Below are 57,671 nucleotides of genomic sequence, written 5' to 3'. Positions count from 1 at the left end.
AGATTTTTATCTATGTTAAGTTAAAGCTAAGTTATAGAAAAATCTCCAAGGCAAATAGACCTGAAGAAGAGAGGCAAACAATGAACCGTGTTATTGCGTGTATTGACTCATCACCTTGTATTAATGCTATTGCAGATGCAGCAGCGTGGGTTGCAAAAGCAACTGGACGAGAGCTTGTATTATTACAAATTCTAGATTACTACCCAGCAAGTTATCACCTTGGTGAGATTAGTGGGGTAATCGGCTTTGAAAGCAATGCGATGTTGCTTAAAGAGTTAGCTGAATTAGAGCAAAAACAAAGTGAACTCGCTTTAGATTACAGCAATAATTTACTCAGACATATTTCTGACTTAATTAAAGAAAAACACGGCATTACATGCTCAAAAATTCAAGAAAAGGGTGATTTTTTAGAGCAAAGCTTTAATCTCCTCGATGAAAATGACATTGTTATTTTAGGTCGAGTTGGCGAAAGAGCAGCTGAAAAGCACAAACCTATTGGTAGTAATGTTGAAAATTTCATTCGCGGCGCGAATTGTACAGTGTTGACCATTGGTGAAAACTTTAAAGTGCCAACACGTTTTATTTTCGCCTATGAATATTCACCAACATGTCAAAAGATGATGCGCCGTATTGCCCAAAGTGATCTATTACGGACTTTACAATGCCATTTAGTGTATGTGGGTGATCATCCTGAAATATTAAATGAACCTGAGCACTATCTTAAACAAGCTGGTCTAGAGGTTGTCACCGTTTACCGATATGGTGATGTAGCTCAGAATATTCTTGAATATCAACAAGAGCATGGTATTCAAATTATTGTGCTTGGTGCATTTAGTCATAGCAAGATTCATCAGTTCTTCTTGGGCAGTATCGCAACCACTATATTCCGAAATGCAACTGTGCCTTTACTTGTGGCTAAATGATGAGATTTGCATATAGTTATCCGCAAATGTTGTGGATAACTATATGGAAAAGCGAGAGTAATAAAAGTAATCTATTGATTATAAATAATAAAATAAAAAAGATGATTTTTTGATCATTATTTCACAATCGCTATAGCGAAACCATCATGACCTTTTGAGCCAACCGTTTGTAAAGCTGTGCAAGACAGAATTTGCGGATGATTTTCGAGGGCTTTAAAAGTTTCGCGAATACCTTCAATACTCGGTTTTTTGTTTTCAGGATTTAAAATATCGCCACCACGGATGACATTGTCTAGCACAATAATTGTGCCTGATTTTGAAAACTTTAAGCTGAGTTCCAAATATTCAGGATAACCCTGTTTATCGGCATCAATAAATATAAAATCGAAAGGTTGAATTGACTGTGGGTCAATTGCTGAAAGAATATCGGCAGCACGGCCTGCTTTTAGCTCAACTTTTACAGGAAGATTCGCATGGTCGATATTTTTTTGAGCCATTTCTGCATGAGTATCACGGCCTTCAATAGTCAGTAAATAACCATCTTCAGGTAGGGCACGTCCTAGCCAAATGGTACTGTAGGCTGCAAAAGTTCCAATTTCTAAAACACGCTTGCAATTATTCATCTGAATAAGCATTTGCAAGAACATCCCTTGGTTTGGAGCAACTGCAAGATGATTTGAAAAGCCATGTTCGTCGGTATTTTTTAATGCAAAGTCGAGTCGAGGATCTTCTGGAATTAAATGTGAGTCGATATATTCGTCAATGTCTGTCCACAACTGCTGCATAGTCAAATTTACCTGTATGTTGATAGGCGTATTTTAAACGTTTATGACTAGAGTGCAAAAATCTTCGGATTAAGAAATTTTGGTTGATTATGGAATGTACAAATTCGTAATTAATTTCAGTGTTTTTCTTACTAGGTTATATAAATGAGAACAACAAAAACCCCCTTAAACTGAAGCGCGCAAGGGGATTTATATTTTAGAAATTACACATTGAAGTATTACGGGTTAAGTCAGGCCCCCAAGTACGATAGCCTTGAGTATCAATATGGATTTGTCCTGAACTATATAAACCAATACCTAGGTTTAAACTTTGGCCATGTTGAGCCCAGAACTGACACAATTTAAACTTTGTATTTTCAATAAATGCGTAGTCTTGTGGCTGTGGAATTTCTGGTCCAATACGAAAATCGATGGCTGAGTTAAACAAATGCTTAGACGAACTTGCACCACCAGCACACTGATTTAAAGGTAAATCACGATACACCGAGGTTACTTCAAAGTCAGTTAGAACTTTTGCCGCAATTAAATATTTAAAGACACGTAAGGTCGATAAAGAATTATTCCAAAGTTCGCGGTTTGGTACAGCATATTCCGAGCTGCCGCACTTTTGCCAATCACGCGCTGATCTTAATAATTCAAAGCTTGGTACGATGCCTGCAACATTGTTACGCGCTAGAAATTTTTCATATTCTCGTACACGCTCATAATGATCGCCAGTATTTAACCAGGCACGATAAGAAGCAGGCTCAACTTTAGGTGGAATAGGACGTTCGATAATAACGCGCTCTTGAGGAATAAAAATGCGTTTACCGTTTGGAGAGGTTTTGCCTGTTGTTGTGTGTTGGGGAGAGCTGACGCAACCTACCATAATCGCTGGGATTATGCATAAGGGCAACATACTCTGCAAAAACTTCCGCATAAGAAAAATCAAAAGCTTAATAAATATTGCGCTTATTTTAATGCAAAACAGTGCACAAATTACGAGGAATTTGCAATGAAATGTTTGAATAGGGTATAAAAAAGATCAGCAGTTGCTGATCTTTTTTGAAATTATTTTTCTAGATACTGTAACTTATCTGGTTTGCCGTTCCATTCTTCACGGTCAGCAGGTTGGTCACCAATTTGTGTAATGTTAGGCCACTTTTGAGAAAGATCTGCATTTAATTCAATAAATACTTCCTGACCTTCTGGTAACTCATCTTCAGAGAAAATTGCATTTGCAGGGCATTCTGGTTCACACAATGCACAGTCAATACATTCATCCGGATTAATCACTAGGAAATTCGGACCTTCGTAAAAACAGTCTACAGGACAAACTTCTACGCAATCTTGGTATTTACATTTAATACAATTTTCAGTGACAACAAAGGTCATGGCGACAGCTACCTAAAAAATATGGTTTCATTTCGAATAGCTTATTTTAGGCAAAAAAGGGGTAAACAAACAATTGCTTTTATTGATATTGTTTATTTATACATATGAAGATAAGTTAATACATTGATATTTAAAACAATGTTGTGAGCTTGAGAATAGCCAAATTGTAAAATTAAGATAATAATATGTTTTAAAAAACAACAGTTTGAATAAATTTTTGCATATAGTTGCAAATGTCATTTAGGTCAAGGTATCTATTTGATTAGATACCTTAAACACAACTTTTAGTTTTAAATTTTGCTTTTATACCGAACTGATACCCAAAAAAACTTTAAATATTGAGATTTAAAGTAGGCAAAGCAAATGAATATCTTCTGGTTCAAGCTCCCATAAGTGCTGATCTGGATGTCCTAATACTACTGCGCCATGCTTGATATAAAAGTCGACAGTACGTTTACTCGGTGTAGCTGAAATATAAAGTTGCAGCGCGCCCAGTTGCTTAGCTGACTCTTTGGCTGTCTGCATGAGTTTTGTACCAACACCTTGACCTTGCTGGTCTGCATCGACATAAAAGTATTGCAGTAATTTTGCATCTGGATAATCAGCAATGTGTTGATTCGACACGACACTAATGCCAACTAATTTTTCAGATGTATTAAAAGCACCTACAAATGAAGCACCTTGTTGATAGAGTTCTTTTAACTTCGGTGGGTCATTTTCTAAATGATATGCATCCCAGTTTTCAACATCGTAAAAACAATCTGTTAATTCGAGTTGTTCTTGTTTTTGTATATAGAGTTGGGTAATGAGTTCACGTCGACTAATGTGTTGCCAAATTAAATCGATCTCTGTGTATTGTAGTGGCCTTAAGAAAATAGAAATTTTATTCTCCTTAAAGTAAGAGCAAACATGCCCATAGACATGTTTGCTCAATCAATGATTATGATTTAAGTGCAGCTTTTAGTTCATAAAGTTGTTCAAGTGCTTGGCGAGGTGTCAAGTTATCGACTTCAATTTGCTTAAGCAAATCTAGGGCAGGTGAAGGCACTTCAATTTCAATCACTTTCTCTATGACTTGCGTACTTGATTTAGCATTTGTATCTAAAGTTGCAAACAAATCATCTTGAACACTAGTTTGTAAGTGTTGCTGTTGTTGCTTTTCTAAAATGCGTAAACGTTTTTGAGCTTCTTTAATGACATTGGCAGGAATACCAGCTAATTTCGCAACTTGTAAACCATGACTTTGACTTGCAGGGCCTTGTTGAACTTTGTGCAATAAAATCAGGTTGCCGTTAAGCTCTTGCGCCGTCACATGATAGTTATCGATACCTGCTTCACTACCTAACTCAGTCAATTCGAAATAGTGCGTGGCAAATAGACATAAGCATTTTACGCGCTTGGTTAAATCAACCACACAGGCCCATGCCAAAGAAAGTCCATCGTAGGTACTGGTACCACGGCCAACTTCATCCATTAACACCAAAGACTGATTGGTTGCATGGTGCAAGATTTGTGAAGTTTCAGTCATCTCGACCATAAATGTTGATTTACCTGTCGACAAATCATCGGCTGAACCAATACGTGTGAAAATACGGTCAATTGGGCCAAGCTTGGCAGCTCGTGCAGGAACATAACTACCGCAGTAAGCAAGTAAACTGATTAATGCAGTTTGACGCATAAAAGTAGATTTACCGCCCATGTTTGGACCAGTAATAATTGCCATGCGGTGCTGAGCATCAAGGAAAGTATCATTTGGTGTAAATGGTGCTTTGTTTAATGCTTCAACAACAGGATGACGACCACCTTGAATCTTAATACCGGTTTCTGGGGTAAATTCAGGACGCGCCCAATTGTTTAAACGTGCTTGATAAGCAAAGTTTGCAATTACATCAATGTGCGCAATTGCCGAACTCATCATTTGTAGGTGAGCAATATTTTCACGGAGGTTTTCAAGTAAAGCTTCAAATAATGCTTTTTCACGCGCTAATGCACGAGATTCACTTGATAAAACTTTATCTTCAAAGCTTTTTAGCTCAGGTGTGATGTAACGCTCGGCATTCTTTAAAGTTTGACGGCGAATATAGTCGGCAGGGGCTTGTTCAGCTTGAGCACGCGTAAGCTCAATGTAGTAGCCGCTTACACGGTTATAGCCGATTTTTAAGGTGTTAATGCCCGTGCGTTCACGCTCTTTTATTTCTAAATCAATCAGGAATTGACCTGCATGATCACGAATTTTACGCAGTTCATCGAGTTCCGCATCATATCCTTCTGCAATTACATTGCCATCACGAAGTAATACAGGTGGGTTTTCAACAATGGCTGCCATCAAGTGTTGATGAAGCGATTTAAAGTCACCAAGCTCTTGATCGAGTTGAATTAATAACTTGGATTTTTTTGATTGAATAACAGGCGTTAAAGCATTTCTTAAAAATGGAATTTGTGCGCAAGCATGACGAAGCTGAACTAAATCGCGTGGTCGAGCACTACCAAGCGCAACACGGCTAAGAACACGTTCGATATCGCCAATTTCTTTAAGCACTAAACGAACTGGAGTTTCGTGATAGCCTTGAATGAGTTGTTCAATTGCATCTAAGCGGGCATCGAGTAACGCCGTATCACGAACAGGTTGCATGAGTGTACGGCTGAGTAAACGGCCACCCATTGCAGTTTGGCAGTCATTTACCAGTTGGAATAATGACGTACCATGTTCAAACAAAGGTTCAATAATTTCTAAATTACGGCGCGTAATTGGGTCAAGCGCAATAAAGTCTGTGCTTTGTTCCAATAAAATTGAACGAATATGCGGTAACGCCGTTTTCTGAGTTTCTTTAGCGTAGTGAATCAGAGCTGCCGCGGCAGCCTTAGCTAACGGTAATGTGTCGAGTCCAAAACCAGAAAGCGTCGATACAGAGAACTGATCACATAAGGTTTTTTGTGCATTATTTAAATTGAAATCTACATTTGGACGCTTGGTTACAGGGCAATCTAAATGCTTTTTAATTTGTTCAATAATATTCGGGTCAACCAGATCTTCATCAATCAAAATTTCACTTGGCATGAGGCGTGCAAGTTCAATTGGAAGTTGTTCAGGTTTGTAGTCTTGTTGCTGAACTTTAAAAATACCTGCGCTTAAGTCGAGCAAAGCAAAACCAATTTGATTTTGATGAATACATAACGCAACAAGGTTGGATGACTGATAGCTTGTGAGTAGTGCGTCGTCGGTTAATGTACCAGGTGTAAGAATACGAACAACTTTACGCTCAACAGGGCCTTTACCAGTAACTTCACCCACTTGTTCGCAAATGGCTACTGTGCGACCTGCTTTGACAAGGCGAGCAAGATAACCTTCGGCTGAATGGTAAGGAACACCCGCCATTGGAATTGGGTTGCCGTTTGCTTTACCGCGATGGGTTAGGGTAATTCCTAAAAGTTTGGCTGCTAAGTGTGCGTCTTCAAAGAAAAGTTCATAAAAGTCGCCCATACGATAAAACAGCAACGCATGTTGATAATCTTTTTTGACCTTGAGATATTGCTGCATCATTGGAGTGTGGTTAGAGAGATCGGCCATGATTTCAGCGCTATTCATGCGTAATAAACCCTTAAAAAAGTAATAATATTTTACGGTTGGTCATCTAACCAATTCTAATAACTTCTGTGTGAATTGGACTTAATCTAAGAAAAAAAGTATACCTTTTCATGTACCTTTTTTATGTCAAAATTGAGTCAACAGTGTGTAAGAGCTTAACTTAATTTCTTACGGTTGCCATCTTAACAAATTGAGACTGATTCGCAAAAAGGATTCCTAAAATGAGCGAGGAAATAAGCAACAAAAAGAAAGCGATCTTTGGGAGAACATCCTGTTTTGCGATAATCTAAAAAGAGATCACTTATGAAAATTAAATCCATACTAGTGGCTTTATTAACTTTACCTTTAGTCAGTTGTTTCATTGGGAGTAGTAGTAATATTTTCAAAAATGATCTGTTCAAATTAACAGGATAGATTTTAGAGTGAATTTATGTGATATTTTTAAAATCAATTATTTGCATTTGCAATAAACTAGGGCAATCGTATAAAAATATAAGAAATTGAATTATTCAACAGCTTAATGGTTGTGAGTAAAAAATTCTTCTGTTCCTAATTCAAATGACGACTTAACATGGAAAACTCCAATATACTTTCACAAATAAAATCATTAGAAATTGAAATTCATGGCTTGACGACATTTGAAGGTCGTCAAAGGTTGGACACTTTACTTCATGATGAATTTGTAGAAATAGGAAAATCTGGTTTGATTTATAGAAAATCAGATGTGTTGAATAATTTAGAGACAAAGAAAACTACCAACAAAATACTTTCATGGGATTTTGAAATAAGATTTCCAGAGCCCAAGATTGTTTTAATGATTTATGCCTCGTGCAATTTATTGGCTGACGGCACTCGTGAAAAATATGCATTAAGATCATCAATATGGAAATGCTGCGAGGGAAGCTGGCAAATGTTTTTCCACCAAGGAACACCAACTGAAAACAAAAAAACAGTCAAATGACTCGTTTTTTTTATTGCACCATTATCAATCTTTAGCTGCTTTAAATGATATAGAGGGAATGTTTTGGGACTCATTCAAAGAGTACGTGATTGAAGCGAACAAATCTCTAGTATTAGATGCTTTAGCAGAATTAAGCTGACCCACAAAGATGATGGGAAGGAGAACATCATTGCCCCAATTTCTGCTGTATGAAATCGATAAGCGCTCTTGTTTTAGCGGGTAAATAACGGCGATCTGAATAAAGTGCAAACAATTGCAGTGGCGCTACTGCTTGTTCAAACTCAATCTCGATCAGGCGACCGTCACTAATATAAGGTTGGCAAGCTTGTTTTGATAAAATTGCAAACCCGATCCCTGCTACAGCAGCTTGGCCCGCCATTTCTCCGCTGTTTACCCGATAGTGTCCTTTAACCTTGATGGTCTCGAACACACCCTTTTTATTAACAAATTGCCAAGGAGCACCTTTGAGCGCACTGACTGTTGTAATACACGGTAATTCTTCAAATTGCTGGATATGAGTAGGGGTGCCATAACGCTGAATGAGAGAAGGGGCTGCTACAATGGTGCAAGGGATAGTCACCAGATGACGAGCGATGTAGTCACTGTTATCCATTTGACCGCGGCTAATAATAATAGCTAAATCCAGATCATCTCGCAGAGACTCAAAACCCGACAAATTTGTGACACAGCTTATTTCTAGTTCGGGATACTGACAGGCAAATTCTGCAATAACAGAACCTAGCAATGCAGGGCCTATTTCAGTGGGAATACAGATTCGTAAAGGACCTTTGAGCTGCATTTGCCGCAACGTTAACTCTGTCTCCGTTTGCTCAAGCGCTTCGAGTAATGGCTTTGCTCTGGTATAGAGTAGCTGCCCCGCCTGAGTGACTTTCATATGTCGGGTGCTGCGCTCAATGAGCTGAAGATCGAGTTTTTCTTCTAACTGAGAAATACAGCGACTCACGTTTGATGTTGGCATTTCAAGGAGTTTCGATGCTCCAACAAAACTTTCTTTTTCGACCACAGCAACGAACACTTTCAGGGTATTAAAATCCAGAGCCGGACGCATCAATTGTCCCATATTTGATAATAATAAATGCAATTTTTACCATATAATCAATACTATTGATAGTAGTTAAACTCGGACATCTTTTATCTATAGGTTACTGCGATGTCCCTAGCCAAACAGACGTTTAATCATAAAGCCCTCATGTGGATAGCCACTGTCATTGCTTTCGTCCAGTTCACCAATGCACTGGAATATATGGTGTTCAATCCTGTTTTTGTTTTTATGGCGACAGATTTCGCAGTGCCAGTATCATTCTCAGGTTATGTTTCAGGGATGTATACGCTTGGCGCCGTTCTTTCAGGAATTATTGCTTTTTACTGGATTGATCATTTCAATAAAAAGCAGTTTTTAATTATCAATATGGCGCTGTTAGGCCTACTAACACTTTTAACTACCTGCACATCTAGTTTTAGTCTTTTACTTGCACTTCGATTTTGTGCAGGGTTGGTTGGTGGTACCACCATGGGAGTGGGTATCAGTATATTAATAAACAACGCACCGCCGCACTTACGCGGAAAGATGTTAGCAACAGTGATTGCGTCATTTTCAATAGTAAGTATTGTAGGAATGCCCACCATATTATTTCTATGCACTCACTATGGTTGGCATGTGGCTTTGTGGCTCATAAGTGCATTGTGTGTGTTGGCATTGCCACTTATTGTATCGTTTATACCCAAAGACCAAGTCTCTTTAGATACGTTTCGTGCGCTGCCTTTAGATGTGGATACTCTACTGTTCGCTTCTGCTAATGCGCTCGTACAGTTTAGTCCTATGCTGATTATTCCTATTTTGGCACCCTTAATGATTCAGGAGTTGGGTGCTTCGCAAGACCTACTCCCTTGGCTATTTTTTAGCGGGGGAGTGATGGGCTATTTATCTACAAAAATTACAGGGGCGTTAACCTCCCGTTTTTCTGCTTTAATATTGGCTACAGCTTCGACTCTAGTCTTTATACTCAGTTTGCTTATACCAATGCTAGGCTATGAGCATGCAGCGTTATTTATTAGTTTATTTCTCGGTGCATCTTATAGTCGTTTGGTGTCATCTTCAGTGGTTACGATGCAGTTTCCTAACGACCGACAACGAGCTGGATTTTCTTCATTACAGACATCCATCATGTATTTGCTGACAACGGTTGCTTTTTTCTTATCTGCCTTTTTATTACCTGCTCATGGCATGACGCCACAAAGTGTAAATACGTTACTGGCGGTATGCGCAATTTCCGCAGCAGGGTTCCCAATATTGATTATTATTTTGCAAAAGAAGCTAGCTAAACGTGTGCCCATAAGCTAATTCTAAAGTCACTATTTTTCCGTACATTAAAATAGTGACGACTAAATCTATAACGTGTAAATAGTATTGAAACCGTAGCATTTTGGGGAAGAAAAGCTTCTTTTTATAAACCCCACTTTAACAATAACTCAGGCATTATTTATCCTTACTTTTTAATGATCTATTTTAAAACAAATGTCATTTTGTATGCTTGACTGCAATAAACTTGGGCACTATCCTTTGCCTGCTGGCCTACATTGCCAGTCGGTTTTAGCAGACCGTTCCGAAAAAGCATTAAAGGTTTTATATCTTTAGTGTGTACACCCTCGCGCCCCCTCTATGGTGGAACGGAGGGGGACACCTTCGGGTGTGCTGGGTTTTTTCGGCCAGTCTGCTAACCCCCTTCGTTCTGCCACCATAATTTTAATGTCGGCAGAACTCCCAATAAAAAGGAGTTGGCTTTGCACATCCATTATTTCTTGGCAGCCTTTGCCAAAAGCTATAACGATACGGCTTAAAAATTTACAGCAGCTTGAACACCGTAGGGTTTTCAGGCTTTAGTCATTTTTATTTAAAACTTAGCAACAAAAAACTTGAGATGTGCCAAGCACCGTCTTACGGCTTTGCTGTGCCTTTTTTTCTCCCAGAAAGGGCACAGGCTTTTTATCTCATTTAGAAACAACAAGAATTTTATAATGGTAAAACTATGCGAAATTTAGAAACCTCTTCCAAAAAACTACATGTCGTTCAAACTGCCATACAACTCATTACGGCGCATGGGTTCCACAATACAGGCGTAGACCTGATTACTAAAGAAACCAAAATTGCCAAAGGTACGCTTTACAACTATTTCCATTCTAAAGAACACCTGATTGAAATGTGCATTGCCTTTCAAAAAAGCCTGCTCAGAGAAGAAGTGCTTTCTATTATTTACTCAAACCGTTACTACAGTTCAAAAGATAAACTTAAAGAAATTATTGTGTTACATACCAATTTAAACAGCCACTACCATCTTTTAATTAAAGCTATTTTTGAAATAAAACTGCTTTATCCAAAGGCTTACCGCATGACAGTTGAATACCGAAAGTGGTTGCGCCATGAAATTTTTGATCTGATTTTTAGCGGGGAAATCCGCGAGCCAAAATTCGATGCTCACATGGTAGTGAACCTGATAGATGGTTTGCTGCTACAGGTTTTAAGCTTAAACAGTTTGAAAGAAAGGGATGAGGTGTTGGAGCAATTTTTTTAAGTTTTGTCTGGGTTACCTGATTGGTTCAGATATAGATTTTTTTGTGAAAAAATTGCAAGGAGTGTTCTAGATGCTCTCATATGCAGCTCTATGAATGGATGTACTCAGCCATTCAGAGCGCCTCAATCTATAGTGGTTTTGAATATAGTGGATCAATTTTAGGTGATGACTAAGTAAAGATTTCTCTAAAAGTTTTCTGGTCTTGGTCGTGATGTAACTTATTTTTCTTCAAAAAAATATATACTATGGGGGAGTATTAACAAAAGACCATAAATATGGAAATTAACAGCAATTTAGAACGTTACCATTCTCATCAGTTTGATGAAGGAAACCCGCTTGCTCAAAAGAAAATTTTGATCGCAACGATTTTAACTGCCGTGATGATGGTTTTTGAAATTGTGGGTGGATGGATCTTTAACTCCATGGCTCTTTTAGCTGATGGTTGGCACATGAGTTCACATATGGTTGCTCTAGGGTTGGCCTATGTCGCTTACAAAATGGCTCGCCGTTATGCCCATGACAAACGCTTTAGTTTCGGAACTTGGAAAATCGAAATTTTAGGTGGTTATAGCAGTGCAATCATATTAATGGTCGTTGCACTGTTAATGGGATTTCAATCTATTGAGCGATTACTCCATCCTGTTGATATTCATTATAATGAAGCGATTTCTATTGCTGTTGTGGGGTTGGCAGTCAATTTAATTTGTGCGTGGTTATTACACGATAATCATGAACACCACCACCATCACGACCATGAGCATAGTCACCATCATCATCATGATCACCATCACGATTTAAACCATAAAGCTGCATTTCTACATGTGGTTGCCGATGCCGTAACGTCTGTATTAGCCATAGCTGCACTTATAGCGGGTAAATTTTTTGGGTGGAATTTTTTAGATGCTTTGCTGGGTATTGTAGGGGCGATACTTGTTGCACAGTGGTCATGGGGGCTTTTGCGTGACACAGGAAAAACGTTATTAGATGCTGAAATGTCACATCCAGTAGTCGCTGAAATCCAAGAAGTGATTGAGCAATTATCACAAGTGAAAATTACAGATTTACATGTATGGAAAGTCGGTAAAGGAAAATTTTCATGCATTTTGGCTTTAGAAACAGACCGAACAGATTTAACACCCGATTCAGTTAAAAGGGCTTTGTCTATTCATGAAGAAATTGTACATGCCAGTGTAGAAATACATTTTATTTAGTCAATAAAGAGAGCTTTAAAACCGAATGTGAATTTTTAAAGCTCTTGATCATTTTGTCAGACCATTTTTGTAGAGTTACTTTTCAATCACTGGTAAACTTCACCTATTGTCATTGGGGAGTAGCCATTCCTAGTACCCAACTAGGAAGACCACGTCAACAAACTTGAGATCAGTATCTCATGGCGTGTTCAGCCACTGTATACACAGTGTGAGCTAGGCGAGACCTTTGGCCGCAACGTACTTTGCTAGTCGGGCGAGGAGCGTTGTCGTGCCAATGGTTTCTTATTCGCCCGGCTGGACTATTCTTATGCTCCTCACGTTCATCTTATTCTTTGTGTCCGCCGCGGCAATTTACCTAGCCTGTGAATATTTCGTCAATGGAATTGAATGGTTTGGTAAGCGTCTTAATCTTGGTGCAACAGCAGTAGGCTCGGTACTCGCAGCTTTTGGTACAGCGCTACCTGAAAGTGCGGTGACCTTTATGGCCGTCGTATTTGGTGATACCCCAGAACAAAAAGACCTTGGTGTTGGTGCTGCAATGGGTGGCCCATTGGTTTTAGCGACCCTGGGTTACGCCGTAGTCGGTCTGGTATTGATGCTTCATCGCAAAAAATTAGCTCGAACTTCGCATAAAGTTCAAGTTGATTATGCCCGTTTAAGCCGAGATCAAGTCTCGTTCCTTGCTATCTTTGTTTTAAAAGTAGCGCTTGGTTTAGTCGCATTTGCCATCAAACCTTGGTTAGGCATTCTATTTTTAGCGGCTTATGCAGCTTATGTCTGGCGTGAGATTAAGGAAGCTGATACATCTTCCGATGAAGAAGACCTTGAACCGCTCAAGTTCCGTCCTAATACAGCCGAACCGTCACTAGGGTGGGCTGGTCTACAAGTATTGGTCGCTTTAGTTGTAATTAGTGTTGCGTCGCATACTTTTGTTGCTCAGCTTGAAGCGATTGGTACAGCGCTAAGTTGGCCGCCACATTTGGTTGCTTTATTACTGAGTCCAGTTGCTACCGAATTACCTGAGATTATGAATGCGCTGATTTGGGTACGCCAAGGTAAAGAGCGTTTGGCTTTAGCAAATATTTCTGGTGCCATGATGATTCAGGCCACCATACCAAGTGCATTAGGTATTTTCTTTACGCCGTGGCGCTTTGATACCTTGTTGTTAGCTTCTGGCATTATTACTGCATTAGCGATTGTGTTTCTGTGGAATTTATTCCGCCGTGGCACAGTCGATGACCGATCATTGGTTGCAGTAAGTGCGCTGTATGGTGTTTTCGCAATTTTAGTTGTGATTTATCTCTGATAAACATTAACGCGCTGGACATGTGCCAGCGCGTTTCAGTCGTCGTATTTGCTATTGATTAGATAATCTTAAGAAAAGATGAACTAATAACCTTGTAAAATCGGTAAATAATTAACCAATTGTCTTATTTTTCATAACTTATGCCCTGTACCTTAGTAGCAGAGGCTTGTACCCTGAGTGAATCATAATTTAAACTTATGGGGTCTTTGAAAAGTCCTCTTTTTTGACTAAATTTATTAAACAAATGAACTTTATTTTGTGTAATAAAATACTTTCTAAACGCATAAAAGATAAATAAAAACTTTATAGAAAATTAAGTTTGATTGTTAAATTCTGAAATAGAGCATAAAGGGCAATATTGGTGCTTTTGTTATATTTACGGTTGATTTACCTATGATAGCTTCGTCTTATTTAAAAAAATGTAAAAATAATTACCACAACATAAAAGACCAGCAGCTTACCATCGCAGCTAAAGCAAATATCTTTATTTGTATTATTTTTTGTCTGTTCTGGACCATATATTTCGCATTTTCAAAAATGTGGATCATTGTTTATATGGATATTGTTTTTACACTGCTTTCCATTTTTAGTTTTTTTCTCATTTATATAAATCGAATTTCAGCGGGTATTCTTTTATCTCAAGCTGTTCTACTTGTTTTTCCAGTCGTTTTTTGCGTATTTTTTGATATAGCGACTACTCATCATCCTCAAGTTGCTCATTTGTTTTTGCCTGCTGGGGCAATATTAGGATACTTAAACTACCGCAGAAATCCGAGTTTCTTACAACTCGTTTTAATTTTACTATCAATCGCGTGCTTTATATTTTTTAGTGGCAGCTCTTTTACTTTAGAGCATGCTATACCGCTATCGGAAAATACTCGGAGTCATGGTCGATGGATTGCAATTTGCGTCGCCACGCTCATGATTTGTATATCCATCTATACCATGCAATTAGAAATACAAATAGAAGATTCCACGGCGAAAGACTTACGTCTAGCACTCGGAAAAGAGCAATTTGAATTGTTTTATCAACCTCAAGTCAATGCTTCTGAAAAGTTAATTGGTGCCGAGGCTTTACTCAGATGGCATCATCCTGTTTTGGGTTCTGTTCCCACACAAGATTTTATTCCTGCGGCACAAACTTTAGGACTAATGCCTGAAATAGGTACATGGGTTTTAGCTCAAGCCTGCAAAGTTTTACAAGATTGGAGTAAACAAGAGCAGACTAAAGATTTGACACTTTCAATCAATATTAGTGCTGATCATTTCATGCAAGCTAACTTTGAGGAAACCGTAATTTGCATGATTCATAGATATGACATAAATCCATCTCGGCTTATCTTGGAAATTACTGAAAATATTGCTTTGAACAATTGTGTGAGCATGATTGAAAAATGAATTCCTTATCTGAAAGAGGAATTCAGCTTTCTCTTGATGACTTCGGGACAGGTTATTCATCTTTAAGTTATTTGCAAAAAATGCAAATTAGACAAATCAAAATTGATCGTAGCTTTGTACAGGCAGCGTTGGATGATAAACGCAGTTATAAATTAGTCTCGGGTATTGTTAAAATTGGTCTAGATTTAAACCTTCGAGTGTTAGTAGAGGGAATAGAAACGTCCGAACAATTTTATGCTTTTAAAAATAATGGTTGTATTGAGTTTCAAGGTTATTTATGGGGCGTGCCAATGCCGTTAAATGACTTTATTAAACAGTTGCCAACTTTTAATAAATAAGTAAAACAGATCTAAATTTTGTTCTATAGTGGTGACATCTCATAAAATAATAGAACGCTGCTATGCCAAGAGAATATAAATATTACCAAGTAGATTCAACACATTATAATCTTGAACAAGTTGTTAAATTTACAACCAGTTCTGATTTAAGTTCTGTTCTTGTTCGATTCGCAGATGGCTCAGACGTAGAGTTTACTTTTGAAAATGAAGATGAGTATTCAGAATTTCTGCAAGTCATACGAGGTGTAGATTTCTAATTTTTATCTATCATTTATAAACTAATTTAGATAACTAAAATAATATAAGTAATTGTTAAATATCATGTAATTTTAAATGTAAACATGTCGGGTTGTCATCATGTTATATAAATTTTTCTAATAAATTAATCTACATATTAAGACACACTTTGCAAACGGATGTAGATTCGGGGTGTGTTAGGATGAAGACCTATACCTCTAGATATTTACAGTATGACGAAATCTGAACCGCAGTATCAATCTGGGCAGTTTCAATTTTCCTTTCTATCATTAAAATATTGGGGTATCTGGTTCGCAGCTTTTATTCTCATGTTTCTTGCTTACTTGCCTTGGGCAATCCAGTGGCGTTTAGCAAAGGTTTTCTCAAAAATTGCTTGGATATTATTAGCTTCGAGACGGAAAACAACATTAAGAAACTTACAAGCTTGTTTCCCTGAAAAAACACCTGAGCAAATTGAAGCCAAAGCAAAACTAGTCTTTAAAGATACCATGATAGGGATATTTGAAGCCTTAAACGCTTGGTATTGTCCTGAATGGTTTAAAAAAAGAGTTCGTATAGAAGGCTTGGAACATCTAGAACAGAATCGGGATAAGGGTATCTTGTTGTTAGGCACACATAGTACTTTACTAGATGCTGGTGGCGCTGCATGTACCTTATTTTTTGATATGGATGTGGTGTATAGACCGCAAAACAATCCTTTTATGGATTTTCTCATTCATCGTAGCCGCGCTCGGGTTTATAAAAACCAAATTGCGAAAGACAACATGCGTAGCTTAATTTCGAAACTGAAAAATGGTCATGCAATCTGGTATAGCCCTGATCAGGACTTTGGTTTGAAGCAAGGTGTGATGGCATCGTTTTTTGGAATACAGGCGGCAACAGTAACAGCCCACCGTAGACTCATGGATATTTCAAATGCTGTTGCAATACCGCTATATTTTTATAGAAGTGGGGATATTCGAAACCCTCAATACAATGTGCTCGTCGAACCTAAACTTGAAAACTTTCCAAGTGAATGCGAAGTAAATGATGCTGAACGCGTCAATAAAATTATTGAAAATCAAATTCGAATCGCACCAACACAATACATGTGGTTTCATAGACGGTTTAAAACTCGTCCGATTGGTGAGGCAAAATTCTACTGATAGATTTTGCTTTCATTATCTAAGATTGAGTTGCTTCTTATCTTTGCTTGGTAGCTTAAAGTATATTTTCGCTGCATTGATCATCGCGCTTTCAGCTCCGACCTTTGCACAAGACCATGGTTATCGTGAATCACATCATGGTTATGGTCATGCTTATCACGGTATGCATCATGGTAAAGCTTATGCTTATCATGGCAATCATCATGGTAAAGGGTACTATCATAATAAAGCACATCGTGAACGTGGTTTTGAACGACATCATGACAGACGTGGTCATTGGTAATTCAATGAACTACAAAAAATCCCGCAATATTTTGCGGGTTTTTTATGGTTCAATCTGAACAAGTTATAACATCTAATTTAATTATTTTTAAATTTTCACTTGAGTTATCTGTCTATGTCCAATGCTTCACCTCGACAACTTAGAAATAACTGATTTTGATGCCAAGCCAACTGTCCTGAAACAATAGTTGTATCAACTTCATAGCGAAAGCTTTTGTTTTGAAATGGAGTCCAGTTACATCGCATATAGTTTTTTTGATCTTTAACAGTAATAGCTTCTTTATTTTCTTTAAGCAGAACCAAATCTGCCCAGTAGCCTTCGCGTATATATCCTCGATCTTTGAGTTTAAATAAATCAGCGACTTGGTGTGATGTTTTCTTCACCATTGTTTCTATACTTATTTTTTTTTCTGCCACAAGTTCCATGAGTGCTGGAACAGCATGTTGAACCAACGGAAGGCCAGATGGTGCTTTTAAATAGGATTGTTGTTTTTCATCCCATGTATGCGGTGCGTGATCTGTACCAATAATATCTAAGCGATTAGTTTGAGCAATGGCAGTGATAAGTGCATCTTTGTCTTGTTGGGTTTTGATGGCTGGATTACATTTAATTAAATGGCTAAGCGCAGCATAGTCTGATTCATCAAAACTAAGGTGATGAATACATACTTCCGCAGAAATATGCTTTAAATTTAAGGGCAAATCTTTAAACAAGCATAATTCTTTGGCTGTACTAATATGTAAAACATGCAGTTGAGTTCCATATTTTTCTGCTAAAGAGACAGCTAAACGTGAACTCTCAAAACAGGCTTGTTTATCCCGAATTTTAGGGTGCATATGTGCTGGAATGTTTGCACCATATTTCTCAAAATATAATTTTTCTCTTTCTTTAATGCGCGGTGTATATTCGCAGTGCGTTAAAAGAATGGTCGGGACATTTGCAAATAAACGTTCAAGCACTTGTGGGTCATCTACCAACATATTGCCAGTAGAAGCGCCCATAAAAACTTTTACACCGCTGATGAGTTTGGGATTAAGCTGTTCAATAATATCTAAATTTTTAGAACTTACCCCAAAATGGAAGGCATAATTTGCCATGCTATATTGCGCAGCAATTTGCTTTTTTTGTATTAAGGCATCTAAAGATAGGGTTGGTGGATTTGTGTTGGGCATATCCATATAACTGGTAATTCCACCAATGACTGCTGCCATAGATTCCGAAGCAATACTGCCTTTATGGGTTGAGCCTGGATCTCTAAAATGGACTTGATCATCGATCATTCCGGGAATTAGCCAGTTTCCGTTAGCGTGAATTGTTTTAGCGTTAACAACATGAGGAATGCTTGGTGCAATTTTTTCGATTCGTCCATCTTGAATAAGTACATCTACAAATTGCTGTTTTCCCTCATTTACTACATTGGCATCTCGAATAATAATTTTAGAATAGGGTTTAAAACTCATTGTGTAATGCCTTATAGCCTTTAACCAACTCAATGTTTGTTGAGACAACACTCTCTGAAAATTCACTGATAGAGATATCAACCGGAGGGTATTGCGCTAAGTCAGTTTTAGGGTTGATGTAGCTCATTGCGGGAACATAAAAATGGTTCGGTAAATCACGTCCGTCGACGACTGCGTTATGGCGAATAGCGCTGTAATTACCGACCTTGCAGTTAAATATGACGCTGTTGAAACCCACGAAAACATGGTGACCAATTTCACAAGGCCCATGAATAATTGAACGATGAGCAATTGATGTACTTTCACCAATCACTACGGATGCACCAGCTTTGGAGTGAATCAAAACACCATCTTGGATATTGGAATTTGCGCCAATAATAATAGGTTCCATTTCTCCATTTTCGTCGGTTTCATCTGCACGAATTACGGCATAAGGGCCAATAAATACATTGGCATGAACAATGACCTTGCCACAAATAATAGCGGTTTGATCGACATAGGCTGATTGATCAATAACAGGGAGATGGCCAGATGGGTTTTTACGTAGCATGGGGTTACCGTTTAGATCAGTTTATTTAAGTTGAGATGGTGAGAGGCGTAAGCTAAAACTATTTAATTCATGAGAAACACAGGTTTTTTCAACCCAATAACGCATAGTTTTGGTTGCTTGTAGAATGTTCTACCACTGCCAAGCCCCTTGAGCCACAGCATCATGTGCATGCAGGCTTTCTGCATGAGTCACTTTAAATTTGAAACCATGAATATATTTGTGATGTATAAATGAGCCATAAAGTCGTCTTAATGCATCTTCGCAAAACATTAAATTTTGACCGTTGGCAACCGCAAATGCTTGTTCATCAACCCGTTTTACAGCAGTTTGTACGGGTGTCATTAAGGCTAGTTCAGCTTGGTTTATAAACGCGATGAGTGGAATGTCGTGAAAGTCTTGGTTTAATTTAAATTGAAGGAGGGCAAAGCTTCTTTGGCTATGTGGCGTTGCTGCAATTGCATCGGTGGTATTTAACCAGCTCATAATGTCTTGTAGATCAAGCCGAATTTCTTGGTTTTGTAAAGCTGACTCAAACCGTTGTTGAATAATATTTCTTGAAAGTGCAGCAGAGCATGGACAGGTTGAAGAATAGGGAATCTCGACTTTTAATTCTGCCTCGAATTGATCATTAAAGAGTTGGCATGACAAAACAAAAGGATAACTTTTCCACCCTGAAAGCTTGCTGACTAATGCTGGTCGTTCGATATAAAGGCTACTGTGAATTTCAATTTTTGCATGCTGTGATAAATCTTGATGGCTTTCTAAAAAGTCTTTTAAGACTAATTTTAGATCGAGCATATTAATATTTTCGAGGCATGTTAACTCTAAAAGACGTGTATACAGACGTGACATATGGATGCCCTTTGCTAAGGGATCATCTAAACTGACATAAGCATTGACGTGACTTGAGCATAAAGTATTTTCAATACGGACTGGTAAGGCGATGTTTTCCATACCGACCCAATCAAGGCGGTGGCTATAAGCATTTGGTAAAGTTGGCTCGGCAGAGATATCTGGGAGAACAAGATTCATTTATTAAGAACTTAAATTATGAAATTAATGTTATGTTATAACATAACATTAATAGCTGGCAAGTTTGCTAGATGGCTTAAGTACCTTGATAAATTTTAATTAAGTAAAAAATAAAGAAGAAAAGACCATGCTTGTGCATGGTCTTTTCTTGTTAGGTCAGATTTTTCAAAACAAATTCGGGTGATTTAATAAATAGCCGAATAAGTGCTTGAGACGGTTTAGAAGGGTGCCTAATTCCTCTTTCCCAACTTTCTAAAGTGCGTATTGATATTCCTAGCTTACTTGCAAGTTGGGCTTGTGAAATTTTCATTTGTCGCCGTGCTCTGATAATTTCATAGCCAAACTCTTGCTCGTGCATTTGCATGATGGAGGGCATATCCACTGTGTGATCCTCCTTTAATAAGCAAGCTGCAAAAGTAATCTAAAGAACATTGCAATAGTGAGTAGACTTAAGAAACCAGCAACCCAGAGTAAAATAAACCATTGGAATTTCGATAATTTCATGTCATTTACTCTTAGTGATAACCTTCATCACCTACACGTACTTTGTCCCTAAACACCCAATAAGCCATAATGGTATAGATGATGATAATAGGGATAAGTACGAGCGCGCCTATAAGCGCAAACAATTGACTATTGGCAGGCGCTGCGGCTTCCCAAATCGTAATTGATGGTGGAATAACGTATGGAAAAATGCTAATCAGAAAACCGGTATAGGCTAAAAATACTAAAGCCAAGGTATATAAGAAGGGCATTGATTCTTGCTGTTTTTGACAGGCTTTAATGGTGAGATAAGTAAAAACTACGACCAGAATAGGTACCGGACTAAAGTAAAGAAGCTGATGCGCATTGAACCAGCGTGCTGCAATAACCGGATGAGCTAATGGGGTATAAACACTCACAGCAATAAAAACTAACAATAGCGTCATAATTAGTTTTGGCATTAAGCGATACATACTCGTTTGTAATTGCATTTCAGTTTTCATAATGAGCCAACCGCAACCAAGTGCTGCATATACAATGATTACGCCGAACCCTGTAAAAACTGAAAAAGGCGTTAACCAATCTAATCCGCCACCTGCATAGCGACCATCAATAACATGGATACCTTGAATATACGCACCAAGAATGACGCCTTGTAAGAAACTTGATAAAACAGAACCTCCAATAAAAGCAGCATCCCATAGGTATTTGGTTCGATTCGCTTTAAATCTGAACTCAAAAGCGACACCGCGAAAAATTAGAGCGATCACCATGAGAATAATAGGTAAATATAAAGCAGATAAAACTGCTGAATAAACCATCGGGAATGCCGCAAACAAACCAGCACCGCCAAGTACCATCCATGTTTCATTACCGTCCCAGACAGGTGCAACGGTATTCATCATTACATCGCGTTCCTGTTGGTCTTTGATAAAAGGAAACAAGATTCCAATGCCTAGATCAAAACCATCAAGTACAACATATATAAATACGCCAATTGCAATAATGACAATCCAGATCAAAGATAAATCAATCATGAAGATGCTCCTTGTTCTTGATCATCAATATCTTCATCAGTTGCACTTAGAGGGCGCATTGGTGTTTTAAAGTGTCCAACACCGCCAACCTCATTAACTTGGCTATAAATGAACTCAGGCCCTTTATTGATCAATTTCAGCATGTAATAAATGCCGATTCCAAATACGATGCAATAAACCAAAACAAAAATAATGAGCGTGAGTCCGACTTGTTCGGCAGATACAGGAGATAATGCATCTTTAGTTCGCATGACACCATAAACAACCCAAGGTTGACGTCCAACTTCTGTAGTAAACCAACCTGCAAGTAAAGCAATAAAACCTGACGGGCCCATAACTAAAGCGAAGCGATGAAACCATTTACTCTCATAAAGCTTGCCAGTTTTTCTTAGCCATAATCCTGTAAGTGCCAAAAGCAGCATAAGCATGCCAAGCCCGACCATAATTCGGAAACTCCAAAATACTACAGTCGAATTCGGACGATCTTCTGGTGCAAAATCTTTCAAACCTTTTACGCTTCCGTTTTTGGAGTGAGTAAGAATTAAGCTTCCAAGATTTGGAATTGAAATCGCATACTTAGTGCGTTCTTCTTGCATATCTGGAATACCAAATAAGTACAGTGGCATTCCCTCGTTATGATTGGTTTCCCAATGACCTTCCATTGCTGCAAGTTTTGCTGGTTGATGTTCTAAAGTATTTAAACCGTGTGCATCACCGACAAAGATTTGTACTGGTGCTAAAATTAAAATCAGCCAAAGAGCCATAGAAAACGACTTTTTTACTAACTCATCACGGCGACCTTTAATTAAATGCCAAGCTGCAGTACCTGCTACAAGTAAAGCTGCAACCATAAAAGCTGCGATTGCCATATGCGCAAGTCGATAAGGGAAGGAAGGGTTAAATACAATTGCAAACCAGTCTTGAGGAACAATTATGCCATTCTCAATTGAGAACCCTTGAGGGGTTTGCATCCAGCTATTTGAAGATAAAATCCAGAACATTGAAATACAGGTACCTATCGCAACCATAAGCGTTGCGAAGAAGTGAGCTTTTTTACCCACACGGCCCCAGCCAAACAGCATAATTCCTAAGAAACCAGCTTCCAAGAAAAAAGCACTAAGAACTTCATAGGTGAGTAAAGGGCCTGTAACTCCACCTGCAAATCTTGAAAATTCGCTCCAGTTGGTTCCAAATTGATAGCTCATGACCACACCAGAGACAACGCCCATTCCAAATGCAACCGCGAAGATTTTGACCCAATACTTAAAGAGATCTTTATAGATAGCGTCATTGGTACGCAGCCAACGCCATTCTAAAACAGCAAGGAAGCTTGCAAGACCAATCGAGATTGCAGGGAAAATAATATGAAATGAAACGGTAAATGCGAATTGGATTCGAGCCAATTCAAGTGCTGTTAAACCTAGAGTCATAGGAGCACCTCAAATTTTATTTGATTTGCTAAAACGACAGTTGTAGTTATCTCTACTCGTTTAAGAGCATGATTTTGAAAAGAAAACATTACTATAATCTCTTGAAAAATATAATTTTTTCAAAACATAAAGTTTTGAGTATCAAGTTAGACTGATAGTAATAAAGGTGGGGCGCGGCCTTGGGGAATAAGAAAGAGCTGTTGAAGCTTAAAGAAAACATGAAAAAAGTTTTCTAGAAAAGCAAGAAACCGAACCTGAATTCTGACCAGAATTTGCTTTAAATCCAGATCTGGCAACGGCAACACGTGACTGTAAACAACACAGTACTGACATTGATGGCCCGCATCATGATGATGTGTCGTATTTTGCTTCGCTTCAGCTTTGGTGACGGAAGAAGAGGTCATATCATGCATTTGATGATGAGATAAATCATCATGATGCATTGAATGGTGAGAATGCTGCTCTGAAGAGTGATTGAGTTGAAGTGCTTGGACAATAGTCTCACATACTGGAGAAACTTGATATTTCTCTGGTAGTAATGGCTGTAAGAAAACAGCGATTTGTAACAAGATTGCTGCTAAACCAAGCAATCTGCCTAAAACCATTGACACCCAATTAATCACTTTATGGAAATCACTTGCGCAACACTATAACAAAAAATCTAATTTCTTAAAGGCATAAATCAATTTTTTTATAGTTGCCTATCACAATAAACAAAAGGTTTTAGATATTTCAGCACATGTAGACACTCCATATTGTTTCGGGTTGGTTGCTGGATTTGTTTCTGCCTATCAATGGGAAGGTGAGTTTTCTTCTCAAAAAATGAGTGGGCGAGGTTACTTAGAATATATAGATCGAAGATAAAAAATCATTTTAATGCTTAATTCTGTAGATAATGTTCTAACTCAATTGGAAAAAATATGTATTTTATAAACCCAATTTAACAATAACCTACTCATTGTTTAGCCTTACTTTTTTTAATGATCTAATTTAAAACAAATGTCATTTTGTGTGCTTGACGCCAATAAACTTGGGCACTATTCTTTGCCTGCTGGCCACATTGCCAGTCGGTTTTAGCAGACCGTGATGAAAGATCGCATCAGAGTTATTCCGTCTGAGGAATACTCTTATGTGTAAACTCCTAGTCTCCTCCCGTAGCGGTAGGACGGGAGAGGGACACCTTCGGGTGTGCTGGTTATATCTTTCACCAGTCTGCTAACCCTTTCTCGTTCTGCCACCATAATTTTAATGTCGGCAGAACTCCCAATAAAAAAGGAGTTGGCTTTGCACATCCATTATTTCTTGGCAGCCTTTGCCAAAAGCTATAACGACACAGCTTAAAAATTTACAGCAGCTTGAACGCCGTAAGGTTTTCAGGCTTTAAGTCATTTTTACTTAAAACTTAGCAACAACAAACTTGAGATGTGCCATGCACTGTCTTACGGCTTTGCTGTGCCTTTTTTCTCCCAAAAGGACACAGTTTTTTTCTTTTAGAAACAACAAGAATTTTATAACGGTAAAACTATGCGAAATTTAGAAACCTCTTCCAAAAAACTACATGTCGTTCAAACCACCATACAACTCATTACGATACATGGGTTTCATCATGTAGGTGTGGACCTGATTGTTAAAGAAACCCAAATTGCCAAAGGTACGCTTTACAACTATTTCCACTCTAAAGAACGCTTAATCGAAATGTGTATTGCCTTTCAAAAGAGCCTGCTCAAAGAAAAAGTGCTCTCTATTATTTATTCAAACCATTACCGAACACCAATCGATAAACTCAAAGAAATAGTGGTTTTCCATGCCAATTTAAACAGTCTGTATAACTTTTTACTTAAAGCTATTTTTGAAATAAAACTACTTTACCCACAGGCTTATCGCATGGCAGTTGAATATCGAAAGTGGCTGCTGCATGAAATTTTTGATTTGATTTATAGCGGTGAAATCCGCGAGCCAAAATTCGATGCCAACATGGTGGTAAACCTGATAGATGGTTTGCTGCTACAAGTTTTAAGCTCAAATAGTTTGGAAGAAAGAGATGCAGTAATGGAGCAGTTTTTTAAAATATCTGTCTGAATTTTAAAATAATGTAAGTAATAGCATGTATGGTCTGCTTGATTTTTGCCAGATAAGCAGACCAAAGGCCGCTTGCAATAAGCTGACGTGATGAATTGGAGAAAATTAAAAATCCAATCTAATATATTGTTTATATTATAAAAAAATATTTTTTTGACTTTATGTGAGTAATATTGCTATTTTTAATTACGCTAGTCGTAAATAAATTACGAATAACGTAATTAAAATGGATTAATTTAAAGCATGTCATGGAGAAGGGAATACCATGAAAGAAGTTGCATTAAGTGATTTGATCAATCAGCAAAAAGTTGGACGTTATCAAAAATTTATTCTGATCACCTGTTTGTTACTCATGATTATGGATGGCTATGACATTCAGTCTATGGCTTACGCAGCCCCAATGATTATAGAAGACTGGGGTGTTCAAAAAACCATGTTAGGGGTGGTGTTTAGTGCAAGCTTATTTGGTTTGTTTGTCGGATCATTTTTATTAAGTTCACTTTCTGATCGTTTTGGTCGCCGTCCGATACTACTCATTTCGACCTTTATGTTCTCGGTATTGATGCTGTTAACACCCCATGTCGGCAATATTGAGCAATTGACCGTAATCCGCTTTGTTACAGGAATTTTTTTAGGCGGCATCATGCCAAATGTGATGGCTTATAGCTCCGAAATTGTTCCACACAAATCTCGTATTTTTACCATGATGGTCATTTCCTGTGGCTATACAGTCGGCGCAATGTTGGGGGGCGGTATATCTGCCTTACTCGTTCCTTGGGGAGGATGGCAGTCGATTTTTTATTTTGGCGGTATTATCCCTTTAATTATTTTCTTTATTACATACTTTAAGATGCCAGAATCTTTATATTTTCTGAGTGAAGATAACAAAAACACGCCTAAAATTTTATTTTGGTTAAAGAAATTTTATCCTGCATTAACATTCAATTCAGAAATAAAAATCATTAATAATACTGAAGTTGAGGTTAAAAAGTCGCCACTAGAATTGTTTAAAAATCAGCGCGCATTTTTTACCTATTCCATCTGGATTATTAGTATTTTAAATATGATCAGTCTCTATTTTCTGGCGAATTGGCTACCTACTTTAGCCAAAGAGTCAGGTCTTTCATTAAATCAGGCATTAATGATTGGTTCCACTTTACAGTTAGGCGGAACGATTGGTAGTGTTGTGATGGGACTTAAAATTGATAAGACAGGATTCTATAAAGTACTCATTCCTGTTTTTATCGTTGCCGTGATGAGTGTTGCTGTAATTGGCTATGCTGTTAGCCATATTGTTTTACTATTTATAATTATTTTTATAGCTGGCTTCGCAATTGTTGGTGGGCAGCCTGCTATTAATGCCTTATCTGCCAGTTATTATCCAGTTTCACTTCGTACTACAGGGGTGGGCTGGAGTATTGGAATTGCTCGTTTAGGGTCGGTTATTGGGCCGCTATTTGGTGGGTATCTCTCTCAATTTTTGGTCATTACCCATTTGTTTGTGATTGCTGCAATACCTTCGCTATTCGTCATTATCATGCTGATTGTTCAAGCTAAATACCGATCATAACACTGTCTACATACATCATTTATATAGTGCACATATAGACCGTAATTATGATCGGTGAGTAGCTAAAGAGAGTAGGTCACAAGCTAGTTCAAGAGTTATTTAACTCGATACCACGTTTGGTTTCGGCCAATTGCAGAAATACCAATATAGCCACGCGCGGTAAGTTTCTCGCCGTCTGGTGATACTGTGACGCTAAAGCGATAAGTTTTATCTGACTGAGGGTCGAGAATAGATCCTTTGTCATATTTATTTTTACCTACGCTTTTTAAATTTTTGACAATGGTTAGACCAACTAAAGATTTGTTTTTATAAGTGCCTTCACACATCGTACATTTGTTGGCTTCATTTGGAACAAGGATTTTTTCAATGTTTGCAGTAATAAGCCTATTTTTATCTTCACTAAATTTTACCAGTGCTCTAGGCTGATTTGTTTCATCATCAATCGTTTTCCAAACACTGCCATGTAGTTTGTCCGAAGCAAATGAATGTATCGAATAGAAGCTAAGTAAAAGTAATAATAAATATTTTTTCATATCCATGATTTCTCAAGTTAAAGGTGGATGATTTTAGTCACTAGAATTATTCATTTTAAATTTAACTTCACAGTTTTCTTAGTATTGAATCTATAAACTAAACAATATGTAAAGTTATATTTTATTGGGCTTTATATTATTTTGATCACTTTTTCTATGCAATTGCGAGAATGTACAGAATTACTCAGTCTCAAAATTTCTCAAGCTGTATGGCATGTAAAACCAATATGGTATTTCATCACAGCTAATCATAATGCATTGAAGCCTCGAATATAGGAATTAATTTCAAAGCAAACTCACTCAAGTGCAATAGTAGTCAACCCGAATCATTCATCACTAATTTCTCAGACAGATCAAGTTTCTAAACTTATTGATAAAGCAGCTAAAATCTTTAAACAATAAGGAATAACTGATTGTTTTTTATTGTCTTGTACAGATTGCTTTAGGAATATTTGCAAAAACCTCTAATTGTTAAAAATTTTATATGAGTTTGTAGAGCGACATTTTAATAACTTGAATACAAATATTTTATCTAAAAATATAATCATAAAACTTTAATTTTTATGAAGATTAATTGAGTAATTCTTAAATAAGTGAAGAAATGTAATTAATACAAATAAAAAACATTAACTACTTTTTAAACTAAATAAATTACGTTTAATCCATCACAAATTATAAGAATAATATGAAAATCATGTGATTATTATCGATTGACAGTATGCAATATTAAGTTTTATAAATAAAATGAACCTGAAAAAACTGTTTCTTTAGTAAAACAGAAAAATGACATTATAAATTTGAAAAGACATTAGAACATAAAGATAAGGAGAAGAAATGAAACTCATTAAACACGCCTTATTTTCTCTTATGGGAATACTCTTAATAAATAGTGCAGAGGCTGCAAGCGCATCTACGTCATTAAAGGTTAGCTTAACTATTGTAGAAAGTTGTGAAGTCTCAACACAAGGAAATTTAGATTTCGGTTCTGTTGTACGTGCGCAGCCAGTTGCTGCCGCTAGAACCGATGTAACTGTCCAATGTAACCATAATACACCGTATCAATTGGCCGTAACTTCCGACAATAATTTTGAGCTTAAATCTGCTACAAGTCCTGCCTCTGTCGCATATATACTGTATCAAGATGCAGGGCATACTCAAATTTGGGGAAATGTAGCAAGTAAAATGCACCCTGGAATCGCAACAGGAATGAAAGAAAATATTCCTATTTATGGAGTAATTCAGTCGAGTACCAATGTGCAGGCTACAAAGTATGAAGACTGGGTTCGAGTGAATGTCGTCTACTAATCGCAGCTCTGCAAGGTGTAATCAATAAGACCTTGAGAGCTGTATAAATGATTTTATTTGTTGGTGAGCCATTGAATTGAGGCATCAAACAGTTTTAAGCCATCGCCAGATAGATTGGTAAACGTGTCGTTGTTAAGAAAAGATAAATATATTCATAGGAAAACCACATCCTATAAAAGGTATGGCTTTGTAGTGTTGATTCATTCTAAATGGCAGACGTAATCAATAACTTCATCTGTAATAATTTTAAATTTACTATTTTCGGGAACATTAAAAGATTCACCACTTGAATAGACTTTAGTATCCGGATCATCGCCAATTTGAACGCTACATTTGCCTGAAATGATCTCAATGCGTTCTGAAACGTGGGTTTTAAAAGTTAAAGCTTTTTCTGTTGGAAGAATTACTCCTAATGTCTTTTTTGTACCATCTTCAAGTTCAATAACATGACTAATGGAGTGTCCCTCGTAATGAACATTCGCTTTTTTTGTTATAGACACAGCATCAAATTGATTTGGCATTTTTCTTGTCTCTTTTATTGTACCGAATATGTACAAGATAATAATAAAAGCTCATCTAAACTTTCAAGCTTTAAAAATAGATTATTAAGTGAACAATACAAATAAATGCGTCTCGAATGCGCGGAGACCATTTAAAACATAGGTAAATATTTTTTTATTAAAATTAGAATAACAATCTAATATATTGTTCATTGATTTGATTTATTGCAAATACATAGTGCAGAGAAGCTTGAAGGTATGAAGTTAAATTTAGATAAATATGACCGTGTAATATTAGATCTTCTACAGAAGGACTGCACATTGGCAATAGGTGATATTGCGGAAAAGGTGGGATTAAGCAACACGGCTTGTTGGCGTAGAATACATAAAATGGAAGAAGAGGGTATTATTCGTGCAAAAGTCGCTTTGCTAGACCGTAAAAAACTTAACATTAATGTGATTGTGATGGTGTTTATTAAAACAGCACAACACAATATTGAGTGGATTCAAAAATTTCATTCTCATATCTATAGCATCGATGAAGTGATTGAGGTGTATAGAATGGCAGGTGAAACAGATTATTTACTTAAAGTTGCTGTATCGGATGTTGCCGAGTTCGATAAAGTTTATAAAAAATTAATTGAAATTAACGGATTGGCCGATGTGAGTTCTAGTTTTGCCATGGAGCAAATTAAATATACGACAGAACTTCCTTTAAATTTTTTCTAATAAAAACTGCGAATACTATTAAAAATTCAGGACCAGCAAAAATGCTAGAAGCTAAACCTTATTTACGTTCGGTACAAATTAAAGAAAACATGCAGGCAGACTGGTCAATTTATCCTTTTGCGATACCAGCCGTTAATGATATTGAACAATTAAGCTTCCATCCAGACGTTACTTTTTTCGTTGGTGAAAATGGCTCTGGCAAGTCGACTATTATGGAAGCCATCGCTTTGGCACTTGGCTTTTCCGAAGAAGGCGGCACTCTAAACGTACGACTTAATTCAGCGAGTAGTTCATCAGGTTTATTTCAGTATTTAAGAATGATTAAAAGTTTTAAAAAGCCTAAAGACTATTACTTTTTAAGAGCTGAGAGTTATTACAATGTCGGCACATATATGAATGAACTGAACTATGTAAAAAGTTATGGTGGCAATATTCATGCTTGTTCACATGGAGAAAGCTTTTTAAAGTTGCTGACTCATAAATTACAAGGTGAAGGGCTTTATTTATTAGATGAACCTGAAGCTGCTCTTTCACCTACCATGCAATTTGTCGCTTTGTCGGCTATTCATGAATTGTGCAAAAAACAATCACAACTCATCATTGCAACGCATTCCCCAATTTTACTGGCTTATCCCAACGCTAAGATTTATCACTTTTCTGACACCGGAATCCGTGAAGTCCAGTATGAGCAAACGGAACATTTCCGTGTGATGCATGATTTTTTAAATAATTACCAAAAGCGTATCCAGCAAATCATGGATGAAGAATAATGTGAGAAATACCTTTTATAACAGCAAGTTCGAATAACAAGCAGATCTACACAGGACACTATAAAATCATATTTTACTCTAAGAAATAAACACCGGATTAAAATTCTAATTTTAAGTAAAAAAAGGAAATAAAAATCTAATATAAAGATAAAAAATAGAAAAGATTAAAATTTATATCCATTGAAATCTCACTATCATGAATTGGTAATAAAGTTGATACGTTTCTTGGAATATAAAAGTGAATCAATTCAGCACAGATGTCATTAATTTAGGACGAACACCCGAGCGCTTTGATGGTCTAGTCAACACACCTGTTTTTCGTGGTTCTACTATTGTTGTAAATAGCTTTAGTGAGTGGGAAGAATTTAAACGCAATGGTGGGGTGTATCGACATTACGGCCGTTTCGGTGCTGCAACAGCTAAATCTTTTGAAAGTGCAATCAATGCACTTGAGGGTGGTGCGGGTAGTATGGTGTTTCCATCTGGGTTATCGGCATGTACACATGCACTTATGGCTTGTGTAGAGGCAAATAGCCATGTCTTGATTGCCGACAACATCTATGGCCCAACGCGAAATTTTGCTGACAATATATTAGTCCGAATGGGGGTAAGTGTTGAATATTTTGACTCTACTAACCTTGAGGCATTAACTGAAAAAATTAATCATCGTACTAGTGTGGTGTTTATTGAATCACCGGGTTCAATGACATTTGAACTGAGTGATGTTGCGGCAATTTCTGCAATTAGTCATCAATATGGCGCAAAAGTATTAGTCGATAACTCTTGGGCAACGCCGTTACTTTTTCAACCCTTAAAGCATGGTGCTGATATTTCTATTCAGTCCGTAACCAAATACATTGGTGGCCATTCTGACATACTCATGGGCGTGGCTACTGCAAATGCCGAAACATACGAACAACTCACGAAAACTGGACATTTGTTTGGTGAGACCACAAGCCCAGACGACATTTATTTAGCTTCACGTGGCCTGCGAAGTTTGGCAGTAAGATTAAAACAGCATCAAAATAGTGCTCTAACTATTGCGCAATTTCTAACAACACATCCAGCTGTTAAGGAAGTGCTTCATCCTGCTTTAGAAACAAGCCCCTATCATGATTTGTGGTTAAGAGACTTTCATGGTTCATCTGGAGTATTTGCTTTTTATTTAAAAGAGTCTGAATCTTCTTATGTGCAAAAATTCTTTGATTCGCTGCAATTATTTCACATTGGTTTGTCTTGGGGTGGGTTTGAAAGTCTGATTTTACCTGTTGGACAAGCTTATCGAACCCATACCAATCTACCTAAAGATGGTTATTTAGTACGCTTAAATATCGGACTAGAATCGGTGGTCGATTTACAAAAAGATTTGCAACATGCACTAAAGTGCGCAGAACGAATGCGTGTTGAAAGTGTTATATAGTCGTCTTAAACCTAACTTTGCACATCAGCCGCTTTATGTGTGACAGGGGCTATTATTTTATTAGATATTGTATAGCGACCATCTACTAATTGGGATTCTGTTGCTGCGATATTATGTTCGTTTACTGTCGGTGCAAAAGCGAATTTAAACTTTATAGATCATCTAATTTTATGAAGGAAAGCCCTATTAAAAGGGCTTTGCCATCATTTAGCTAAGTTTTAAATACTCATCTTTTAATTTATCTAGGAAAATAAACAAGTTTTGGTTCATTTCTTGATAGTCATGACTCCTCAATTCTTCTCGGGTATTAACAAATTTATAATCATGAGCTTGATTGAGTTCAGTTGCTGAATGTTGAATGAGTAATTCAACAACTTCAGGCGTTAGTTCCATATGACATTGAAAACCATAAACTAATTTTGAGTATTCAACGATTTGTCGCGGACAACCTGCACTAAAAGCAATAATTTTTGTATCGTTGGTTAACCCGGGCATATCATTGTGCCAGTGGCCAACTTCTGTCATTTTTCCGAAGTGTGAAAATAGAGAATCTTTTAAACCATACTTTGTCAGCATAATAGGAAACTTACCAATTTCTCTTTCAGGGCTATGTTCAAACTTGGCACCTAAAGCTTCACCAATGAGCTGTGAACCTAAACATACGCCTAAAACGACTTTGTTTGCTTGGATAGCTTTCTTAATGACAGCTTGTTCAGCGAGTGAATTAAAATGAGGACACATTTCAACTGTAGTATCTGGACTTTGTGGGCCACCCATCACAATCAGGAAATCTATGTCTTCAACCGTAGAAGGTAAGGGGTCATTTAAATACACTCTTGAATATGTCATTTTGCAGTGATTATTTTGACCCCAAATTTCATATGCACCAGGTGCTTCAAAATCTTCATGAACAATAAAATGTAGGTGCATGATAGTTCCCTAAATTCAAAGAAGGTATAGATAGGTTTATTGCTAGATCTAAGCCAAAGATAGGTTATGAAGCTTAAGGGCTAGTGAACACATCCAGTTTTTCAAAGTTATATGGTCCAGTTTGGTATATTCTTTGCAGTTGTTGCTAATTTGATTATTTGAAAAAAAGAATATAAAATAAAAATAATCATTTAATTTATTTAATAATTTTAAATTATATTTAATTTTTCTTGTTGTAACTGTGATTTAAAGATAAATTTCTTAAATATTTTTATTTATGTGCTTATTCAAAAAATTAATAAGTGATAATGATTTTTAACATTATATAAAAATATACTTAAAAATTGTAAGTTGTTGTATTTGATAAAGACTATGAGTATGTTTTTTTATTCATTATTTGTAGTTATATTTCCATTTAGTATAGTTTTAAAATTTTAAACTATTAAATAGAAAATTATTTACTATTTATTTATATAATAAATTGTAATTGTTTTTTACAAATGTAAGCGAATGTTTGCTGTAGAATCAGTAAATTAATTTATATAAATTGCTTGAATAAGTGTTCTTTTGATGTATAATGAAGTCAACTAGAAAAAAGACTTATTAGTTTAGTAAATCCTCTTTTAGTATCGAAGCTTTATTCATAATCCTCCGTTTTTAAGATCTTAAGCTCAATTCGTTATTTTTTCCAAGTTAAACCCGTCATGTCTCATGGCACAAGTTCTTAAAAATCAATAGGATGTATATCATGTCTAACAACACAGCTACTGGTACAGTTAAGTGGTTCAACGAAACTAAAGGTTTCGGTTTTATCCAACAAGATTCAGGTCCAGACGTTTTTGCTCACTTCAAAGAAATCGCTTCTTCTGGCTTCAAAACTTTACATGAAGGTCAACGCGTGACTTTTAATGTTGTGCAAGGTCAAAAAGGCCCTAGCGCTACAAACATCATTCCTCAGTAATTAGTACTGTAGAATAGAAAAAGCCCTCATTTGAGGGCTTTTTTATTGACTAAAAAAAGAATAATTTCATCTTGGTCCCATCAAACTCTAATCAAGTGTTGTCTGAATGCTTTGTACTAAGACTTTTTGATGAAGAGAAAGAAAGTTTGACCAACAATTTTAAATTGAATCTGTTAGCTCTAGGATTTCTCATCATGAAACTTAAAAAATCACTTGATCGTATTAGAATAATATAAGAGGTATATAAAACCTTATATTACACTGAGTAAATATAAGGCTTTAATAAATTTGATGTTAACTGAAATTTTAAAAGAGATCTTTTAATTGATGTAAAAATCTCTTTTATATAATTTAACTAGCGATACGTGCTTCTGTTTTTTCAAGCTCAATTATTTTAATAATATAAGACCATGTTTTTTCCCGATTAACTAAACCTTTATCAATTGTGCCATCAATAATAATGCCATCAAGAATATTCAGAAAGAGGGTAGTTAATGCTTCAGGATCCTCAACATAAACTTTAATTAATATCGAAAAAACAAGCGTATAGATCCATTCACGATAGTCGTTAATAGGATTTTTTACTGAAGGATAAACTTGTACAACTTCCATGGTCGCCTTTTTAAATAAGCAGCCATTAAAATCGTCGGTATAAATCCAGTCAATATACCAATCAAATAAGCTCCTGAGCTGAACTAAAGGCAAATCTTTAGTATTGATTCTTTCTAATATAGCTGCCTGAATATCTGAATTTCTCTTGTAAAGGCATGATTCTATTAAATTTTCCTTGGACGGAAAATATTTGTAGAATGTCATTTTTGCTACATTAGATTCAGCAATAATTTTGTCAATTCCAATGCCGTTATAGCTTTTCTGATTAAAAAGGGCTATAGCTGTTGTTATAATAGTGTCTCTTTTTGACATCAATTTCCCCATTGTAAACTTTTGAATTCCGTTTCTTTTTAAAGTGGTCTCTTATAAAAGTTAATTTCAATCATATTGAAAAGATTGTCGCAATACAACAGATGAAATAATAAAAATGACAATATTTTTTGCTATCAATTGTTAATTAATTTATTAAAAAAATTTATTAAAACATGGATTGATTTGTGTAAATAATAAACCTAATATCGAATTGTTTAGGGATGAGTATACAATTTTATTGAGTAGCAAATGAATGCGCAATTAAAATAATGGAGAACTCAAAACCTAACTATAAGAATTAATTTGTTATTGAGAATGATTATGTCAAAAAAATTTGAAGATTTTAATAATCCAAGACAAAAAGCTTTACTGGGGATGAAGAATAGTATTCCTTCACAACAGTGGGAAGAAAATCTAGCATTTCTCAAACAATTAAGAGAAAAAATCGCTAAATTACCAGTATGTAAGCATCCAGCAATTGAAATTTTAAATAACGGACAGCTTGATAAATTTACCTTAACAAAAATTCATTTGGAATATCGCCACGCTATTGTACAAGTATTTACGGATGCTTTATTAATGGCTCAATTTCAGACTAAACAATTAGAACCGAAATTACACTCTGGAGCTAAAATGTTCCCACGTGTTTTATTAAGTTTAAATATACTAGATGAATTTGGTTTTAGACCTGGAACAGACCAAGATAATTATTATTTGGGTAATCCTGAATATGCACATTACCCACTTTATGAAGATTTACTTAATGATCATGGTCTAAATGAACAGGATCGAAGATCATACCATCCTTCAAAAATCGCAGATCAGGTAAGAACGTTTTTAGAATCTTCATACGATAGTTATATTAAAGTTGTTGCATTGCTTGCGGTTGCAGAAGAAGAAGTTATTCTTTTTAGTCCTCCGCTACGTGAGGCGACTAAAGCTGTTGGAATTGAGGTTGAGGGTGGTGGCTATTACCATGTACATGGTGTATCGACTGACGAGACATCAGAAGCAGCAGATGATGATCATGAAGATGACTTGTGGTTTGCATTGGCTCAAGGCATAACCAAAGATGATTATGAAAGTCTTACCGAGCTGTGTATGGAGTATTGCGCTTTATGGAATGAATTTTGGGATGCCCAAATTGCTTATGTCGATTTTATGGAGACAAAAAAACTGGCATAAACTTAATATTCTATTCCGAATGCTTCACGAAAGCTTATCCAATAGTGGATAGGCTTTTTTATTGGTGATTTTTATCTTAATTGATGAACTCTTATGTAATAGCGGATTAATTCAGGTATGGGCAAGCTATGTTAATTCAATTAGAACTCACATCGGAACTCGACATTACGCAGTTGCGGCAATACGATGATAAATATGACAACGAAATTAGTGTATTGACAGATATTTGTACTGAACTTTCTAAGAATAAACTTAATCAGTTTAAGATTCAGGCTTTTTCAAATGAGCTTTGGCCTGTAGATATCGAAACTGATCTGGTTGTTTTGTTAGAGCAATTGCCTGTTTGTATAAGAGAGATAAATTTGGGATCTGATTCTTCAATTGATTTATATGAGCAGGGTATAAGTAGAGAAATTTTATTAAAATTTAATCAGGGAAACTATAACTGCTATGGAAAAAGCCATGATGGGATCTGGGTGCCGAGTTATGCAGAAAATATCAGCCAAACAGATTTATTGAAAATGTTAAAAACTTTCTTAGATCATTTCTTATCAGCTTTAAAAAATAAGCACTCTAATAAATATCTTGTACAGTGGTTAAGTAACAATACCTAGCAAATTAACAGCAATCGATACTCTCCATCTTTTTCAACGGGTGCTCTATGCACACAAGGTAAAACCTTTTGAGTAGGATGATCTACTGCCAAACGCCACAAGTGACCTGTACCCAAATTTATCGGTTGTGCATGGACTTTAGGCTGATAATGTAAATCAAAAAAATACTCTGCTAAAAAGCTTTCAAATTCCGCTTCTGGGCCGTCGTGTAATGCTTTGAGTTTTTCTCTAATTTCTGGAATTAAAACTTTTTGTTCAACCTGATCATTAGACACAATATCACTAGCCGCACCATAATAGGTACATAAGAAAGTATCAGTTTCTATAGGCGAGCGATCAACATGAAACGAATAGACATCTGTTGAAATAAAATCTAGCTCTTCATCACGTTCATAGTGTTTAAGTAAATTAAGAACAGGTGATGCACCCATATCAGTTAAGAGCTGCATGTCTTTTAAAATAATGTCTCGAGCCAAATCACCTTGTTTTGAAAGCTCAAGTGCTAGCAAGTCTTCAGTAGAAATTTCGGTAATATTTTCTTTTAACTCAAGCCTAGCCACAATTTCTTTAAAGTCGCCAAGCAAATTTCTGTGCCAACAAATAGCATTTTTATGTCCTTGAAAATGTATATTTACAAGTTCAGTAAAAGTAGACACCACCTCAACTTGCTGGTGGTCAGAAAATGTATTTGTCATATGAAATTTAAATCACTCAAAACCCTGCCAATCATACACGTTTAGCGCTTCTAGGGCTGCAATCTTTAGCCGCAATTTTAGCTGTTAAAAAATGAATATAATGCAAGAAAAGTACAATAATGATATGAACTTTGGGTTCAGCTTGCCTATTATAAAATGGTTTTAAGTAACCAAGACAAGATGAGAAGTCGACTATTTTTATAGTCGTGTAAGGAAATAAGGACAGTTTTTAAAAGTAATAGGGTCGCGAGGAAAGTATGGAAGAAATTAAAACAATCGGTGTGGTTGGTGTCGGTGTCATTGGCGCAAGTTGGACAGCTTTATTTTTATATAAAGGCTTTAAGGTAAAGGTATATGACCCATACCCCATAGATGAAGAATTATTTAAAAAGAGAATACAAGCAAATTTAAATGATTTACGAGATTTAGATTTGCAAACGCAGCCTAACCATTCTTCACAAGATGTTCTTTCAAATCTAGAGCTTCACAACAACTTAAAAGATGTCGTAACCGATGTCGATTTTATTCAAGAAAATGCACCAGAGCGTTTAGATTTAAAGCAAAAGTTATATCAAGACATCACGTCATATTGTCCACAAAAGACACTGATTGCCTCAAGTTCTTCCGGCCTAAAAGTTTCAGACTTTCAAAAAGAGGCAACTCATCCCGAGCGTATACTTTTAGGTCATCCATTTAACCCACCTCATCTATTACCTTTGGTTGAAATTGTAGGCGGAAATTTAACAGCCCCACAGTTTTTAAAGCGCGCCTCCGAGTTTTATCAAAGCATTGGTAAGCACCCGATTATTTTAAATAAAGAAGTAAAAGGTCATGTTGCAAACCGTTTGCAAGCAGCATTATGGCGAGAAGCATTTTCACTGGTTAAAGAAGGTGTGTGTTCAGCCGAAGATGTTGATATTGCAATTACTAGTGGGCCAGGGCTGAGATGGGCATTATTTGGCCCTTATATAAATATGGAACTTGCAAACCAGAAGGGTTTTAAAGAGGCAATTCATCACTTAGGGCCACCTATGACCGAATGGTGGAATGATATGCAGGCGTTTCAGCATTCTGATGAAACTACAGAGGTGCTAGAAGCACAAACAAAAGAGCTTTTAAACCACTATAAACATGTCGACTTATCTCAAAAAAGAGATAAAGGGCTAGTCGATATTTTAAAGCTAAGACTACAGTTAGAGTTAGATTAAACTCATTTTTTAGAAGTGCCAAACAAGGTTTTACTGCAATGTTTGGCTTTTTTGTTGTGGCGTATTTAGGTAATATTCCTATTCTTCTTTCTGCTCAAAACTTATAAAAAGCTTGCTCTATTCCTAAGCTTTTAAAGTCATAAATTTACTCAGGTATATGAAACGATACTACAAACAAAATGAAGCGGCTGCTTTACATTCGACAACTGAACAAGACTGTTTTTTAATAGAAAATAACTCGCTTTCTATAGATGAGTTAAAAGAACATTTGCCATTTTCTGAAGAAGAAATTAGGGTTCGTAGATCAGTTTTGGGTTTAGTCAGAAGAGATCAGCAAATGCGGCCTTATTAATTTTACCAAATGGTAAATTTTAATTGAAAATAAATGTTTCAAGAAATCTTAATAATTTAGAAAAATTGTGGATGAGTTATCAAAACCATACTTTTTTTAGGTGATTGTTTTGCAAGTTTTACAGAACACTTTAACTAATTACATTCAATAATAATAACATTTCACTCCTTTACATTTGTTTCATCATAATCAGAACCATAAATCATTTTAAGATCAAAACTTTATAACAATTGAGATCGAGGAGGTTAAAAATGCCAAAATATTTAGCCGTGGCTGAAAAGGTTTATAAAAACATTCAAAAAGATGACTTATTCACCAATGATCTTACACAAAATCTGAATTGTTTGATCAGTCAGATACGTAAGGCCATTAAAGGAGTATGTCTTCAGCAATCACTTTACTAAGTTCAATTTTAGTTGGATGTAAATATTGGCTGGCAATTTGAGGAAGTTTATGAATTTGGTCGATAAGCGCTTGATCTAAACGTGGGTTTTTATAACCAAAGTTGACCGCTGAATACCACATTTGTAAGTCTAGATATGGGATATTCTGGTCATCAAAAATATAGCTGCCCTGACAATCCGTAAAAATTTTAGGTGGGTTTACATAGTGTACTGTATCGCCGTGTGAACAATACTTTGCCTCATCTGCTAGAAGTTGCGCTTCATCTAGTGGAACGCGGTTATTAGAACTAGTTGCAGAAGTGCGTTCTTGTTTGAATGTATGATTGTTGTTCATACTTCTATTCCTTTTACGGTTGGTATTTTCAGTATGTATGTTTTAGATACAGAGGCTGAGTGAAAAGAGTTGTCATGTTTAAAAGGTAAAGGGAAGCCCCACAGCTGGTGTAATATCTGTGCGTTTTTTTTCCATCGGACTTTTAAACTGTTCGTTTGATAGATAATTAAATTCAACAGAACTAAAAGCATTCACATGTTTGGAAAGTTTGTAGTTGGCTGTCATGCTTACAAAAGGAGATATACTTTGGCCCGGTTCATATGCTGCGATACCACTACGTTTACTTTCAGCATCACTGACGCCATAGTAATATTGGTTATATTTTGCGTTGTTCCACTGAAAACCAGCTTCTGGATAGACGGTTAAATTACCTTTGTCCAATTCAGCAAGGTAAGAAGCTCTTAAAATGGTTCCTTTACTACGGGATAAAGTATCGGTATTAAGCCGTGCTTTAAAACCACCATAAGGTGTAATTCGCATATAACTTGCACCTGCTAGGACAGACCATTTGCGTTTATCTAGTAAATAGAGTTCGCCGCTTGGATCATAAGTGTTGCCGTCATAGTGAGCATCGAGGCGTAATTGATTTTTGTCATCTTTGAATAGGTAATAACCGGCATCGTCGCCTTCAATATAAAATTTGTCATTGTCATAGAAAAAAACAGGTAAAAGCGTTTGAGAGGTTTTATGACCTTTATAAGCTTGAAAATTTACAGAATAGTTAAAACCCATTGTTAAATCTGGCGATGAGCTTTCTTGTGCATAAGCAGAGCAGTAAAAACAGCTATTGCTTATTACTATTGCTATGGAGATTCTTTTCAATGGTTTAATCATATTCAGTTTTTCTAGCTTTGTAGGGTGAAAAAATAATCGTTTTTTGGTCGTGTTCTGTTCAAAAATTTTTTTGAATATAAAAGTTAATTCTTATACAAATCTTAATAAAAAATTAAAAAAATCTTAATTTTGTATTTTCCTGTCAAATTCTTCTAATTTTGAATAAATATAGATTTTTGAAGAAGGCATAGTGATTGATTGTTTAAGTTTTGATTGTTTAAGTTTTGATTTTTATTAATTATTTTTCATTAAAAGAAAGTGTTCAATATTTTTTAATTAAATTATTAACGAGCAATAATTTTGTAAATTACAGAAGAACATAATCATTTTTTCACATTTTTTTGAAATATTTCTAATTAAAGAAATTTTTAAGATTTCCCGCATAAAGTCAAATTGTAATTTTTATAAAAATTCTTAAATTATTTGTGTGAGGCATTTTATGTTCATGGTCGACCAGCATTACTATACAGATCACACTGTACCTTGGCATATTTTATGTGACTTTGATGGAACAATCAGCTTAAAAGATACAACGGACTATTTGCTTGAAACTTATGCAAAAGCTGGTTGGGAAGAAATTGAGGAAGAGTGGGAGCAAGGGAAAATTGGTTCCAAAGTCTGTATGCAAAAACAGATTGAACTCTTGGATGTCTCTATTGATGAGCTGCGCGATTGCCTTGATCAAATTGAAATTGATCTTGGCTTCATCGAATTAGTGAAGATCACTGCTCAGTATAAAATTCCGTTGACTATTGTGAGTGATGGGCTCGATTTTGTTATTCGTCATATTTTAAAAAAATATCAGTTAGACCATTTACCTATTATTGCAAATCATTTGATTCAGACAGATGAAAGGTCATGGAAATTAGAGTTTCCAAATCAAGAAGCGAGTTGCGTAAGTCAAAGTGGAACATGCAAATGTAAGGTTGCAAATCAAAAACCTCAAAAGCATATTATCTTGATGGGTGATGGACGTTCAGATTATTGTTTAGCGGGAAATGCAGACTATGTTTTTGCAAAGAAATCTCTAATAGACCATTGCAAAGAAAACCAGATTTTCCACACAAAGTTTGAAAACTTTGTAGAAATTTGCCAACCCTTGGCTAAGCTACTCAGTAGTGATTTTGGAATAGATACTCCAGTAACGGTGATTACATGATAAAAGACAATTCATTTTTTTTATCGGGAAACCGAACTGGTATTTTACTCATTCATGGGTTGACGGGCACACCGAATGAAATGAGAGGAATTGCGCGAGTACTTCATCAGGCAGGCTATAGTGTATATGGTGTGCAGTTGGCTGGACACTGTGGCGATGTTGAAGATTTGGTAAATAGCCAATGGGAAGATTGGTTTGATAGTGTCGTTGGAGCTGCAGAAAAGTTAAAAGAACATACAGATGAGATATTTGTTGCCGGTTTATCAATGGGTTCTTTGCTGGCATTAAAATATGCATCGGCATATCCAGTTGCTGGCGTTATTGCCTATAGTCCGACTTTCCAATACGACGGTTGGAGCATTCCTTTGTGGTCAAAAGTGCTTGCACCTATTGTTCTGCCGAGTGTTCATTATTTAAATATTTGTCGTAACAATACTTTTGACGAAGCTGAACCTTATGGCATCAAAAATAAGGTATTGCGTTCGCGTATTGTTCAGGCTATGAACAGCGGCGAAAGTAGTGAAGCTGGTTTGCCGGGTAACCCTTGGCATTCATTATTCCAGTTACAGCGTCTTTCGCGGAATGTTCGTAAAAACCTCTCAAATATTACGGCTCCATGTCTTTTATTGCATGCCTATGATGATGATATTGCTCACCGAAGAAATAGTGAGTTAATTTATGCCAAAGTGAAGGGGCCTAAGACCTTAATCTGGCTTTATAACAGCTATCACATGATTACGATTGATAATGATCGAAAACAAGTGATTGATGAATCCATTCGATTTATTGAACAGTACCAACATCCAAAAAAGCAGTTAGAGCATCCATCAACTCGTCAAGAACGTAGAACTTCACCTGAAAAAATTGGTGAGCTTTTATGAATATTGTAGTGTTCAGTGTATGGATGCTAACCATTTTGATTGATACTGTTGGGCAGTTGGCTTTTAAGGCTGCTGCTCACGAAAGTAAAACCAATGAAGGCCTAGAACATTGGTGGTTCATGGCGAAACGTCCATGGATATGGCTCGGTATTTTTTGTTATATCTTTGAGTTTGTCGTTTGGCTTGCTTTCCTCTCGCTGGTTCCACTTTCTGTTGGGGTCATGTTAGGTTGTATCAACATTGTTGTGATTATGCTTGCTGGACGCTTATTTTTTAATGAAAAATTAACTCGAAATCGATTAATTGGTGTAGTTCTGATAGCGATCGGTGTCACTATTGTTGGGATTGGGGCATGAAAAAATTTTATATTATTGGTTTTTTAATATTAATGCTCTTCGACACTTTGGCTCAGATCAGTTTTAAGCTAGCTTCCATTCATGCGATGCCTTTGACTTTTGATGTACATTGGTTAATCAGAGTTTTTGGGCATCCTTGGATTTATGGGGCTTTTATTGGATATATAGGTGCCTTTTTTATCTGGATGAATTTATTAAAGCATGCGCCTATAGGGCCTGCTTTTGCAGCTTCACATTTAGAACTCATCACGGTGATGTTTTTGTCGATTTGGCTGTTTAATGAGCCGCTAACTTTTACAAAAGTTACTGGCGCTATTCTTATTTTTGCTGGTGTTTGCTTCTTGGCTAAAGATGAAGAAGAGAGCCATAGTCATGAAGAAGTCGCCACAAAATAAACTTTAATCAATTATTCTTAAAACCGTCGTAACACCCGTAACTAATATTTGCGAATGTTAGTGTGATGCTAATAAGCATTATGAGTGTATGGCGGTTTTATTGTTTCTGAAGTTAATAAATTGAAAATTAAAAAAGCTTCAAAATAAGCAATCTAGTTATATATAAATAAATATGTTCTTATCCATTACTTATTTTTCTTAAATAGCATTATGTAATGCTTACTGCGGCACAGCTAAACCGTTATTATTTATATCAGATTGATACTCCATAATGAAAAACGGTATAGAGACTTTAAAATGAAAAAGCTTGCAATGACTTTAGCTGTTTTGGTTCCACTCTCAGGCTATAGCTTCGCCAATGACTCGACGGGTTATGTCGGTACAGGTGGCATTCAGTATTTAAAAAACGCACAAGTTGCGATGCAAAGTGAAGATTTATTTATTAGTAAAAAGATAATTAAAGTTGATTATCTATATAAAAATTTAAGCAACAAGGATGTTACTGAAACCGTTTTGTTTCCACTACCACGTGTAGATAACTTTTTTGAAGCAGATTTTGCAAATACTGAAGCACTTTTAAAAAGCTTTAAAATTGTGGTGGATGGTCAAAATATAAAACCCGAAATGCATGTCAGAACGTTTATTCAAAAAGATGAAAAATCGCCTTTACTGGATGTAACCGATGAGTTTAAGCAATGCGGTTTTACTGAAAAAGATATGCTCAATCCATGGATTCGTAGTAATTATGATTATTTGAATTATCAAGATAAGCTAAACAAATGTAATAAACCACAAATGCAGAAAATTGTAGCTCAATTTGAAAAAGATGATGTGATCCCGTGGTCATCTCAAGTTATTTATAGCTGGAAGCAAACTTTCAAAGCCAATAGTTTGACTAAAATTCATCATGAATATAAACCGTTAGTGGGTGGTTCTGTTGCGCTATATCCGGACGAAGATAGTAAGCAATTTTGCATGGATAAACAATTTAAGCAGGGTCTTAAAAAAGCTCAGGCAGAACATTCGCCGTTTAGTGCTTTAGGTTATATTTTGACGACAGGTGCTAACTGGGCAAAGCCTATTGAAAACTTTAAGTTAACGATTGAACGTGATAAAGGCGAACTGGTTTCATTTTGTTGGGATGGCAAAGTCAACAAAATTAGTCCTACTCAATTTCAAATGACCAAAACCAAGTTTGTACCAAAACAAGACTTAGACGTTATTTTTGTTCATCTGCCATAAGCTCATACAAACTTTAATCTGTATAAAATTGCATCACTTTTGATTGTGTGTCATGACCTAACTATGGCGCACAATAACAAGAGGATGCCGTATGTTGCTCAAGGGAAAAGTAGCAGTAATTTTTGGAGGGAGCGGTGCAATTGGCACTGCGATTGCGCAGGTTTTCCTTCGTGAGGGAGCACATGTTTATTTATGCGCAAGAGATTTAAATAAACTGCAAAACATTGCGACACAACTGCAAAAATACGAAGGCGCGGTACATACCGTCAGTGTCGATGTGCTAGATAGCCAAGCAACCAGTGAGGCAGTTGCTCAAATTGCTCAAGCGACGAGTGGTTTAGATATCGTCATCAATGCGACCAGTTTTATTCATAATCAAGGCAAAGAAATTTTAGAATTAAACCTTGATGAGTTTGTAGGGGGAATAAATCCATTTCTAACGGCGCAGTTTAATATCTCTAAAGCTGCGGTGCCTTTTATGGGCGGTAAGCGCGGTGGAACCATCATTTCAATTGTGGCACCTTCAGCACGAATGGCGATATCAGGACATTTAGGACATATTGTGGGCTGTGCTGGAATTGAGGCATTTATTAAAGCGCTTGCCAGTGAGCTAGGCCCTAAAAATATACGGGTACTCGGTGTACGCTCACATGCAATTATTGATGCTGTTCAAGCGGGCTCTTATACACGCGAATTGTTTGAGTCTAAAGCACAGGCCATGGGGCTCAGCATAGGGCAATGGCTTGAAGGTGCTGCTCAGAGCACCATGCTAAAACGACTACCGACACTTTCACAAGTTACAGAAACCGTTGCTTTTCTTGCCTCGGAACATGCGAATTCAATGACCGCAACGGTTGTAAACATGACTGCTGGTGCAATAATCGATTAGCGTAGTTTATTTTTAATCCAATAATCTAAACTAAAGTAACGGCCACCTCCAAGTACAAGCAGGGCAAGTAGCATAATCATATAGGTCGCGGCAAATTCAATTCCGTTATTTAAAATAACAAACGAACCGCTCGATGTAAGCCAGTCATAGTTGCCATAGTTCTGTAGGATTTCACGAGCTTTATCTAACTTTTCAGCAGAAGCCAATACTTGCATGTTAGCAAAGGGAGCATGCGGGTCTGCGATTGCTTGCCATCCATTTGGGAGGTGTACCGTAAATATTGCAACTAACATGGTAATAATAAGAGGAATACTAATTAAACGGGTAAACAAACCCAGTGTTAAAAGTATTGCACCTGCCAGTTCAGTTGACGTTGCAAGCACGGCCATTAAATAGGGGAAAGGAAGTCCCAATCCTCCATCTGAGCTGCCAAACCATTCTACAATGTCATTGAAGTGCATCAATTTATTTGTACCCGCCATCCAAAATATAGGGACGAGGTACAATCGAAGAGCAAGTGCTGCAATGCCATCAATATGTTGTAAAGACTTACCGAGATTTTGATAATATTGAGATAAGCCATAAATAAAGTTCTTCATGATAATTTCACATCCAATGCGATTGAATAATAATTAGTCGGATGGAAACTGTATTTCTTACATAAAAAATTTTTTTATTTACGGTGTAATAAAAAAGGATTTGGTCCGTCTAACTTTATGTACATGTGTACAAACCGAGAAATTAGCATTAAAGGAATACGAAAATGAACAAACTCAACTCAATGACTTCAGTAGCAGCATTATTAGCACTTTCAGTTGCAGGTGCTACGCAAATGGCTGTAGCAGCAACCAATACGACAACTGAAGTACATGCAACTAAAGCAGCAGATGGTAAATGTGGTGAAGCGAAATGCGGAGCTAACAAAATGAAAAAACATGAAAAATCTGCGGAAGCAAAATGTGGAGCAGCTAAAAAAGCAGCAGATGGTAAATGTGGTGCAACTAAAAAAGCAGCGGACGGTAAGTGCGGTGCAGATAAAAAAGTTGCTGATGGCAAGTGTGGCGCTAAGTAAACCATCTGATCAAGGATGATGTCGGCCTTCTATTAAGTGTCGGCATCATTTCCAAAAGGAGAAGTCACCATGATGCAGTTGAATGGTGTAGGGCTTGGTTTAAGACGAGATTTCATAGATTCATTTCTAACGGCAAAAACATATCCCGACTTTATTGAGGTTGCCCCAGAAAATTGGCTAGGTTTTGGTGGTCGACATGCAAAATTACTTGCACAGTGTGCAGAAAAAGCACCGTTAATTTGTCATGGCTTGTCATTATCTATTGGAGGACCGCATCCACTTAATCTCGAATTTATAAGTAAAGTAAAAAACTTTTTAGAACAGTACGAAGTACCAATTTATTCTGAACATTTAAGTTATACAAATGATGGCGGCTATTTATACGATTTGTTGCCAATACCGATGACAGAAGCTGCGGTTAAATATGTTGCTGAACGTATTTTGCGTGTACAGGATATTTTAGGAAAAAGATTAGTTATAGAGAATGTTTCTACTTATGTCATGCCGAATGCCGAAATGAGTGAAGCCGAATTTATTCGTGAAGTGATTCAACATGCAGACTGTGATTTGCTGCTTGATGTAAATAATGTCTATGTCAACAGTACCAATCATGGTAGCGATGCATTCGGATTTATTCAGAACATGCCAAAGGAACGAATTCGTTACTTACATATTGCTGGACATGAAAAAGTTCAGAAGAACTTATTAATTGATACCCATGGGGCGGAAGTTTGTGACCGTGTTTGGGAATTGTTGAGATATACCTATCAAGTATGCGGAATAAAACCGACATTATTAGAACGCGATTTTAATATTCCATCATGGCAAGAATTAGAAGAGGAACTCGCCAAAATCAAACTCATTCAACAACAGGAGACTGGCTATGAAGGGAAATCAAATATCCTTCCAAACCATGCAGCAACAGTTTTGTGACTGGATTCGTGATCCTGATTTGGAATTACCTCAAGCTCTTCCTCCTCAAAGAATGCAAGTTTATCGGGATTTACTTTTTAATAATATTTGTTCATTTATTGATTTAGTTTATCCCGTGGCTCGTGCGATGTTGCCAGAATTAAAGTGGCAACAATTGCTGTTAGAGTTTTTTCAAAAAGCTAAAAGCCGCTCACCTTTATACAATGATATCTCTTTAGAGTTTAGAGAGTATTTAACAGGGCAACAGCATCCGATATTGCAAGAATATCCTTGGTTGGCTGAGTTATTACAGTTTGAATGGCTAGAATTATATTTAGACACTGTTGAAATTGAAGATGTTGTTTTACATGAAAATCATGCTTGGCAGTTAACCACTAAAGTATGGGTATTGGTTTATCAATATCCCGTTTATACGTGGACGACTTTAATGGCACCAGAACAAGTAGAACTTGCACCGGGTGCAGTAATGGTCTGGCGCGATGAACAAGATAAAGTATGTATTGAACAACTCTCTCCACTTTTTGCTATGCTGATTGAACAGTTAACGCAAAATATAACTTTAACTGACCATGATATTTTTATACTCATTCAATCTGTACTCGCTGACTTGTCTGAGTCTGAAATTTATCTGCAAATTCAAGAACTCAAAAACCTCTTATCTCGACTACAATTAATTCAAATTCCCCATGATTTTAAAGAGGCACAAGGATGACTTCAGCCGCGGCATCACGTCATGACGACTTAGGGGATCAACTACATAACGCAGCCTTTTTACAAGACTTAAGGCAGCAAATGACTAAATTTGCTTTTTTACAGTTATCCTCACTTCCGCAAGCTGAAGATGTAGTGCAAGAGGCTTTAACCAGTGCTTTTCAAAACTTAGATTCATTTAAAGGGCGGGCTGCATTCAAAACATGGGTATTCGCTATTTTAAAAAATAAAATTATTGATGTGGTTCGGCAAAAGTCACGTTTGGTCGCCATGTCTGAATTATTTAAAGACGAGGAAAGCGAACTCAGTGTTGATGAATTGTTTGATGCTTCAGGACACTGGCATAAATATGAAGCACCTCAAGCATGGCAAAGCCCTGAAGAAATGATGGAACAGTCAGATTTTTGGATAATTTTTGAAGCCTGTTTAGATCATTTGCCTGCCAAATATGCTCAGGTTTTTATGATGAGAGAAGTGGTAGAGCTGAGTTCTAACGAAATTTGTAGCAAGCTGGAGTTATCTATTTCAAACTTTAATGTGTTGATGTATCGAAGTCGTACCCGTTTACGGGAATGCTTAGAAAATAAATGGTTACTGAAGGAGGATTGTTCATGTTGACATGTCGACAAGCCACTCAACTGTTGTCTGAAAAACAAGATAGACCGCTTTTTTTACGTGAGCAAAGTAGTTTACAACTGCATTTGTTGGCATGCCGATCATGCCGCCGTTATGCAAAACAGATCAAAACAATTAGTCAGCTTTCCAAAGCATTTAAAAATTTGGATAACTAACTTTAGTTAAAAATTTATTTATTGCTGGCCTTAACACGCTAAAAGCTTACATACTATAAAACTAAAGGAATTTTTAAGACAGGATGAAACGTGAATTTAAAGAATCTTGAAGCATTTTATTGGGTTGTGACGTTAAATAGCTTCAATAAGGCGGCAATTAAATTACAAACGACGCAACCTGCTGTCTCTCAAAAAATCACATCTCTTGAAAATGAATTAGGTTTTAAGGTTTTAGACCGAAGCTTGCGGCAGTTTAAACTGACCCATAAAGGCATGACCTTATTTAAATATGCTGAAAAGTTTATGCGTTTAGAAACCGATCTAGTCGCAGAGCTTACCGAAAACCAGCACCTGACGGGAACCATTCGTTTAGGCGTTTCCGAAACCATTGTGTATACGTGGCTCGTTGAATATATCGAAAAAGTTCAACAAGAATTTCCAAAAGTTTCGGTCGAAATTGTGGTTGACCTGACACCTAATTTACAAGAAGGCGTTCGTACAGGTGACTTGGATATGGCCTTTTTACTTGGCCCAACCTTGGCTTTTGAATGTATTGAGCAGTCCCTTTGTAACTTTGAACTGAGTTTCTTGGCAGCACCATCGTTTAAAGGTGGAATTGGACAAATGTCTTTTAAAGCCTTAATGTCGCATACCATTTTAACTTATCCAAAAATTACCTATCCCTATAAAGAATTAAAGGCCAAAATGAAAGAAAAAGGGATTGATGAACCACTGTCAATTACTAGCTATTCTTTAGCGACTTTATTGCGTCTCGCCGAGCAAGGCTTAGGTATTGCGGTAGTGCCAACTTTAACGGCTTTAAAGGAAATTACCGATGGTCGTCTGGAAATATTAAATACACCTATTCGCTTAAAAACTTTTCATTTCACGTCTATTTATATTCACGGGAATGATATTGCCTTGAAAGAAAAATTAACTGAGGTTGCTGTTAAAGTCTCGGCGAGTGCCATGAAAAGGCTGAATGAGCAAATTAAAAAATAAGCAGAGTTGGTAATCTTTTCATCTCATTTTTCTTCTCTAAATTATCGCTGCTTGTATGCAAAGTCATAAAAGCAGCTTATGTGCTTCGATAAGTAAAATTTATCCTGAGTTTCAATTAAATCAAAAAATAATAAAAATTAAATACTTATAAATTTTAATTTATGTAAAAAGTCTTATTGTCCGTAGGGACGAGCTATGTTTTTATTTGAGATACAAGATTTGATCACCGATTAAGTTGATTGGGGAATAGGGAATCTTTGTCATTTTAAAGGATTAAAGAATATCGTTTGGGACAAAAAATGGTGTTCTTGGTTCAACTTGAAATAGCGTTGTTAAGCTCAAATGGATGAGGAACGCATTAATATGTCTTTACTAAAATCTTCTTTTTTATCAGATCGCCAATGGGCCATTGTAGCCTCAATCTTTATGATGGCGACCTCTGCAATGGGGCCAGGATTTTTAACCCAAACTGCTGTATTTACAGTGAAGTTAGGCGCTGCATTTGGCTTTGCAATTTTAGTTTCCATTCTCATTGATTATGTCGTTCAACAAAACATTTGGCGAGTAGTAACACTCACTCAAATGCGTGCATCAGATATTGCCAATAAGGCATTACCGGGTAGTGGTTATTTACTCGCGTTTCTGGTGATTTTGGGCGGTTTTTTCTTTAGTGTCGGTAATATTGCCGGTGCAGCTTTAGGTTTAAATGCGCTTTTTGGCCTAGACACAAAGTGGGGCGGTATTTTAAGTGGTGCATTAGCCATTTTGATTTTTGCATCAAGAAAAGCAACGCTTGCCATGGATAAAAGCATGATCGTGTTGGGATTGCTTAAAATCCTGCTGATTATTATTGTTGCTGTCATTGTGATGCCTCCTGTTGGGCAAGCTATACATCAAACCTTTGCGCCAGATCAGATCGACTTTGCCATTATTACCACCATTGTTGGCGGTACGGTTGGTGGCTATATCTGCTATGCGGGTGCACACCGTTTACTCGATAAAGGTGCTGTTGGCCCTGAAAATATTGATGAAGTTGCTAAAGCTGCGACCAAGGGCATTGTTGTGGTCGGCATCATGCGCTACGTATTGTTTTTAGCGTTTTTAGGTGTGGTGGTGAGCGGTGCAACCATTGATTTAGCCAGCCATGACGCCAATCCGGCAGCTCAAGCATTCCAATATGCAGCAGGTACATTTGGTTTTAAATTATTTGGTTTAATTTTCTGGGCAGCGGGTATTAGTAGCACCATTGGCGCAGCATATACTTCAGTGTCATTCTTTACTGCGTTTAAAAAGAACTTAACACCAAAACAAACCAACTATACGACCATTACCTTTATCGCATTGGCTTTATTGCTCTATGTGTTATTGGGTGCAACTCCGGCAGGTCTACTCATTTTTGTCGGTGGTTTTAACGGATTGGTGTTGCCAATTGGTCTTACAATTTTTGTGTATGTTGCCGCGTGCCGTAAAGATTTGATGGGTAATTATAACTATCCAAAATGGTTGCTTATTTTGGGTGGGTTAACATGTCTGTTAACGTGGTGGATGGGCTACATGTCGTTTACGACTGTGTTTAACTATTTGACCAAGCTTTAAGCCAGACTGCGTGAAGTGATAAAGGAATAATGCCATGTTTGTAGATTTAAATAGTGATTTGGGTGAAAGCTTTGGTTCATGGAAAATGGGTAATGATGACCAGATTTTACCTGTCGTGACCAGTGCCAATATTGCTTGTGGCTTTCATGCGGGCGACCCACTCGGCATTTTAAAAACGGTTCGTAAAGCCGTTGAGCTTGGCGTGACTATTGGTGCTCACGTGTCTTATCCAGACCTTGTAGGCTTTGGCCGCCGTAATATGGATTTGTCACGTGACGAACTGATGGCCGATGTGCTTTACCAAATTTCTGCACTCGATGGCTTGGCGAAAGTGGCGGGCTCAAAAGTACAATATGTTAAACCACACGGCGCGCTCTACAACACCATTGCCCATGATCAAGCTCAAGCAGCAGCCGTGATTGATGCGATTAAAATGTATAACCCTGAACTGGTCTTAGTGGCTTTGGCTGGGTCGAACTTAGTCGAGCAAGCACGTGCGGCTGGTTTAAAAGTTGTATCAGAAGCATTTGCTGACCGTGCATATAACAGCGATGGTTCATTGGTGTCTCGCCGTCTAGAAGGTGCGGTTTTACACGACTCGGCATTTGTTGCGAGCCGTGTGGTGTCTATGCTCAAAAATGGTGGAGTTGAGTCAATTGACGGTGTATTTACCCCAATTCAAGCCGACACCATTTGCTTACACGGCGACACCGATGGTGCGCTAGAGATGTCGGCTGCCATTAAAGCCGAGCTTGTAAAAAACAATATTGAAATTCGCCCGTTTGTAAATAAAGCATAAGGATGAGCACAATGTATAAGGATATTAAAGTCGACCCAGCTCAGCTTGAAGCCGCTTTAGATGCGCGTTTAAAAATTCGTGCAGGTTTTGATAAACCGACAGCAGGCATGGCTGCGGGCATGACGCAGGTCAACATGATTTCGGTGCCAAAAGAGTGGGCATATGACTTTTTACTCTATGCACACCGTAACCCGCAAAGCTGCCCAGTGCTTGATGTGCTCGAAGAAGGTATCTATGCAACTAAGCTTGCGGCAGATTCAGATATCCGAACTGACTTCCCTCGTTATCGCGTTTGGAAAGATGGCGAAATGGTCGATGAAGTGACCGATGCAAGAGAGATTTATAACGCTCATCCTGATTTGGTGACTTTCTTAATTGGTTGTAGCTTTTCTTTTGAAACAGCTTTGCAAGAAGCAGGTATTGAAGTTCGCCACATTCATGACGACACCAATGTGCCGATGTATCTAAGCAATATAAAGTGTGAACCAGCGGGGCGTATTTCAGGAAATATGGTGGTTTCAATGCGACCAATTCCATCGCATCAAATTAGTGAAGCGGTAAAAATTACAGCACGTATGCCGAGTGTACATGGCGCGCCTGTACATATTGGTCACCCTGAAAGCTTAGGAATTTCGGATGTAAATAAGCCAGACTTTGGCGATGCTTCTCGTATTGAAGCGGGTGAAATTCCAGTGTTTTGGGCGTGTGGCGTAACGCCGCAAGCTGCCGTTATGAATTCGAAAATTCCTTTTGCGATTAGTCATGCACCGGGTCATATGTTTATTACCGACATTCCTGACCGTGCTTGGATTGGCTAACTGGACTAAAGAAGAATTAAAAGGATAAGCAAATGCGTTTTTTATCGGTAAACGCCGATTGTTTTCTAATTGAGCTTGCGAGCTTAGAGGAAACTTTGGCGTTATACAATAAATTGCAAAATACGCAATTGAATGGAATTAAAGACTTAGTCCCTGCTGCAAAAACAATTTTGGTTTTTTTCAACGAAATCGAAACTAACTTTAAAACGCTGGTTACTTCAATTCAGAGCCTCAAAGTTGATTCTGGATTTGAGCGTAGTGGCCAAGAAGTGATTGTGCCGATTTGCTATAACGGCGAAGACCTTGCGCAGGTTGCTGAGTTCCAAGGTTTGTCTGTGGCTGATGTAATTAGAAAACACCACGAAAGCGTATGGAATGTGGCTTTTATTGGCTTTGCGCCGGGCTTTGCTTATATAAGTAGTCCCGATAAGCCTTTTACCGATATTCCACGCTTAACGGTTCCGCGTAAAAAAATACCGTCAGGCTCTTTGGGTTTGGCTGGAAAATACTCTGGTATTTACCCAAAAGACAGTCCTGGTGGCTGGCAGCTGATTGGGACTACATCAGAAAAAATGTGGGATTTAGAGCGTAAAAATCCTGCATTGCTGTTACCGGGTATGACTGTACATTTTGAAGATGTTACGCATCGTCCAACTACTGTGTCTGTACCGCAGCAAATTACTCGTAAGGTTGAGCCGAAACAATCTCCGCCACTATTTACGATCACTGCGCCAAGTTTACAAATGCTTATTCAAGATGAAGGGCGCCTAAACCAGACCAATATTGGGGTTGGTGTAGCAGGTGCAATGGACTTATCTGCCATGCATAGTGCTAACCGTATTGTGGGTAACCCAACCGCTACACCCGTCATTGAAGTTTTAAATGGCGGCCTAAAAGCCAAAATGCAGCATGCAGGCGTCATTGCAGTTGCTGGTGCTATTTCAAACATTCGTGTGAAATTTGCTGACGGTCAAACCGCAGACTTTGCAAGCTATCAACCGATTGATCTAGATGAAGGCGATGAATTTCAAATTCAGCCACCGACAGCAGGCTTAAGAAACTATCTGGCAGTTCGTGGTGGTATAGATGTTGAACCAGTACTCAATAGTGCTTCGTTTGACAGTTTGGCGGTATTAGGGCCAGAGCCTTTAAAGCTTGGAGATACCATTTATCAAGGACAGGTGAAGGCTACCAACATTAATGTAAATGAAGTGGGCAAAAGCGACTTACCAAAAGCTGGCGAAGTGGTCGAGCTAGATATTGTGATGGGGCCACGCACTGACTGGTTCGAACAAGACAGTATTGAACTACTCTGTCAGCAAGAATGGCTGGTAACCAATGAAAGCAACCGCGTCGGCCTAAGACTTTCAGGTGAGCAGGCTTTAACTCGCAAAATTACCTACGAGTTGGAAAGTGAAGGTACATGCATTGGTGCTTTGCAGATTCCACCGAGTGGTCAACCCGTTTTGTTCATGAATGATCACCCTTTAACGGGTGGCTATCCGGTCATTGGCTCTGTTGCTAAACACCATTGGGGCTTGGTGGCACAGATTCCGGCAGGTTGCCGCATCAAATTTAAAAAAATTGCCGAATTTACAGATTTTGAGAATGAATGATGAATACAGAAAAATTATTGATTGCTAACCGTGGTGAAATTGCTGTTCGTATTATTCATGCTTGCCGTGATATGGGCATTTCATCGGTCGCGTTATATGCAGATGATGATATTGGCAGCATGCATGTCGAACTTGCAGATGAAGCATGGGGCTTGGCCGGTGCAACTGCTAGCGAGACTTACCTAAATATTCCTGCCATTATTGAAGTTGCTAAGAAATCAAAAGCGACGATGGTACATCCCGGTTATGGCTTTTTATCTGAACGTGCTGAGTTTGCCCAAGCCGTGATTGATGCGGGTTTAAAATGGGTAGGGCCATCTCCAAGTGCCATTGAAAAACTAGGCGATAAAATCGAAGCGCGTAAAATTGCTGCTTCAGTTGGTGCACCGTTAGTTCAAGGTACGCAAGATCCACTCAACAATGCAGATGAAGCTTTAGAGTTTGCTAAACAGTTTGGTTTACCGATTGCCATTAAAGCGGCGTTCGGTGGTGGTGGGCGCGGCTTAAAAGTTGCGTGGAAACTTGAAGAAGTGAAAGAGCTTTATGAGTCGGCAGTACGCGAGGCAAAAGCTGCCTTTGGTCGTGGTGAATGTTTTGTCGAGCAATATCTCGATAAACCGCGCCATGTAGAGGCACAAGTCATAGCCGACCAACATGGCAATATTGTGGTACTTGGTACACGTGATTGCTCGTTGCAACGCCGTAACCAAAAGTTAGTCGAAGAAGCACCAGCGCCATTTATTAGCGATGAGATTTACCAGCAAATTTTAAGCTCAGCAAAAAATATCTGTCAGGCTGCAAACTACGTGGGTGCAGGAACAGTTGAATACTTACTGAGTCGTGATGGCAAGCTTTCATTCTTAGAAGTAAATACGCGTTTGCAAGTTGAACACCCAGTGACTGAAGAAACTTCAAAAGTCGATTTGGTGGTTGAGCAAATTCGCGTGGCACAGGGCCATGAGCTTTCGATTAAAGAAACACCAAAAGCACAAGGTCATGCGATTGAGTTTCGTATAAATGCCGAAGACCCAGCACGTGGTTTTATTCCAGCCTTTGGTGTATTGAGTTTATTTGAAGCACCGTTTGGTAACGGTGTACGAGTCGACACAGGTGTTCGTACTGGATCATTAGTGTCGAGTCACTTTGACTCACTCATGGCAAAACTGATTGTGACTGGCCCAACTCGTGAGGTTGCAATTGCTCGCGCTAAACGTGCTTTAAAACAATTTAAAATTGAAGGTGTAGCATCAGTTTTAGACTTTCACCGTGCGGTACTCAACGAGCCTGACTTTACCGAAGAATTTAATGTACACACGCGTTGGATTGAAAATGACTTTAAACAAGAGTTAAAGCCGACTAAACGTGGTATTCCAAACCATCAACAACCAATGCTACTCAGCTACATTGAAATTGATGGCAAGTTACACCGTTTAGGTTTACCTGCGGGCATGTTTGCACAAGGCCCAGCAACCTCAGTTCAAGCTCAAACCGCTGAACCAGAAGTAAGTGCCGAGCATTTACTTGCCCCAATTAATGGTGTGATTAGCACTTGGAAAGTCGAAAATTGTGAGCAAGTGACCGAAGGGCAAGTAGTTGCCATTATGGAAGCCATGAAAATGGAAGTGCAGGTACTGGCACACCGTAGTGGTGTGATTCAGATTAGCGCAGAGAAGGGTGCGACCTGCCATGCTGAAACCGTGATTGCGAGTATTAATTAAGTATTTACTTTATTGATTGTTTATTAATTAATTGAGTCGATGGTTTTAACCTTTCATTAACCAATTTCAACTTGAAAGCCTGTACTGGTTATGAGATATTTATCACAGTTAAGTGATATAAATATTGATCACTGTATTTAAAGCTCGCTTATGCGAGCTTTAATTTTTAGCCCAGTTTAAGCATTTCTCACTTAATGAGCTGGCTGCATAAAAAATAATTTGAGAATTTGGCACTCACTCAAAGGCGAATTGAAGAAAGCGAATGAAAATTCTACCTTCATCTGAATATGATCAAATTCTAAAATACAGTGTTTATTGGCTCGTCATATCCATTGTGATTGGAGTCGTCGCGGGGCTGGCATCGACCTCAATTTTTGTGGCTTTTGATATTTCAAATAAAGTCAGAAGTTTGCATCATTGGCTCATCTACTTTTTGCCTTTTGTGGGTTTTGGTATTGGTTATCTCATTAAAAAATATGGATCGCCCATTGAACGCGGAACACATTTACTCATAGATGAGATTCATCAGCCCAAGTCCTTCATTCCAAAACGAATGAGCCCCATCATTTTTATTACATCAATTTTAACGCAGTTATTTGGTGGTTCGGCAGGGCGTGAGGCACCAGCGGTTCAGCTTTCAGGTGCTTTAATTGACCACTTAAGTCATATTTTAAAAATCTCGGAAGACAATCGCAAAATCTGTTTAATCGCCAGTATTGGTGCTGGTTTTGCTGGCGTGTTTGGTTTGCCTATGGCTGGTGCAATCTATGGTTTAGAAATTACCGCTTTAGGTAATTTAAGATACTCAGCTATTTTTCCATGTTTTGTGTCAGCTCTGATTGCTTCGACCATTCCTGAGCTATTCGATATAGTTCATCCACATGTTTTTTACGTCATAAGTGAGTTTCCAGCCATTCATTTTGGCACGCTCATGAGCGAGATTGAGCGGTCAGGGGCAGTTGTAGTTGGTAAAGGTAAACCAGATTTTCCAGAGGGTACAATTATTCCACCGACAAAAATAGAAATTGTTCGGCCAAAATAAGTAAGAGGAAATTATGTCAGTAGATAATTTGGAAAGTATAGATTTTATTAGCACTAGTCCAGAGGGGGATATAGTGTTAACGATCTCTGATCATTTGGTATGGGGGGATGATGAGCATCTTTATATGCTGCAAGAAAAAATAAATAAGTATATT

Annotated in this window: 58 protein-coding genes, 5 pseudogenes and 1 riboswitch (1 of these 64 cut by a window edge); of the genes and pseudogenes, 42 read left to right on the top strand and 21 right to left on the bottom strand. The window is 37.4% G+C overall.

Annotated elements, in window-relative coordinates; translation table 11 throughout:
* The first annotated feature begins 80 nt into the window (after positions 1 to 80).
* Positions 81 to 923 (top strand): universal stress protein, encoded by an 843-nt coding sequence (locus tag MSG95_RS03980; protein WP_004702641.1) that lies wholly within the window; start codon positions 81 to 83, stop codon positions 921 to 923.
* Between the two features lie 116 nt (positions 924 to 1,039).
* Here MSG95_RS03980 and MSG95_RS03975 read toward each other — a convergent pair whose 3' ends face one another.
* From MSG95_RS03975 to mutS, 5 genes are all read right to left on the bottom strand, one after another.
* Positions 1,040 to 1,708, bottom strand: coding sequence for an O-methyltransferase (locus tag MSG95_RS03975; RefSeq protein WP_004702639.1), 669 nt, complete (start codon positions 1,706 to 1,708; stop codon positions 1,040 to 1,042).
* 196 nt (positions 1,709 to 1,904) lie between these two features.
* Complete coding sequence (locus MSG95_RS03970) at positions 1,905 to 2,627, bottom strand: D-Ala-D-Ala carboxypeptidase family metallohydrolase (protein WP_174742285.1); 723 nt, start codon at positions 2,625 to 2,627, stop codon at positions 1,905 to 1,907.
* Positions 2,628 to 2,758: 131 nt separating this feature from the next.
* Entirely contained in the window at positions 2,759 to 3,082 is a 324-nt protein-coding gene (gene fdxA, locus MSG95_RS03965) for a ferredoxin FdxA (RefSeq protein ID WP_003650851.1), read from the bottom strand.
* 345 nt (positions 3,083 to 3,427) lie between these two features.
* Positions 3,428 to 3,958 carry a GNAT family N-acetyltransferase gene (locus MSG95_RS03960; RefSeq protein WP_077164576.1) on the bottom strand — a complete coding sequence of 177 codons (531 nt, stop codon included), beginning with the start codon at positions 3,956 to 3,958 and terminating at the stop codon, positions 3,428 to 3,430.
* Between the two features lie 64 nt (positions 3,959 to 4,022).
* A complete protein-coding gene (mutS, locus tag MSG95_RS03955; RefSeq protein WP_077164540.1) occupies positions 4,023 to 6,668 on the bottom strand; it encodes a DNA mismatch repair protein MutS in 2,646 nt (881 codons plus the stop codon).
* A gap of 571 nt (positions 6,669 to 7,239) precedes the next feature.
* Between mutS and MSG95_RS03950 the strand changes: the two genes are divergently transcribed.
* The gene (locus MSG95_RS03950) at positions 7,240 to 7,629 is read left to right on the top strand and encodes a DUF4440 domain-containing protein (protein WP_077164539.1); all 390 of its coding nucleotides are present in this window, start codon (positions 7,240 to 7,242) and stop codon (positions 7,627 to 7,629) included.
* Positions 7,630 to 7,795: 166 nt separating this feature from the next.
* Here the strand turns inward: MSG95_RS03950 and MSG95_RS03945 are convergent, their stop codons facing one another.
* Positions 7,796 to 8,698: a LysR family transcriptional regulator gene (locus MSG95_RS03945; protein WP_077164538.1), complete on the bottom strand. Its 903-nt coding sequence runs from the start codon at positions 8,696 to 8,698 to the stop codon at positions 7,796 to 7,798.
* Positions 8,699 to 8,800: 102 nt separating this feature from the next.
* Between MSG95_RS03945 and MSG95_RS03940 the strand changes: the two genes are divergently transcribed.
* From MSG95_RS03940 to MSG95_RS03905, 8 genes and pseudogenes are all read left to right on the top strand, one after another.
* Positions 8,801 to 9,991 (top strand): MFS transporter, encoded by a 1,191-nt coding sequence (locus MSG95_RS03940; protein WP_077164537.1) that lies wholly within the window; start codon positions 8,801 to 8,803, stop codon positions 9,989 to 9,991.
* Positions 9,992 to 10,676: 685 nt separating this feature from the next.
* Positions 10,677 to 11,219, top strand: coding sequence for a TetR/AcrR family transcriptional regulator (locus MSG95_RS03935; RefSeq protein ID WP_077164575.1), 543 nt, complete (start codon positions 10,677 to 10,679; stop codon positions 11,217 to 11,219).
* Between the two features lie 275 nt (positions 11,220 to 11,494).
* A complete protein-coding gene (gene dmeF, locus MSG95_RS03930) occupies positions 11,495 to 12,430 on the top strand; it encodes a CDF family Co(II)/Ni(II) efflux transporter DmeF (RefSeq protein WP_077164536.1) in 936 nt (311 codons plus the stop codon).
* 102 nt (positions 12,431 to 12,532) lie between these two features.
* Positions 12,533 to 12,645, top strand: a riboswitch (yybP-ykoY riboswitch).
* Between the two features lie 59 nt (positions 12,646 to 12,704).
* Positions 12,705 to 13,736, top strand: coding sequence for a sodium:calcium antiporter (locus MSG95_RS03925; protein ID WP_228144395.1), 1,032 nt, complete (start codon positions 12,705 to 12,707; stop codon positions 13,734 to 13,736).
* A gap of 393 nt (positions 13,737 to 14,129) precedes the next feature.
* Positions 14,130 to 15,472 (top strand): annotated as a pseudogene (locus MSG95_RS03920) (putative bifunctional diguanylate cyclase/phosphodiesterase).
* Between the two features lie 62 nt (positions 15,473 to 15,534).
* Positions 15,535 to 15,729, top strand: coding sequence for a hypothetical protein (locus tag MSG95_RS03915; protein WP_039250619.1), 195 nt, complete (start codon positions 15,535 to 15,537; stop codon positions 15,727 to 15,729).
* A 213-nt stretch (positions 15,730 to 15,942) separates the two neighbouring features.
* Positions 15,943 to 16,875 (top strand): lauroyl acyltransferase, encoded by a 933-nt coding sequence (locus MSG95_RS03910; RefSeq protein ID WP_039250617.1) that lies wholly within the window; start codon positions 15,943 to 15,945, stop codon positions 16,873 to 16,875.
* A gap of 43 nt (positions 16,876 to 16,918) precedes the next feature.
* Entirely contained in the window at positions 16,919 to 17,158 is a 240-nt protein-coding gene (locus MSG95_RS03905; RefSeq protein ID WP_151819512.1) for a hypothetical protein, read from the top strand.
* A gap of 104 nt (positions 17,159 to 17,262) precedes the next feature.
* Here MSG95_RS03905 and MSG95_RS03900 read toward each other — a convergent pair whose 3' ends face one another.
* The 7 genes from MSG95_RS03900 to MSG95_RS03870 form a co-directional block, all read right to left on the bottom strand.
* Positions 17,263 to 18,618, bottom strand: coding sequence for a dihydroorotase (locus tag MSG95_RS03900; protein WP_151819513.1), 1,356 nt, complete (start codon positions 18,616 to 18,618; stop codon positions 17,263 to 17,265).
* Positions 18,608 to 19,168, bottom strand: coding sequence for a carbonate dehydratase (locus tag MSG95_RS03895; protein WP_324644959.1), 561 nt, complete (start codon positions 19,166 to 19,168; stop codon positions 18,608 to 18,610). The genes MSG95_RS03900 and MSG95_RS03895 overlap by 11 nt, the downstream gene beginning before the upstream one ends.
* Positions 19,169 to 19,297: 129 nt before the next feature.
* Positions 19,298 to 20,200 carry a GTP cyclohydrolase FolE2 gene (folE2, locus tag MSG95_RS03890; protein ID WP_151819514.1) on the bottom strand — a complete coding sequence of 301 codons (903 nt, stop codon included), beginning with the start codon at positions 20,198 to 20,200 and terminating at the stop codon, positions 19,298 to 19,300.
* Positions 20,201 to 20,351: 151 nt separating this feature from the next.
* Entirely contained in the window at positions 20,352 to 20,576 is a 225-nt protein-coding gene (locus MSG95_RS03885) for a helix-turn-helix domain-containing protein (RefSeq protein WP_052319507.1), read from the bottom strand.
* Positions 20,577 to 20,715: 139 nt separating this feature from the next.
* The gene (cydB, locus tag MSG95_RS03880; protein WP_077162526.1) at positions 20,716 to 21,720 is read right to left on the bottom strand and encodes a cytochrome d ubiquinol oxidase subunit II; all 1,005 of its coding nucleotides are present in this window, start codon (positions 21,718 to 21,720) and stop codon (positions 20,716 to 20,718) included.
* On the bottom strand, positions 21,717 to 23,150 hold the full coding sequence (locus tag MSG95_RS03875) for a cytochrome ubiquinol oxidase subunit I (RefSeq protein WP_151819515.1): 1,434 nt from the start codon (positions 23,148 to 23,150) through the stop codon (positions 21,717 to 21,719). The genes cydB and MSG95_RS03875 overlap by 4 nt, the downstream gene beginning before the upstream one ends.
* Positions 23,151 to 23,296: 146 nt before the next feature.
* On the bottom strand, positions 23,297 to 23,755 hold the full coding sequence (locus MSG95_RS03870) for a DUF2946 domain-containing protein (RefSeq protein WP_077164533.1): 459 nt from the start codon (positions 23,753 to 23,755) through the stop codon (positions 23,297 to 23,299).
* Between the two features lie 94 nt (positions 23,756 to 23,849).
* Here MSG95_RS03870 and MSG95_RS03865 point away from each other — a divergent pair.
* From MSG95_RS03865 to MSG95_RS03855, 3 genes and pseudogenes are all read left to right on the top strand, one after another.
* Positions 23,850 to 24,014, top strand: a pseudogene (locus MSG95_RS03865) (DUF6670 family protein); the annotation flags it as partial.
* Positions 24,015 to 24,674: 660 nt separating this feature from the next.
* Positions 24,675 to 25,229, top strand: a complete 555-nt coding sequence (locus MSG95_RS03860) for a TetR/AcrR family transcriptional regulator (protein WP_077164574.1) — start codon at positions 24,675 to 24,677, stop codon at positions 25,227 to 25,229.
* Positions 25,230 to 25,494: 265 nt separating this feature from the next.
* On the top strand, positions 25,495 to 26,799 hold the full coding sequence (locus MSG95_RS03855; RefSeq protein WP_077164532.1) for an MFS transporter: 1,305 nt from the start codon (positions 25,495 to 25,497) through the stop codon (positions 26,797 to 26,799).
* Between the two features lie 95 nt (positions 26,800 to 26,894).
* Here MSG95_RS03855 and MSG95_RS03850 read toward each other — a convergent pair whose 3' ends face one another.
* Positions 26,895 to 27,332: a DUF2147 domain-containing protein gene (locus tag MSG95_RS03850; protein WP_077164573.1), complete on the bottom strand. Its 438-nt coding sequence runs from the start codon at positions 27,330 to 27,332 to the stop codon at positions 26,895 to 26,897.
* Between the two features lie 834 nt (positions 27,333 to 28,166).
* Between MSG95_RS03850 and MSG95_RS03845 the strand changes: the two genes are divergently transcribed.
* Entirely contained in the window at positions 28,167 to 28,637 is a 471-nt protein-coding gene (locus tag MSG95_RS03845; RefSeq protein ID WP_324624518.1) for a spore coat U domain-containing protein, read from the top strand.
* Between the two features lie 200 nt (positions 28,638 to 28,837).
* Here the strand turns inward: MSG95_RS03845 and MSG95_RS03840 are convergent, their stop codons facing one another.
* Positions 28,838 to 29,158: a pyrimidine/purine nucleoside phosphorylase gene (locus tag MSG95_RS03840; protein WP_004702576.1), complete on the bottom strand. Its 321-nt coding sequence runs from the start codon at positions 29,156 to 29,158 to the stop codon at positions 28,838 to 28,840.
* Between the two features lie 237 nt (positions 29,159 to 29,395).
* Between MSG95_RS03840 and MSG95_RS03835 the strand changes: the two genes are divergently transcribed.
* The 3 genes from MSG95_RS03835 (at position 29,396) to metC (ending at position 32,056) form a co-directional block, all read left to right on the top strand.
* On the top strand, positions 29,396 to 29,866 hold the full coding sequence (locus tag MSG95_RS03835; RefSeq protein ID WP_004702573.1) for an Lrp/AsnC family transcriptional regulator: 471 nt from the start codon (positions 29,396 to 29,398) through the stop codon (positions 29,864 to 29,866).
* Positions 29,867 to 29,907: 41 nt separating this feature from the next.
* Positions 29,908 to 30,636, top strand: a complete 729-nt coding sequence (locus MSG95_RS03830) for an AAA family ATPase (RefSeq protein WP_077164531.1) — start codon at positions 29,908 to 29,910, stop codon at positions 30,634 to 30,636.
* A gap of 238 nt (positions 30,637 to 30,874) precedes the next feature.
* Entirely contained in the window at positions 30,875 to 32,056 is a 1,182-nt protein-coding gene (gene metC, locus MSG95_RS03825; RefSeq protein ID WP_077164530.1) for a cystathionine beta-lyase, read from the top strand.
* Between the two features lie 207 nt (positions 32,057 to 32,263).
* Here the strand turns inward: metC and MSG95_RS03820 are convergent, their stop codons facing one another.
* Positions 32,264 to 32,986: a type 1 glutamine amidotransferase gene (locus tag MSG95_RS03820; RefSeq protein ID WP_077164529.1), complete on the bottom strand. Its 723-nt coding sequence runs from the start codon at positions 32,984 to 32,986 to the stop codon at positions 32,264 to 32,266.
* 748 nt (positions 32,987 to 33,734) lie between these two features.
* Here MSG95_RS03820 and MSG95_RS03815 point away from each other — a divergent pair.
* A complete protein-coding gene (locus tag MSG95_RS03815) occupies positions 33,735 to 33,947 on the top strand; it encodes a cold-shock protein (protein ID WP_002054492.1) in 213 nt (70 codons plus the stop codon).
* Between the two features lie 351 nt (positions 33,948 to 34,298).
* Here the strand turns inward: MSG95_RS03815 and MSG95_RS03810 are convergent, their stop codons facing one another.
* Entirely contained in the window at positions 34,299 to 34,871 is a 573-nt protein-coding gene (locus MSG95_RS03810) for a TetR/AcrR family transcriptional regulator (RefSeq protein WP_039252003.1), read from the bottom strand.
* Between the two features lie 321 nt (positions 34,872 to 35,192).
* Here MSG95_RS03810 and MSG95_RS03805 point away from each other — a divergent pair, with 321 nt between their 5' ends.
* A complete protein-coding gene (locus MSG95_RS03805; RefSeq protein ID WP_324644956.1) occupies positions 35,193 to 36,056 on the top strand; it encodes an iron-containing redox enzyme family protein in 864 nt (287 codons plus the stop codon).
* A gap of 128 nt (positions 36,057 to 36,184) precedes the next feature.
* Positions 36,185 to 36,670 carry a hypothetical protein gene (locus tag MSG95_RS03800; protein ID WP_077164528.1) on the top strand — a complete coding sequence of 162 codons (486 nt, stop codon included), beginning with the start codon at positions 36,185 to 36,187 and terminating at the stop codon, positions 36,668 to 36,670.
* On the opposite strand, the gene MSG95_RS03795 is transcribed toward MSG95_RS03800, so the two are convergent.
* The gene (locus MSG95_RS03795; protein WP_077164527.1) at positions 36,667 to 37,365 is read right to left on the bottom strand and encodes a DUF1826 domain-containing protein; all 699 of its coding nucleotides are present in this window, start codon (positions 37,363 to 37,365) and stop codon (positions 36,667 to 36,669) included. The two genes, MSG95_RS03800 and MSG95_RS03795, sit on opposite strands and share 4 nt — an antisense overlap.
* A 257-nt stretch (positions 37,366 to 37,622) precedes the next feature.
* Between MSG95_RS03795 and MSG95_RS03790 the strand changes: the two genes are divergently transcribed.
* From MSG95_RS03790 to MSG95_RS03780, 3 genes and pseudogenes are all read left to right on the top strand, one after another.
* Positions 37,623 to 38,573 (top strand): 3-hydroxyacyl-CoA dehydrogenase NAD-binding domain-containing protein, encoded by a 951-nt coding sequence (locus tag MSG95_RS03790; protein ID WP_077164526.1) that lies wholly within the window; start codon positions 37,623 to 37,625, stop codon positions 38,571 to 38,573.
* A 157-nt stretch (positions 38,574 to 38,730) separates the two neighbouring features.
* Positions 38,731 to 38,925: a hypothetical protein gene (locus tag MSG95_RS03785; protein ID WP_077164525.1), complete on the top strand. Its 195-nt coding sequence runs from the start codon at positions 38,731 to 38,733 to the stop codon at positions 38,923 to 38,925.
* Between the two features lie 251 nt (positions 38,926 to 39,176).
* Positions 39,177 to 39,302, top strand: a pseudogene (locus tag MSG95_RS03780) (hypothetical protein); the annotation flags it as partial.
* On the opposite strand, the pseudogene MSG95_RS03775 reads toward MSG95_RS03780, so the two are convergent.
* Both MSG95_RS03775 and MSG95_RS03770 read right to left on the bottom strand, forming a co-directional pair.
* Positions 39,301 to 39,663 (bottom strand): annotated as a pseudogene (locus MSG95_RS03775) (aspartate aminotransferase family protein); the annotation flags it as partial. The pseudogenes MSG95_RS03780 and MSG95_RS03775 sit on opposite strands and share 2 nt — an antisense overlap.
* Before the next feature lie 78 nt (positions 39,664 to 39,741).
* The gene (locus MSG95_RS03770; protein ID WP_420713543.1) at positions 39,742 to 40,497 is read right to left on the bottom strand and encodes a MipA/OmpV family protein; all 756 of its coding nucleotides are present in this window, start codon (positions 40,495 to 40,497) and stop codon (positions 39,742 to 39,744) included.
* 439 nt (positions 40,498 to 40,936) lie between these two features.
* On the opposite strand from MSG95_RS03770, the gene MSG95_RS03765 reads away from it, so the two are divergent.
* The 6 genes from MSG95_RS03765 (at position 40,937) to MSG95_RS03740 (ending at position 45,419) form a co-directional block, all read left to right on the top strand.
* A complete protein-coding gene (locus tag MSG95_RS03765; protein WP_151819629.1) occupies positions 40,937 to 41,656 on the top strand; it encodes an MtnX-like HAD-IB family phosphatase in 720 nt (239 codons plus the stop codon).
* Positions 41,653 to 42,537, top strand: coding sequence for an alpha/beta hydrolase (locus tag MSG95_RS03760; RefSeq protein ID WP_151819628.1), 885 nt, complete (start codon positions 41,653 to 41,655; stop codon positions 42,535 to 42,537). The genes MSG95_RS03765 and MSG95_RS03760 overlap by 4 nt, the downstream gene beginning before the upstream one ends.
* Entirely contained in the window at positions 42,534 to 42,893 is a 360-nt protein-coding gene (locus MSG95_RS03755) for an EamA family transporter (RefSeq protein ID WP_077168278.1), read from the top strand. The genes MSG95_RS03760 and MSG95_RS03755 overlap by 4 nt, the downstream gene beginning before the upstream one ends.
* Positions 42,890 to 43,288, top strand: a complete 399-nt coding sequence (locus MSG95_RS03750; protein WP_049064871.1) for a DMT family transporter — start codon at positions 42,890 to 42,892, stop codon at positions 43,286 to 43,288. The genes MSG95_RS03755 and MSG95_RS03750 overlap by 4 nt, the downstream gene beginning before the upstream one ends.
* A 297-nt stretch (positions 43,289 to 43,585) precedes the next feature.
* A complete protein-coding gene (locus MSG95_RS03745) occupies positions 43,586 to 44,530 on the top strand; it encodes a DUF4424 family protein (protein WP_151819627.1) in 945 nt (314 codons plus the stop codon).
* Between the two features lie 91 nt (positions 44,531 to 44,621).
* Positions 44,622 to 45,419, top strand: a complete 798-nt coding sequence (locus MSG95_RS03740) for an SDR family NAD(P)-dependent oxidoreductase (RefSeq protein ID WP_151819626.1) — start codon at positions 44,622 to 44,624, stop codon at positions 45,417 to 45,419.
* On the opposite strand, the gene MSG95_RS03735 is transcribed toward MSG95_RS03740, so the two are convergent.
* On the bottom strand, positions 45,416 to 46,018 hold the full coding sequence (locus tag MSG95_RS03735) for a DoxX family protein (RefSeq protein WP_004702534.1): 603 nt from the start codon (positions 46,016 to 46,018) through the stop codon (positions 45,416 to 45,418). The two genes, MSG95_RS03740 and MSG95_RS03735, sit on opposite strands and share 4 nt — an antisense overlap.
* A gap of 164 nt (positions 46,019 to 46,182) precedes the next feature.
* Here MSG95_RS03735 and MSG95_RS03730 point away from each other — a divergent pair, with 164 nt between their 5' ends.
* The 13 genes and pseudogenes from MSG95_RS03730 to MSG95_RS03670 all read left to right on the top strand — a co-directional run.
* Positions 46,183 to 46,491, top strand: a complete 309-nt coding sequence (locus tag MSG95_RS03730; RefSeq protein WP_004702533.1) for a hypothetical protein — start codon at positions 46,183 to 46,185, stop codon at positions 46,489 to 46,491.
* A gap of 69 nt (positions 46,492 to 46,560) precedes the next feature.
* Positions 46,561 to 47,424, top strand: coding sequence for a DUF692 domain-containing protein (locus MSG95_RS03725; protein ID WP_077164509.1), 864 nt, complete (start codon positions 46,561 to 46,563; stop codon positions 47,422 to 47,424).
* Positions 47,375 to 48,136 (top strand): DNA-binding domain-containing protein, encoded by a 762-nt coding sequence (locus MSG95_RS03720; RefSeq protein ID WP_077164510.1) that lies wholly within the window; start codon positions 47,375 to 47,377, stop codon positions 48,134 to 48,136. The genes MSG95_RS03725 and MSG95_RS03720 overlap by 50 nt, the downstream gene beginning before the upstream one ends.
* Positions 48,133 to 48,753, top strand: a complete 621-nt coding sequence (locus tag MSG95_RS03715; protein WP_077164511.1) for an RNA polymerase factor sigma-70 — start codon at positions 48,133 to 48,135, stop codon at positions 48,751 to 48,753. Before MSG95_RS03720 ends, MSG95_RS03715 begins: the two co-directional genes overlap by 4 nt.
* The gene (locus MSG95_RS03710) at positions 48,747 to 48,926 is read left to right on the top strand and encodes a zf-HC2 domain-containing protein (protein ID WP_004702527.1); all 180 of its coding nucleotides are present in this window, start codon (positions 48,747 to 48,749) and stop codon (positions 48,924 to 48,926) included. The genes MSG95_RS03715 and MSG95_RS03710 overlap by 7 nt, the downstream gene beginning before the upstream one ends.
* A 90-nt stretch (positions 48,927 to 49,016) precedes the next feature.
* The gene (mumR, locus tag MSG95_RS03705) at positions 49,017 to 49,928 is read left to right on the top strand and encodes a LysR family transcriptional regulator MumR (RefSeq protein WP_077164512.1); all 912 of its coding nucleotides are present in this window, start codon (positions 49,017 to 49,019) and stop codon (positions 49,926 to 49,928) included.
* Positions 49,929 to 50,270: 342 nt separating this feature from the next.
* Entirely contained in the window at positions 50,271 to 51,524 is a 1,254-nt protein-coding gene (locus tag MSG95_RS03700; protein WP_077164513.1) for an NRAMP family divalent metal transporter, read from the top strand.
* Positions 51,525 to 51,558: 34 nt separating this feature from the next.
* Complete coding sequence (locus tag MSG95_RS03695; RefSeq protein WP_077164514.1) at positions 51,559 to 52,323, top strand: LamB/YcsF family protein; 765 nt, start codon at positions 51,559 to 51,561, stop codon at positions 52,321 to 52,323.
* Positions 52,324 to 52,325: 2 nt separating this feature from the next.
* Positions 52,326 to 53,141: a putative hydro-lyase gene (locus tag MSG95_RS03690; protein WP_077164515.1), complete on the top strand. Its 816-nt coding sequence runs from the start codon at positions 52,326 to 52,328 to the stop codon at positions 53,139 to 53,141.
* A gap of 32 nt (positions 53,142 to 53,173) precedes the next feature.
* Positions 53,174 to 54,757 (top strand): urea amidolyase family protein, encoded by a 1,584-nt coding sequence (locus tag MSG95_RS03685; RefSeq protein WP_324624516.1) that lies wholly within the window; start codon positions 53,174 to 53,176, stop codon positions 54,755 to 54,757.
* Positions 54,757 to 56,475, top strand: a complete 1,719-nt coding sequence (locus tag MSG95_RS03680; RefSeq protein WP_077164517.1) for an acetyl/propionyl/methylcrotonyl-CoA carboxylase subunit alpha — start codon at positions 54,757 to 54,759, stop codon at positions 56,473 to 56,475. The genes MSG95_RS03685 and MSG95_RS03680 overlap by 1 nt, the downstream gene beginning before the upstream one ends.
* Before the next feature lie 262 nt (positions 56,476 to 56,737).
* A pseudogene (locus tag MSG95_RS03675) lies at positions 56,738 to 57,418 on the top strand (chloride channel protein); the annotation flags it as partial.
* A 112-nt stretch (positions 57,419 to 57,530) separates the two neighbouring features.
* Positions 57,531 to 57,671, top strand: the 5' portion of a protein-coding gene (locus MSG95_RS03670; protein WP_004835426.1) for a DUF6572 domain-containing protein. Its footprint extends 186 nt past the window's final position; only the first 141 of its 327 coding nucleotides appear in the window; its start codon is at positions 57,531 to 57,533; its stop codon lies beyond the right edge, outside the window.

The sequence above is a fragment of the Acinetobacter sp. IK23 genome, from assembly GCF_035615275.1.
Taxonomy (GTDB): Bacteria; Pseudomonadota; Gammaproteobacteria; order Pseudomonadales; family Moraxellaceae; genus Acinetobacter; species Acinetobacter seifertii.
Note: the sequence above shows the minus strand (reverse complement) of the source record. Positions and strands in the feature narration are given on the sequence as shown.

Coding starts and splice junctions, on each gene's coding strand:
- MSG95_RS03830 (WP_077164531.1), top strand. CDS start 29,908: ATGCTAGAAGCTAAACCTTATTTACGTTCGGTACAAATTAAAGAAAAC.
- MSG95_RS03715 (WP_077164511.1), top strand. CDS start 48,133: ATGACTTCAGCCGCGGCATCACGTCATGACGACTTAGGGGATCAACTA.
- MSG95_RS03860 (WP_077164574.1), top strand. CDS start 24,675: ATGCGAAATTTAGAAACCTCTTCCAAAAAACTACATGTCGTTCAAACC.
- MSG95_RS03980 (WP_004702641.1), top strand. CDS start 81: ATGAACCGTGTTATTGCGTGTATTGACTCATCACCTTGTATTAATGCT.
- MSG95_RS03895 (WP_324644959.1), bottom strand. CDS start 19,168: ATGCTACGTAAAAACCCATCTGGCCATCTCCCTGTTATTGATCAATCA.
- MSG95_RS03790 (WP_077164526.1), top strand. CDS start 37,623: ATGGAAGAAATTAAAACAATCGGTGTGGTTGGTGTCGGTGTCATTGGC.
- MSG95_RS03720 (WP_077164510.1), top strand. CDS start 47,375: ATGAAGGGAAATCAAATATCCTTCCAAACCATGCAGCAACAGTTTTGT.
- MSG95_RS03755 (WP_077168278.1), top strand. CDS start 42,534: ATGAATATTGTAGTGTTCAGTGTATGGATGCTAACCATTTTGATTGAT.
- MSG95_RS03915 (WP_039250619.1), top strand. CDS start 15,535: ATGCCAAGAGAATATAAATATTACCAAGTAGATTCAACACATTATAAT.
- MSG95_RS03730 (WP_004702533.1), top strand. CDS start 46,183: ATGAACAAACTCAACTCAATGACTTCAGTAGCAGCATTATTAGCACTT.
- MSG95_RS03855 (WP_077164532.1), top strand. CDS start 25,495: ATGAAAGAAGTTGCATTAAGTGATTTGATCAATCAGCAAAAAGTTGGA.
- MSG95_RS03785 (WP_077164525.1), top strand. CDS start 38,731: ATGAAACGATACTACAAACAAAATGAAGCGGCTGCTTTACATTCGACA.
- MSG95_RS03885 (WP_052319507.1), bottom strand. CDS start 20,576: ATGCCCTCCATCATGCAAATGCACGAGCAAGAGTTTGGCTATGAAATT.
- MSG95_RS03725 (WP_077164509.1), top strand. CDS start 46,561: ATGATGCAGTTGAATGGTGTAGGGCTTGGTTTAAGACGAGATTTCATA.
- MSG95_RS03685 (WP_324624516.1), top strand. CDS start 53,174: ATGCGTTTTTTATCGGTAAACGCCGATTGTTTTCTAATTGAGCTTGCG.
- MSG95_RS03805 (WP_324644956.1), top strand. CDS start 35,193: ATGTCAAAAAAATTTGAAGATTTTAATAATCCAAGACAAAAAGCTTTA.
- cydB (WP_077162526.1), bottom strand. CDS start 21,720: ATGATTGATTTATCTTTGATCTGGATTGTCATTATTGCAATTGGCGTA.
- MSG95_RS03925 (WP_228144395.1), top strand. CDS start 12,705: ATGGTTTCTTATTCGCCCGGCTGGACTATTCTTATGCTCCTCACGTTC.
- fdxA (WP_003650851.1), bottom strand. CDS start 3,082: ATGACCTTTGTTGTCACTGAAAATTGTATTAAATGTAAATACCAAGAT.
- MSG95_RS03795 (WP_077164527.1), bottom strand. CDS start 37,365: ATGACAAATACATTTTCTGACCACCAGCAAGTTGAGGTGGTGTCTACT.
- MSG95_RS03845 (WP_324624518.1), top strand. CDS start 28,167: ATGAAACTCATTAAACACGCCTTATTTTCTCTTATGGGAATACTCTTA.
- MSG95_RS03770 (WP_420713543.1), bottom strand. CDS start 40,497: ATGATTAAACCATTGAAAAGAATCTCCATAGCAATAGTAATAAGCAAT.
- MSG95_RS03815 (WP_002054492.1), top strand. CDS start 33,735: ATGTCTAACAACACAGCTACTGGTACAGTTAAGTGGTTCAACGAAACT.
- folE2 (WP_151819514.1), bottom strand. CDS start 20,200: ATGAATCTTGTTCTCCCAGATATCTCTGCCGAGCCAACTTTACCAAAT.
- MSG95_RS03800 (WP_077164528.1), top strand. CDS start 36,185: ATGTTAATTCAATTAGAACTCACATCGGAACTCGACATTACGCAGTTG.
- MSG95_RS03945 (WP_077164538.1), bottom strand. CDS start 8,698: ATGCGTCCGGCTCTGGATTTTAATACCCTGAAAGTGTTCGTTGCTGTG.
- MSG95_RS03950 (WP_077164539.1), top strand. CDS start 7,240: ATGGAAAACTCCAATATACTTTCACAAATAAAATCATTAGAAATTGAA.
- MSG95_RS03975 (WP_004702639.1), bottom strand. CDS start 1,708: ATGCAGCAGTTGTGGACAGACATTGACGAATATATCGACTCACATTTA.
- MSG95_RS03935 (WP_077164575.1), top strand. CDS start 10,677: ATGCGAAATTTAGAAACCTCTTCCAAAAAACTACATGTCGTTCAAACT.
- MSG95_RS03875 (WP_151819515.1), bottom strand. CDS start 23,150: ATGACTCTAGGTTTAACAGCACTTGAATTGGCTCGAATCCAATTCGCA.
- MSG95_RS03810 (WP_039252003.1), bottom strand. CDS start 34,871: ATGTCAAAAAGAGACACTATTATAACAACAGCTATAGCCCTTTTTAAT.
- MSG95_RS03750 (WP_049064871.1), top strand. CDS start 42,890: ATGAAAAAATTTTATATTATTGGTTTTTTAATATTAATGCTCTTCGAC.
- MSG95_RS03850 (WP_077164573.1), bottom strand. CDS start 27,332: ATGAAAAAATATTTATTATTACTTTTACTTAGCTTCTATTCGATACAT.
- mutS (WP_077164540.1), bottom strand. CDS start 6,668: ATGAATAGCGCTGAAATCATGGCCGATCTCTCTAACCACACTCCAATG.
- MSG95_RS03710 (WP_004702527.1), top strand. CDS start 48,747: ATGTTGACATGTCGACAAGCCACTCAACTGTTGTCTGAAAAACAAGAT.
- MSG95_RS03970 (WP_174742285.1), bottom strand. CDS start 2,627: ATGCGGAAGTTTTTGCAGAGTATGTTGCCCTTATGCATAATCCCAGCG.
- MSG95_RS03760 (WP_151819628.1), top strand. CDS start 41,653: ATGATAAAAGACAATTCATTTTTTTTATCGGGAAACCGAACTGGTATT.
- MSG95_RS03765 (WP_151819629.1), top strand. CDS start 40,937: ATGTTCATGGTCGACCAGCATTACTATACAGATCACACTGTACCTTGG.
- dmeF (WP_077164536.1), top strand. CDS start 11,495: ATGGAAATTAACAGCAATTTAGAACGTTACCATTCTCATCAGTTTGAT.
- MSG95_RS03745 (WP_151819627.1), top strand. CDS start 43,586: ATGAAAAAGCTTGCAATGACTTTAGCTGTTTTGGTTCCACTCTCAGGC.
- MSG95_RS03820 (WP_077164529.1), bottom strand. CDS start 32,986: ATGCACCTACATTTTATTGTTCATGAAGATTTTGAAGCACCTGGTGCA.
- MSG95_RS03735 (WP_004702534.1), bottom strand. CDS start 46,018: ATGAAGAACTTTATTTATGGCTTATCTCAATATTATCAAAATCTCGGT.
- MSG95_RS03900 (WP_151819513.1), bottom strand. CDS start 18,618: ATGAGTTTTAAACCCTATTCTAAAATTATTATTCGAGATGCCAATGTA.
- MSG95_RS03690 (WP_077164515.1), top strand. CDS start 52,326: ATGAGCACAATGTATAAGGATATTAAAGTCGACCCAGCTCAGCTTGAA.
- MSG95_RS03835 (WP_004702573.1), top strand. CDS start 29,396: ATGAAGTTAAATTTAGATAAATATGACCGTGTAATATTAGATCTTCTA.
- MSG95_RS03940 (WP_077164537.1), top strand. CDS start 8,801: ATGTCCCTAGCCAAACAGACGTTTAATCATAAAGCCCTCATGTGGATA.
- MSG95_RS03695 (WP_077164514.1), top strand. CDS start 51,559: ATGTTTGTAGATTTAAATAGTGATTTGGGTGAAAGCTTTGGTTCATGG.
- MSG95_RS03910 (WP_039250617.1), top strand. CDS start 15,943: ATGACGAAATCTGAACCGCAGTATCAATCTGGGCAGTTTCAATTTTCC.
- MSG95_RS03840 (WP_004702576.1), bottom strand. CDS start 29,158: ATGCCAAATCAATTTGATGCTGTGTCTATAACAAAAAAAGCGAATGTT.
- MSG95_RS03870 (WP_077164533.1), bottom strand. CDS start 23,755: ATGGTTTTAGGCAGATTGCTTGGTTTAGCAGCAATCTTGTTACAAATC.
- MSG95_RS03680 (WP_077164517.1), top strand. CDS start 54,757: ATGAATACAGAAAAATTATTGATTGCTAACCGTGGTGAAATTGCTGTT.
- MSG95_RS03700 (WP_077164513.1), top strand. CDS start 50,271: ATGGATGAGGAACGCATTAATATGTCTTTACTAAAATCTTCTTTTTTA.
- MSG95_RS03740 (WP_151819626.1), top strand. CDS start 44,622: ATGTTGCTCAAGGGAAAAGTAGCAGTAATTTTTGGAGGGAGCGGTGCA.